The 56,358-nt window shown below is 70.8% G+C and carries 51 protein-coding genes, 2 pseudogenes and 1 riboswitch (2 of these 54 only partly in view); of the genes and pseudogenes, 31 read left to right on the top strand and 22 right to left on the bottom strand.

Translation table 11 applies throughout. The features are described 5' to 3' along the window. The 5 genes from AC3ANS_RS13010 to AC3ANS_RS12990 all read right to left on the bottom strand — a co-directional run. Nucleotides 1–307, bottom strand: the 5' portion of a protein-coding gene (locus tag AC3ANS_RS13010; protein WP_488292011.1) for a cobyric acid synthase. It extends 1,118 nt beyond the left edge of the window; the window shows 307 of its 1,425 coding nt (coding positions 1–307); its start codon is at nt 305–307; its stop codon lies beyond the left edge, outside the window. Then, nucleotides 304–1,023: a precorrin-6A synthase (deacetylating) gene (gene cobF, locus AC3ANS_RS13005; protein WP_488292010.1), complete on the bottom strand. Its 720-nt coding sequence runs from the start codon at nt 1,021–1,023 to the stop codon at nt 304–306. Before cobF ends, AC3ANS_RS13010 begins: the two co-directional genes overlap by 4 nt. Further along, complete coding sequence (cobN, locus tag AC3ANS_RS13000; RefSeq protein ID WP_488292009.1) at nt 1,023–4,763, bottom strand: cobaltochelatase subunit CobN; 3,741 nt, start codon at nt 4,761–4,763, stop codon at nt 1,023–1,025. The genes cobF and cobN overlap by 1 nt, the downstream gene beginning before the upstream one ends. A gap of 57 nt (nt 4,764–4,820) precedes the next feature. Beyond that, a riboswitch (cobalamin riboswitch) is annotated at nt 4,821–4,893 on the bottom strand. A gap of 84 nt (nt 4,894–4,977) precedes the next feature. Beyond that, nucleotides 4,978–6,102, bottom strand: a complete 1,125-nt coding sequence (locus tag AC3ANS_RS12995) for a sensor histidine kinase (RefSeq protein ID WP_488292008.1) — start codon at nt 6,100–6,102, stop codon at nt 4,978–4,980. Continuing rightward, complete coding sequence (locus AC3ANS_RS12990; protein WP_488292007.1) at nt 6,095–6,790, bottom strand: response regulator transcription factor; 696 nt, start codon at nt 6,788–6,790, stop codon at nt 6,095–6,097. Before AC3ANS_RS12990 ends, AC3ANS_RS12995 begins: the two co-directional genes overlap by 8 nt. Nucleotides 6,791–6,876: 86 nt before the next feature. Between AC3ANS_RS12990 and AC3ANS_RS12985 the strand changes: the two genes are divergently transcribed. The 6 genes from AC3ANS_RS12985 to vanX all read left to right on the top strand — a co-directional run bounded on the left by AC3ANS_RS12985 (nt 6,877) and on the right by vanX (nt 11,879). Continuing rightward, nucleotides 6,877–7,497, top strand: a complete 621-nt coding sequence (locus AC3ANS_RS12985) for a M15 family metallopeptidase (RefSeq protein WP_488292006.1) — start codon at nt 6,877–6,879, stop codon at nt 7,495–7,497. Continuing rightward, nucleotides 7,494–8,645 carry a lipid II:glycine glycyltransferase FemX gene (locus AC3ANS_RS12980; protein WP_488292005.1) on the top strand — a complete coding sequence of 384 codons (1,152 nt, stop codon included), beginning with the start codon at nt 7,494–7,496 and terminating at the stop codon, nt 8,643–8,645. Before AC3ANS_RS12985 ends, AC3ANS_RS12980 begins: the two co-directional genes overlap by 4 nt. A 31-nt stretch (nt 8,646–8,676) precedes the next feature. After that, entirely contained in the window at nt 8,677–9,123 is a 447-nt protein-coding gene (locus tag AC3ANS_RS12975; RefSeq protein ID WP_488292004.1) for a GNAT family N-acetyltransferase, read from the top strand. Nucleotides 9,124–9,320: 197 nt separating this feature from the next. Further along, nucleotides 9,321–10,241 carry an NAD(P)-dependent oxidoreductase gene (locus tag AC3ANS_RS12970; RefSeq protein WP_488296493.1) on the top strand — a complete coding sequence of 307 codons (921 nt, stop codon included), beginning with the start codon at nt 9,321–9,323 and terminating at the stop codon, nt 10,239–10,241. Next, nucleotides 10,234–11,274 (top strand): D-alanine--(R)-lactate ligase, encoded by a 1,041-nt coding sequence (gene vanA, locus AC3ANS_RS12965; RefSeq protein WP_488292003.1) that lies wholly within the window; start codon nt 10,234–10,236, stop codon nt 11,272–11,274. The genes AC3ANS_RS12970 and vanA overlap by 8 nt, the downstream gene beginning before the upstream one ends. Further along, nucleotides 11,271–11,879 (top strand): D-Ala-D-Ala dipeptidase VanX, encoded by a 609-nt coding sequence (gene vanX / locus AC3ANS_RS12960; protein WP_488292002.1) that lies wholly within the window; start codon nt 11,271–11,273, stop codon nt 11,877–11,879. Before vanA ends, vanX begins: the two co-directional genes overlap by 4 nt. A gap of 51 nt (nt 11,880–11,930) precedes the next feature. Here the strand turns inward: vanX and AC3ANS_RS12955 are convergent. Further along, a pseudogene (locus AC3ANS_RS12955) lies at nt 11,931–12,554 on the bottom strand (TMEM175 family protein). Nucleotides 12,555–12,662: 108 nt separating this feature from the next. Between AC3ANS_RS12955 and AC3ANS_RS12950 the strand changes: the two are divergent. Then, nucleotides 12,663–15,233: a SpoIIE family protein phosphatase gene (locus tag AC3ANS_RS12950; RefSeq protein ID WP_488292001.1), complete on the top strand. Its 2,571-nt coding sequence runs from the start codon at nt 12,663–12,665 to the stop codon at nt 15,231–15,233. A gap of 3 nt (nt 15,234–15,236) precedes the next feature. Here the strand turns inward: AC3ANS_RS12950 and AC3ANS_RS12945 are convergent, their stop codons facing one another. Beyond that, the gene (locus tag AC3ANS_RS12945; protein WP_488292000.1) at nt 15,237–15,851 is read right to left on the bottom strand and encodes a DinB family protein; all 615 of its coding nucleotides are present in this window, start codon (nt 15,849–15,851) and stop codon (nt 15,237–15,239) included. 172 nt (nt 15,852–16,023) lie between these two features. Between AC3ANS_RS12945 and AC3ANS_RS12940 the strand changes: the two genes are divergently transcribed. The 4 genes from AC3ANS_RS12940 to AC3ANS_RS12925 are packed head-to-tail and all read left to right on the top strand — an operon-like array spanning nt 16,024 to nt 22,706. Continuing rightward, nucleotides 16,024–17,514, top strand: a complete 1,491-nt coding sequence (locus AC3ANS_RS12940; protein WP_488291999.1) for a DUF3375 domain-containing protein — start codon at nt 16,024–16,026, stop codon at nt 17,512–17,514. After that, on the top strand, nt 17,511–18,293 hold the full coding sequence (locus tag AC3ANS_RS12935) for a DUF4194 domain-containing protein (protein ID WP_488291998.1): 783 nt from the start codon (nt 17,511–17,513) through the stop codon (nt 18,291–18,293). The genes AC3ANS_RS12940 and AC3ANS_RS12935 overlap by 4 nt, the downstream gene beginning before the upstream one ends. Nucleotides 18,294–18,295: 2 nt before the next feature. Beyond that, nucleotides 18,296–21,754 carry an ATP-binding protein gene (locus tag AC3ANS_RS12930; protein WP_488291997.1) on the top strand — a complete coding sequence of 1,153 codons (3,459 nt, stop codon included), beginning with the start codon at nt 18,296–18,298 and terminating at the stop codon, nt 21,752–21,754. Nucleotides 21,755–21,770: 16 nt separating this feature from the next. Beyond that, nucleotides 21,771–22,706 (top strand): threonine/serine dehydratase, encoded by a 936-nt coding sequence (locus AC3ANS_RS12925; protein WP_488291996.1) that lies wholly within the window; start codon nt 21,771–21,773, stop codon nt 22,704–22,706. 165 nt (nt 22,707–22,871) lie between these two features. Here AC3ANS_RS12925 and AC3ANS_RS12920 read toward each other — a convergent pair whose 3' ends face one another. Next, nucleotides 22,872–23,495: an MBL fold metallo-hydrolase gene (locus AC3ANS_RS12920; RefSeq protein ID WP_488291995.1), complete on the bottom strand. Its 624-nt coding sequence runs from the start codon at nt 23,493–23,495 to the stop codon at nt 22,872–22,874. 65 nt (nt 23,496–23,560) lie between these two features. Here AC3ANS_RS12920 and AC3ANS_RS12915 point away from each other — a divergent pair, with 65 nt between their 5' ends. Together AC3ANS_RS12915 and AC3ANS_RS12910 are read left to right on the top strand one after the other, a co-directional pair. Continuing rightward, complete coding sequence (locus AC3ANS_RS12915) at nt 23,561–24,001, top strand: MarR family winged helix-turn-helix transcriptional regulator (RefSeq protein ID WP_488291994.1); 441 nt, start codon at nt 23,561–23,563, stop codon at nt 23,999–24,001. 638 nt (nt 24,002–24,639) lie between these two features. After that, nucleotides 24,640–25,692, top strand: a complete 1,053-nt coding sequence (locus tag AC3ANS_RS12910; protein WP_488291993.1) for an AraC family transcriptional regulator — start codon at nt 24,640–24,642, stop codon at nt 25,690–25,692. 33 nt (nt 25,693–25,725) lie between these two features. Here the strand turns inward: AC3ANS_RS12910 and AC3ANS_RS12905 are convergent, their stop codons facing one another. Next, nucleotides 25,726–26,727 carry a hypothetical protein gene (locus tag AC3ANS_RS12905; protein WP_488291992.1) on the bottom strand — a complete coding sequence of 334 codons (1,002 nt, stop codon included), beginning with the start codon at nt 26,725–26,727 and terminating at the stop codon, nt 25,726–25,728. A gap of 224 nt (nt 26,728–26,951) precedes the next feature. On the opposite strand from AC3ANS_RS12905, the gene AC3ANS_RS12900 reads away from it, so the two are divergent. Beyond that, nucleotides 26,952–28,073 carry a PilZ domain-containing protein gene (locus tag AC3ANS_RS12900; RefSeq protein WP_488291991.1) on the top strand — a complete coding sequence of 374 codons (1,122 nt, stop codon included), beginning with the start codon at nt 26,952–26,954 and terminating at the stop codon, nt 28,071–28,073. A gap of 143 nt (nt 28,074–28,216) precedes the next feature. Further along, entirely contained in the window at nt 28,217–29,314 is a 1,098-nt protein-coding gene (locus AC3ANS_RS12895; RefSeq protein ID WP_488291990.1) for a PAS domain-containing sensor histidine kinase, read from the top strand. 60 nt (nt 29,315–29,374) lie between these two features. On the opposite strand, the gene AC3ANS_RS12890 is transcribed toward AC3ANS_RS12895, so the two are convergent. Beyond that, nucleotides 29,375–29,965 (bottom strand): NADPH-dependent FMN reductase, encoded by a 591-nt coding sequence (locus tag AC3ANS_RS12890; protein WP_488291989.1) that lies wholly within the window; start codon nt 29,963–29,965, stop codon nt 29,375–29,377. Nucleotides 29,966–30,176: 211 nt separating this feature from the next. Next, nucleotides 30,177–30,752, bottom strand: coding sequence for an adenylate kinase (locus AC3ANS_RS12885; protein WP_488291988.1), 576 nt, complete (start codon nt 30,750–30,752; stop codon nt 30,177–30,179). A 296-nt stretch (nt 30,753–31,048) separates the two neighbouring features. On the opposite strand from AC3ANS_RS12885, the gene AC3ANS_RS12880 reads away from it, so the two are divergent. The 10 genes from AC3ANS_RS12880 (at nt 31,049) to AC3ANS_RS12835 (ending at nt 41,042) form a co-directional block, all read left to right on the top strand. Then, nucleotides 31,049–31,924 (top strand): MEDS domain-containing protein, encoded by an 876-nt coding sequence (locus AC3ANS_RS12880; RefSeq protein ID WP_488291987.1) that lies wholly within the window; start codon nt 31,049–31,051, stop codon nt 31,922–31,924. 104 nt (nt 31,925–32,028) lie between these two features. Further along, nucleotides 32,029–33,921: a molecular chaperone DnaK gene (gene dnaK, locus AC3ANS_RS12875; protein ID WP_488291986.1), complete on the top strand. Its 1,893-nt coding sequence runs from the start codon at nt 32,029–32,031 to the stop codon at nt 33,919–33,921. 5 nt (nt 33,922–33,926) lie between these two features. Next, nucleotides 33,927–34,439, top strand: coding sequence for a nucleotide exchange factor GrpE (locus AC3ANS_RS12870; RefSeq protein WP_488291985.1), 513 nt, complete (start codon nt 33,927–33,929; stop codon nt 34,437–34,439). Beyond that, the gene (locus AC3ANS_RS12865; RefSeq protein WP_488291984.1) at nt 34,439–35,416 is read left to right on the top strand and encodes a DnaJ C-terminal domain-containing protein; all 978 of its coding nucleotides are present in this window, start codon (nt 34,439–34,441) and stop codon (nt 35,414–35,416) included. Before AC3ANS_RS12870 ends, AC3ANS_RS12865 begins: the two co-directional genes overlap by 1 nt. Then, complete coding sequence (locus AC3ANS_RS12860; RefSeq protein ID WP_488291983.1) at nt 35,413–35,742, top strand: chaperone modulator CbpM; 330 nt, start codon at nt 35,413–35,415, stop codon at nt 35,740–35,742. Before AC3ANS_RS12865 ends, AC3ANS_RS12860 begins: the two co-directional genes overlap by 4 nt. Then, complete coding sequence (gene clpB, locus AC3ANS_RS12855) at nt 35,724–38,360, top strand: ATP-dependent chaperone ClpB (protein WP_488291982.1); 2,637 nt, start codon at nt 35,724–35,726, stop codon at nt 38,358–38,360. The genes AC3ANS_RS12860 and clpB overlap by 19 nt, the downstream gene beginning before the upstream one ends. Further along, entirely contained in the window at nt 38,357–38,809 is a 453-nt protein-coding gene (trxA, locus tag AC3ANS_RS12850) for a thioredoxin (protein WP_488291981.1), read from the top strand. Before clpB ends, trxA begins: the two co-directional genes overlap by 4 nt. Then, the gene (locus tag AC3ANS_RS12845) at nt 38,806–39,084 is read left to right on the top strand and encodes a UBP-type zinc finger domain-containing protein (protein WP_488291980.1); all 279 of its coding nucleotides are present in this window, start codon (nt 38,806–38,808) and stop codon (nt 39,082–39,084) included. Before trxA ends, AC3ANS_RS12845 begins: the two co-directional genes overlap by 4 nt. Next, the gene (locus AC3ANS_RS12840; RefSeq protein WP_488291979.1) at nt 39,062–40,738 is read left to right on the top strand and encodes an FAD-dependent oxidoreductase; all 1,677 of its coding nucleotides are present in this window, start codon (nt 39,062–39,064) and stop codon (nt 40,736–40,738) included. Before AC3ANS_RS12845 ends, AC3ANS_RS12840 begins: the two co-directional genes overlap by 23 nt. 31 nt (nt 40,739–40,769) lie before the next feature. Then, the gene (locus AC3ANS_RS12835) at nt 40,770–41,042 is read left to right on the top strand and encodes a hypothetical protein (protein ID WP_488291978.1); all 273 of its coding nucleotides are present in this window, start codon (nt 40,770–40,772) and stop codon (nt 41,040–41,042) included. A gap of 6 nt (nt 41,043–41,048) precedes the next feature. On the opposite strand, the gene AC3ANS_RS12830 is transcribed toward AC3ANS_RS12835, so the two are convergent. Then, complete coding sequence (locus AC3ANS_RS12830; protein ID WP_488291977.1) at nt 41,049–42,140, bottom strand: hypothetical protein; 1,092 nt, start codon at nt 42,138–42,140, stop codon at nt 41,049–41,051. A 335-nt stretch (nt 42,141–42,475) separates the two neighbouring features. Between AC3ANS_RS12830 and AC3ANS_RS12825 the strand changes: the two genes are divergently transcribed. Beyond that, nucleotides 42,476–42,919 carry a hypothetical protein gene (locus tag AC3ANS_RS12825; RefSeq protein ID WP_488291976.1) on the top strand — a complete coding sequence of 148 codons (444 nt, stop codon included), beginning with the start codon at nt 42,476–42,478 and terminating at the stop codon, nt 42,917–42,919. A gap of 128 nt (nt 42,920–43,047) precedes the next feature. Further along, nucleotides 43,048–43,530: a hypothetical protein gene (locus AC3ANS_RS12820; protein ID WP_488291975.1), complete on the top strand. Its 483-nt coding sequence runs from the start codon at nt 43,048–43,050 to the stop codon at nt 43,528–43,530. Between the two features lie 180 nt (nt 43,531–43,710). Here AC3ANS_RS12820 and AC3ANS_RS12815 read toward each other — a convergent pair whose 3' ends face one another. Further along, the gene (locus tag AC3ANS_RS12815) at nt 43,711–44,076 is read right to left on the bottom strand and encodes a hypothetical protein (RefSeq protein ID WP_488291974.1); all 366 of its coding nucleotides are present in this window, start codon (nt 44,074–44,076) and stop codon (nt 43,711–43,713) included. Between the two features lie 222 nt (nt 44,077–44,298). On the opposite strand from AC3ANS_RS12815, the gene AC3ANS_RS12810 reads away from it, so the two are divergent. Beyond that, nucleotides 44,299–44,610 carry a type II toxin-antitoxin system prevent-host-death family antitoxin gene (locus AC3ANS_RS12810; protein WP_488291973.1) on the top strand — a complete coding sequence of 104 codons (312 nt, stop codon included), beginning with the start codon at nt 44,299–44,301 and terminating at the stop codon, nt 44,608–44,610. Further along, a complete protein-coding gene (locus AC3ANS_RS12805; protein WP_488291972.1) occupies nt 44,607–45,350 on the top strand; it encodes a hypothetical protein in 744 nt (247 codons plus the stop codon). Before AC3ANS_RS12810 ends, AC3ANS_RS12805 begins: the two co-directional genes overlap by 4 nt. Before the next feature lie 80 nt (nt 45,351–45,430). On the opposite strand, the gene AC3ANS_RS12800 is transcribed toward AC3ANS_RS12805, so the two are convergent. The 5 genes from AC3ANS_RS12800 to glnA all read right to left on the bottom strand — a co-directional run bounded on the left by AC3ANS_RS12800 (nt 45,431) and on the right by glnA (nt 51,570). Continuing rightward, the gene (locus AC3ANS_RS12800) at nt 45,431–46,804 is read right to left on the bottom strand and encodes a hypothetical protein (RefSeq protein ID WP_488291971.1); all 1,374 of its coding nucleotides are present in this window, start codon (nt 46,802–46,804) and stop codon (nt 45,431–45,433) included. A gap of 268 nt (nt 46,805–47,072) precedes the next feature. Then, nucleotides 47,073–48,119, bottom strand: a complete 1,047-nt coding sequence (locus tag AC3ANS_RS12795) for a tyrosine-type recombinase/integrase (protein ID WP_488291970.1) — start codon at nt 48,117–48,119, stop codon at nt 47,073–47,075. Beyond that, on the bottom strand, nt 48,116–48,544 hold the full coding sequence (locus AC3ANS_RS12790; RefSeq protein WP_488296492.1) for a tyrosine-type recombinase/integrase: 429 nt from the start codon (nt 48,542–48,544) through the stop codon (nt 48,116–48,118). The genes AC3ANS_RS12795 and AC3ANS_RS12790 overlap by 4 nt, the downstream gene beginning before the upstream one ends. Next, entirely contained in the window at nt 48,486–49,955 is a 1,470-nt protein-coding gene (locus AC3ANS_RS12785; RefSeq protein WP_488291969.1) for a hypothetical protein, read from the bottom strand. The genes AC3ANS_RS12790 and AC3ANS_RS12785 overlap by 59 nt, the downstream gene beginning before the upstream one ends. Before the next feature lie 190 nt (nt 49,956–50,145). Next, the gene (gene glnA / locus AC3ANS_RS12780) at nt 50,146–51,570 is read right to left on the bottom strand and encodes a type I glutamate--ammonia ligase (RefSeq protein WP_488291968.1); all 1,425 of its coding nucleotides are present in this window, start codon (nt 51,568–51,570) and stop codon (nt 50,146–50,148) included. A gap of 190 nt (nt 51,571–51,760) precedes the next feature. On the opposite strand from glnA, the gene AC3ANS_RS12775 reads away from it, so the two are divergent. Continuing rightward, nucleotides 51,761–52,174, top strand: coding sequence for an RDD family protein (locus tag AC3ANS_RS12775; protein ID WP_488291967.1), 414 nt, complete (start codon nt 51,761–51,763; stop codon nt 52,172–52,174). Nucleotides 52,175–52,244: 70 nt separating this feature from the next. Further along, a complete protein-coding gene (locus AC3ANS_RS12770) occupies nt 52,245–53,126 on the top strand; it encodes an SCO4651 family lipoprotein (RefSeq protein ID WP_488291966.1) in 882 nt (293 codons plus the stop codon). Nucleotides 53,127–53,163: 37 nt separating this feature from the next. Here the strand turns inward: AC3ANS_RS12770 and AC3ANS_RS12765 are convergent, their stop codons facing one another. The 4 genes and pseudogenes from AC3ANS_RS12765 to AC3ANS_RS12750 form a co-directional block, all read right to left on the bottom strand. Beyond that, on the bottom strand, nt 53,164–53,880 hold the full coding sequence (locus AC3ANS_RS12765) for a DUF4191 domain-containing protein (RefSeq protein WP_488291965.1): 717 nt from the start codon (nt 53,878–53,880) through the stop codon (nt 53,164–53,166). Between the two features lie 75 nt (nt 53,881–53,955). After that, nucleotides 53,956–54,870: pseudogene (gene lipA / locus AC3ANS_RS12760) on the bottom strand (lipoyl synthase); the annotation flags it as partial. Nucleotides 54,871–54,916: 46 nt separating this feature from the next. Then, nucleotides 54,917–55,891 (bottom strand): hypothetical protein, encoded by a 975-nt coding sequence (locus AC3ANS_RS12755; RefSeq protein WP_488291964.1) that lies wholly within the window; start codon nt 55,889–55,891, stop codon nt 54,917–54,919. Beyond that, nucleotides 55,888–56,358: the 3' portion of an ABC transporter ATP-binding protein gene (locus AC3ANS_RS12750; protein WP_488291963.1), read on the bottom strand. Its footprint extends 441 nt past the window's final position; the window shows 471 of its 912 coding nt (coding positions 442–912); its start codon lies off the right edge, out of view; it ends in the stop codon at nt 55,888–55,890. The genes AC3ANS_RS12755 and AC3ANS_RS12750 overlap by 4 nt, the downstream gene beginning before the upstream one ends.

The following is a 56,358-nucleotide window of genomic DNA, read 5'->3' as shown; positions in this document are numbered from 1 at the left end:
ACACCTCGCCCGCGGGCCGCCCCATCACGACCACGTGGCTGCGTCGGTCGGACCCGGGCTTGAGCAGCACCGGGTTCATCGCGGGCTCCGGCGTGACCCGCGCGGCCAGCGCCTGCACCCACTGCGCGCGGCCGATCTCGGCGGTGGCGCCGTCGCGGTCGAGGCAGACCATCGAGTTGTTCGACATGTTCTGCGCCTTGTACGGCGCCACCGCGACGCCGCGTCGTGCGAACGCCCGGCACAGCCCCGTGGTGACGACGCTCTTGCCGGCGTCGGACGTCGTGCCCGCGACCAGCAGGCCACTCATGCCGGCGCCCGCAGCAGGAAGACGTCCATCACCCAGCCGGCCGCGTCCTTCGCGCGGTCGCGGGCGGCCTCGATCTCGCTGAGGACGTCGCCGACGCGTCCGGCCACGAGCTCCTCGGCGGCGGTGCCGAGGTTGGCTCCCCACCACATCGACCAGCCCTCCAGGCCGGTGAGGTCGAGGTGCGCGTTGAGCATGACGCAGAGGTTCGTCTGCCCGGCCGCGACGTCCTCCCGCAGCCGACGTCCGGTGGTCACGTGCACGGGCTGAGCGACGGGGTGCAGCACGAGCCGGTGTCGCGCGGCCAGCAGCTGCGGAGCGCTGATGCCCGGCAGCACGTCGTACTCGATCGGCAGCCGCTCGGCGAGCTGCTCGACGATGCGGATCGTGGAGTCGTAGAGCGACGGGTCGCCCCACACCAGGAACGCGGCGGTGCCGCCGCGCTCGCGCAGCACGGTCTCGTACGCCGCGACGCGCGCCTCGTGCCAGTCGGCGACCGCGCGCTCGTAGTCGGCCTCGTCGCGGTCGCGCGGCGGGTCCGGCACCGCGACGACCTCGACCCCGTGGGCGTCCGCGATCGCCCGACGGGCAGCCAGGAGGCCGTCGTCAGTGTTCTTCGCGGCGGCGATCACGTAGTCGCAGCCGCGCAGGACTTCGGCCGCCTCGGGCGTCACGTGCTGCGGGCCCATCCCGACGCCGATGATGTGCACGTGAGTCATCACGACTCACCTCCTTCGAGGTCGCCCTCGACCTCCAGATAGACCTTCTGCAGTGATGCCAGCGTCTCAGCATCGGGCTCGGCCCACAGCCCGCGCTCGGCGGCCTCGTGCAGGCGCTCGACGATCCCGCGCAGCGCCCACGGGTTGGAGGTGCGCAGGAACTGCTGGTTGGTCTCGTCGAGCACGTACGACGCTGCCAGCGACTCGTACATCCAGTCGTGCACCACCCCGGCGGTCGCGTCGAAGCCGAACAGGTAGTCCACGGTCGCGGCCAACTCGAAGGCGCCCTTGTAACCGTGGCGCTGCATCGCGCCGATCCACCGCGGGTTGACCACCCGGGCCCGGAACACCCGGTTGGTCTCCTCCTGCAGGGTGCGGGTCCGCACGGCGTCCGGCGAGGTGGAGTCGCCGACGTACGCCTTGGGGTCCGCGCCGGTGAGCGCGCGGACGGTGGCGATCATCCCGCCGTGGTACTGGAAGTAGTCGTCGGAGTCGGCGATGTCGTGCTCGGTGCTGTCGACGTTCTTGGCCGCGACCTTGATGCGGCGGTACGCCGTGCGCATGTCGTCCGCGGCCGGAGCGCCGTCCAGCCCGCGGCCGTAGGCGAAGCCGCCCCACGCTGTGTAGACCTCCGCGAGGTCGTGGTCGTCGCGCCAGCTGCCGGACTCGACGACCTGGAGGATGCCCGCGCCGTACGACCCCGGCTTGGATCCGAAGATCCGCGTGGTCGCGCGCCGGGCGTCGCCGTGCTCGGCCAGGTCGGCGCGGGCGTGGGCGCGCACGTAGTTGAGCTCGTCGGGCTCGTCGAGCTCCGCCACGAGCAGGACCGCGTCGTCGAGCATCGCCACGACGTGGGGGAACGCGTCGCGGAAGAACCCGGAGATCCGCACGGTGACGTCGATGCGCGGGCGACCCAGCTCGGCCAGGTCGATCACGGCCAGGTGGTTGACCCGCCGCGACATCTCGTCCCACTCGGGGCGTACGCCGAGCAGGGCGAGCACCTCGGCCACGTCGTCGCCGGAGGTGCGCATGGCGCTGGTGCCCCACACCGAGAGGCCCACGGACGTCGGGTGCTCACCAGTCTCGTCGAGGTAGCGCTGCACCAGCGACTCCGCCATCGCCTGCCCCGTCTGCCACGCGAGCCGGGAGGGGATCGCCCGCGGGTCGACGGTGTAGAAGTTGCGCCCGGTCGGCAGCACGTTGACCAGCCCGCGCAGCGGCGAGCCGGACGGCCCGGCGGCGACGTACCCGCCGTCGAGCGCGTGCAGCAGCGTGTCCAGCTCGGCGCTGGTGCCGGCCAGGCGGGGCACCACCTCGGTCGCGGCGAACCGCAGCACTCGCTGCACTGCCGGGTCGTCGTGCAGCGCGTCCACGGCTGCCGGGTCCCAACCGGCCTCCTCCATGGCGACGACCAGCTCGCGGGCCTGCTCCTCGTAGGCGTCGACGGTCGCCGTGGCGGCGCCGTCGGTCAGGCCGAGCGCGGCCCGCAGTCCGGTCACCGCGTCGCCGACCCCGCCCCACACCTGGGAGGCGCGCAGGATCGCCAGCACCAGGTTGACCCGGGCCTCGCCGGTCGGGGCGTGGCCGAGCACGTGCAGGCCGTCGCGGATCTGCACGTCCTTGATCTCGCAGAGCCAGCCGTCGACGTGCAGGATGAAGTCGTCGAAGTCGTCGTCCTCGGGGCGCTCGTCCAGCCCCAGGTCGCGGTGCAGCTCGGCCGCCCGCATCAGCGCCCAGATCTCGCCGCGGATGGCGGGCAGCTTGCCGGGGTCCATCGCCGCGATGTTGCCGTACTCGTCGAGCAGCTGCTCCAGCCGCGCGATGTCGCCGTACGTCTCCGCGCGCGCCATCGGCGGGATCAGGTGGTCGATGATCGTGGCGTGCGCGCGGCGCTTGGCCTGCGCGCCCTCGCCGGGGTCGTTGACCAGGAACGGGTAGAAGAGCGGCAGGCTCCCGAGCGCGGCGTCGGTGCCGCAGCCTGGGGAGAGGGCGGCGTTCTTGCCGGGCAGCCACTCCAGCGAGCCGTGCTTGCCGACGTGCACAACCGCGTGCGCGCCGAAGCCGCCCTCGGCCTCGGGGGCCTCGAGCCAGCGGTACGCCGCGAGGTAGTGGTGGGTCGGCGCGAGGTCGGGGTCGTGGTAGATCGCGACCGGGTTCTCCCCGAAGCCGCGCGGCGGCTGGATCATCAGCACGACGTTGCCGGCGACCAGCGTCGCCAGCACGATCTCGCCGGCGTCGTTGACGAACAGCCTGCCGGGCGCCTCGCCCCACGCCTGCGCCATCTCCTGGCGCAGCGCGGCCGGCAGATCGGCGGTCCACGCGGCGTACTGCTCGGCGCTGATGCGGACGTGGGCGTCGGTGAGCTGGCCCGACGTCAGCCACTCCTCGTCCTGGCCGCCGGCCGCGATCATCGCGTGGATCAGGGCGTCACCGGCCTCGGTGTCGTCCTCGAGGTCGAGCCCCGGCACGGCGCCGGGCGCTCCGAGGTCGTAGCCCGCGTCGCGCATCCGCCGCAGCAGGCGGATCGTCGACACCGGGGTGTCGAGGCCGACGGCGTTGCCGATCCGCGCGTGCTTGGTTGGGTACGCCGAGAGCACCAGCGCGACCTTCTTCTCGGCGTTCGGCACGTGGCGGAGTCGGGCGTGGTTGACCGCGATCTGGGCCACCCGCCGGCAGCGCTCGGCATCCGCGACGTAGCGGGGGAGCCCGTCCTGGTCGATCTCCTTGAACGAGAACGGCACCGTGATGATCCGCCCGTCGAACTCCGGGATCGCGATCTGGTTGGCCGAGTCGAGCGGGGTCACGCCGTCGGCGTTCGCCTCCCACTCCGCGCGGCTGCTGGTGAGGCAGAGCCCTTGCAGGACTGGGATGTCGAGCGCGGAGATCCGCTGGACGTCCCAGGTCTCGTCGTCCCCGCCGGCACTCACCGAGGCGGGCACGCTGCCGCCGGCGGCGAGCACGGTGACCACCAGCGCGTCGAGAGTGCCGAGCGCGTCGAAGAGGTCGTCGGGTGCGCTGCGCAACGACCCCGCGAAGATCGGCACGCCGACCGCCTGGCCCGTCGCGTCCACCGCGTCGGCCAGCGCATGCACGAACGCCGTGTTCCCACTGGCCTCGTGGGCCCGGTAGTACAGGATCCCGACCCGGACGTCGGTGGTTGAGGTGCGAGCGGAGCGCGCATGCGCGGTGGTTGAGGTGCGAGCGGAGCGAGCCTCGAAACCACCATCCGGCTCAGGGGACGCATCGGTGGTTGAGGTGCGAGCGGAGCGAGCGTGCTCGGTGGTTGAGGTGCGAGCGGAGCGAGCCTCGAAACCACCGCGCTCGGCGTACCCCCACGCGGGGATGACCTCGGGCGGCTCGAACCCGGTGCCGGTGAGCAGCACGGTGTCGGAGAGGAACGCGTGCAGCTGGGCGAGGTTGGCCGGACCTCCCTCGGCGAGGTAGTGGTGCGCCTCGGCCGCCACGCCGATCGGCACTGTGGAGAGCTCCATCAGCTCCGCGCTCGGCTGCGCCTCGCCCCCCAGCACCACGACCGGCCGCCCGGGCCCGAAGACGTGCTCGCGCCACGGCTCGAGGTCGTGCGGCGACCCCAGCATCCGGACGACGACGAGGTCGACGTCGTCGAGAGCCGGGAGCGAGCGGCTGGGGTTGGCCCCGAGCCAGTCTGCGCCGCTGGCCCGCGCCGAGAGCAGGTCGGTGTCGGACGTGGACAACAGGCAGATGCGTGGGGTCGCGGCCATGGCCGGCTTCCTCCTCCGGGGTTCTCGCCCCGTCTAGCGGTCGGATCGAACCCAGGTCAGTGTCTGGCTGGCGGCCCTCTCGGGCTGCGTCACAGTGGCGGAACCGCCCCGGAGTCTCACCGGGTTCCTGCGCCAAGGGCGTGGCCGCAGCCTACGGCAGGAGGCTGGGCCCGGCCGACGCGGACATGCGCGGCACTCCCGTCGGACGAACCACTCAGCGGCGCCCCGGCGCCTCGGCGAGCGGGAGCCGGACCTCGACGTGGAGTCCGCCGCCCGGTCGCGGGGCGAGCGTGAGGCTCCCGCCGTGCGCCCGCGCGATGCTGTCGACGATCGCGAGGCCTAGCCCGGCGCCCGCGTGCTCGTCGTGCACGCGCTCGCTGCCGCGCTGGAACGGCTCGGCCAGGGTGGCGACGAGCTCGGCGCTCAGCGGCGAGCCCGTGTTCTCCACGGTGAGCACGGCGCTGAGCCGGTCGGTCCCGGTGGTGACCCAGACGGCACCTCCGCCCGGCCGGTTGTGGACGACGGCGTTGTGGACGAGGTTGGTCGCCAGCTGCAGCAGCAGGGGAGGAGAGCCGACGGTCGCGGCGGCGGCAGCAGCGGTCTCGATCGTCACGTGGTGCTTGCCGGCGATCGGGACCAGGGTCTCGGTGGCCTCCTCCGCGGCCAGCGACAGGTCGACGGGCTCTCGCGTGAAGGAGCCCCTGTCGGCGCGGGTGAGCAGGAGCAGCGCCTCGGTGAGGTCGATGGCCCGCAGGTTGACCGCGTGGAGACGCTCGAGGAGCGCGTCCATGTCCCGCTGAGCATCCTTGCGGGCGACGTCGAGAAGGGTCTGCGTGATGGCGAGCGGTGTCCGGAGCTCGTGGGAGGCGTTGGCAGCGAAGCGCTGCTGCTCGACCACCTGGGCCTCGACCCGGGCGAGCATGGCGTCGAATGCGTCGGCGAGCTCGCGGAACTCGTCCCGGCGGCCCGGCAGCCGGATCCGGTGGGAGAGCGAGCCCCTCGTGGCCGCGCGAGTCGCGTCCGTGATGCGGGTCAGCGGGGCGAGCATCCGACCGGCCAGGACCCAGCCCCCGGCGAGGCCGAAGACCAGGAGGACCACCAGGACAACGGCCGCCGCCGGGGCGTAGGCGCGCAGGAAGAACGAGCTGTTGCCGGGGACGAGGCCACCGATCGCACGGATCACCCAGTCGGGGACGTGCTCCACCATGACGTCGGAGGTCCGGCTCGGCCTCCCGACCGCCCACGCCGCCGCCAGCATGAGGAAGACGGCCAGCAGGAGGAACCCGGCATAGCTCAGGGTGAGCTTGAGCCGGACACTCGGCCCAGGCGCTCTAGGCACGGGCTCCGCCGTCACGTTCGATGGGCGGTGCGGTGTCGATCCGGTAGCCGACTCCGGCAACGGTCGCGATGACCCAGGGCGTGCCGAGACGCTTGCGCAGAGCCGACACGGTGATGCGCACGGCATTCGTGAACGGGTCGGCGTTCTCGTCCCACGCCCGCTCGAGCAGCTCCTCGGCGCTCACGACGCCGCCCTCGGCGGCAACGAGGACCTCGAGCACGGCGAACTGCTTGCGGGTGAGGGCTACGTACCGGCCGTCGCGATAGACCTCGCGCCTGAAGGGGTCCAGACGCAGGCCGGCGATCTCTCGCACCGGCGGCCTGTTGTTGGCCCGCCGCCGGTCCAGGGCCCGGAGCCGGAGCACGAGCTCCTGCAGCTCGAAGGGCTTGGTGAGGTAGTCATCCGCGCCGATCCGGAACCCGGTGGCCTTGTCGTCGAGCCGGTCGGCGGCGGTGAGCATGAGGATCGGCATACCACTCCCCGAGGCCACGATGCGCCCGGCGATCTCGTCCCCCGACGGGCCGGGGATGTCGCGATCGAGGACCGCGATGTCGTAGGCGTTGACGCTCAGCAGCTCCAGCGCGGTGTCGCCGTCGCCGGCGAGGTCGGCGGCGATGGCTTCCAGTCGCAGTCCGTCGCGGATGGCCTCGGCCATGTAGGGCTCGTCCTCGACGACCAGCACACGCATCCTTCGATGCTACGAGCGGGTGCATTTCGCGGACGTATGGAAAGCCGCATACGCCGTGGCAACGCCGTCCTTCCTTGACTGGCGGCATGTTCCCCCTCAGAACGGCGAGCGCGCCCGAGCCTCGGCGTCTCCGTCTCGCAGTCGCCGGCGCGGCGAGCGCGGTCGTCGTCGTCCTCGGCGCCCTCGGCTGCCCGTCGCTGTCCTCGTCAGCTGCCTCGTTCGCCACCTTGGTCCGCGGCGACGAGCACGGCGGCCTCGGGGAGGCGGACGGCGTCACGCCCGACGGCACGACGCCCTTCGACCAGACCCCCGCCGTCGACAGGCTCGACCCGGGCCTTCTCCGCGCCCTGCGGCGCGCGGCGCTCGATGCTCACCGGGCCGGGACCGACATCGTGGTCAACAGCGGCTGGCGCTCAGCGACCTACCAGGAGCAGCTCCTCCGGGAGGCGATCTCGCAGTACGGCTCTGCCGAGGAGGCCGCACGCTGGGTGGCTTCGCCCGAGACGTCGCCTCATGTCACCGGCCGGGCCGTCGACGTCGGGGGCTCCGGTGCCGCGGCGTGGCTCTCCGAGCATGGCGCGGCGTACGGGCTGTGCCAGATCTACCGCAACGAACCCTGGCACTTCGAGCTGCGCCCCGACGCTGAGGCTCACGGATGCCCGCAGCCGTTCGACGACCCCACGCAGGACCCGAGGACGCGGCAGTGAGCCTGAGGGTCGAGCCCATCAGCGTTGCCGACCACCTGGCGTTCGTGAGGACCCAGCGCTCGGTCAGCTTCCTCCAGACGCCCGCTTGGGGCCGGGTCAAGACCCACTGGCGCAGTGAGTGCCTCGGCTGGTACGACGGCCCGGACCTGGTGGGCGCCGGACTCGTCCTCCACCGGCCCGTGCCGAGGCTCGAGCGCTTCACCCTGGCCTACCTGGCCGAGGGCCCGGTGATCGACTGGTCCAGCGGCATCGACCGGTGGCTCGGCCCCCTCGCCGGGCACCTGAAGGCGCGTCGCGCCTTCGCGATCCGGATGGGTCCGCCCGTGCGCACCGCCACGTGGAGTGCTGCCGAGGTCAAGCGCGGCATCGCCGACCCGGCGGTCCGGCGGCTCACCGAGATCCCCGGGGGGGCGAGGGACGGCACCGGCGCGCGGGTGACCCGGCAGCTCCGGGACGCCGGCTGGCTACGCCAGAGTCCGATCGACGGCTTCGGGCCCGGGCATCCGCAGTTCACCTACGAGCTCGCGCTGCGCCAGCCCGACGGACGGCCCAGGGGAGAGTCGGAACTGCTCGCCGGTATGAACCAGCTCTGGCGCCGCAACATCAAGCGGGCCGCGAGCGAGGGCGTCGAGGTCACGACCTCGGTCGCGGCCGATGAGCTGGCGGTCTTCCACGAGCTCTACGTCCACACGGCCGGGCGCGACCGGTTCACGCCGCGGCCGTTGCACTACTTCGAGACCATGCTCGCGGCGTTGAGTGCCGAGGACCCCGAACGCATCCGCCTCTACCTGGCTCGGCACCGGGGTGTTCCGGTCGCCGCCACCATCATGATCCGGGTCGGCGCCCAGGCGTGGTACGCCTACGGCGCCTCCTCCACCGAGAAGCGCGACGTGCGCGGCTCCAACGCCTGCCAGTGGGCGATGATCCGCGACGCCCTGGCCAGTGGCTGTGACGTCTACAGCCTGCGCGGCATCACGCCCACGCTCGACGCGAGCGACCCACACGTCGGGCTGGTCCAGTTCAAGACCGGCACCGGCGGCCACGCCGTCAGGTACGTCGGTGAGTGGGACCTCCCGCTGCGCCCGGCGTTGTACCGCGCGTTCGACCTGTACCTGCGGGCGCGGGAGTCCGCGAGGCGTCGCTCATGACCCCGGGAGGAGTGTCATGAGGATCAGGCCCGTGGGGCGCGCAGATGCTCCGGCTGTCCGGGCGTTGCTGGTCCAGCTCGGGTACCCCCAGGACGGATCGAGAGGGACCGCGGACCGGATCCGGTCCTGGGCCGGGGATCCGTCCAGCGCGGTCCTCGTCGCAGAAGACGAGCGCGGACTCCAGGGAGTCGTCGCCGTTCACCTCTGCCCCTACTTCGAGCACGACGGCCAATGGGCTCGGATCACCACGCTCGTCATCGCGGAAGGAGCGCGCGGCCGCGGCGTCGGATCCCGGCTGCTCCTCGCGGCAGAGGCCTTCGCCGTGGAGCGTGGCTGCCTCCGGATGGAGGTCACCAGCGCAGACCACCGCCGCGAAGCCCACACCTTCTACCGTCGCTCGGCCTACGTCGACCAAGCTGGGAGATCGTCCCGCTTCCTGCGGGAGCTCACGGATCGTCTCGAGGCCGGCCGAGCGTGATGGGACGCGGAGACATATCGTCCGCATATCCCCAACGGGATACGCGCTGGCAACACCGCCCTGAATTGACTGGTCGCATGATCGACAACGAACGACGACCAGCAGGGAGCGCCACCTGTGCGCTGCCCACGGCACCCTCGCCGGCACGCGTCGCCGTGGGAGTCACGGTCTTCGGCTGTGACCGCGGCGAGGCCGCGATGTTCTCCGAGGCCGCGCCACGCCTCGGCGTCGTGCCCGTGATCACCGCGGAGCCTCCGTCCGAGGCGAATCTCGACCTCGTCCGCGGCAACCGGTGCATCAGCGTGGGGCACAAGACCCGGGTCGCCCGTCCCGTCCTTCGCGGACTCCGCGACGCCGGCGTGGAGTACATCGCGACCCGCAGCATCGGCTGCAACCACATCGACGTGCCGTACGCCGCGAGCATCGGCATCCGGGTCGGGACCGTGGCGTACTCACCCGACAGCGTCGCCGACTTCACGCTGATGCTGATCCTGATGTCGGTGCGGCACGCCAAGTCCGTGCTCCGCCGTACCGACCACCACGACTACCGGTCCGGCGAGGTGCGTGGGCGCGAGCTCCGCGACCTGACCGTCGGGGTGGTCGGAGTAGGTCGCATCGGCTCTGCGGTCGTCGACCGGCTCCAAGGGTTCGGGTGCCGGGTGCTGGCACACGACGCCCGTCCCCGGGGCGGACCCATCGAGCTCGTCCCACTCGACGAGCTCCTCCGGCTCAGCGACATCGTCACCCTCCACACACCCCTGGACAGGAACACCCACCACCTGCTCGACCGGCGGCGCATCGCGCGGATGAAGCACGGCGCCTACCTCGTCAACACCGGCCGCGGCGCGCTGGTCGACACCGAGGCACTCGTGTCGGCTCTGGAGGGAGGCCGGCTGGGGGGCGCGGCCCTGGACGTCCTCGAGGGCGAGGACGGCATCTTCTACGCCAACTGGGGTCACCAACCCCTCGCGAACCCCGCGCTCGTTCGTCTCCAGCAGCTCCCGAACGTGCTGATCAGCCCGCACATCGCGTACTACACCGACCACGCCCTGGCCGACACCGTCGAGAACTGCCTGATCGGCTGCGTGCGGTTCGAGAGCGAGGCTCGCCATGACTAGGTTGAGGATCGGCATCATCTTCGGCGGCGTCTCCGAGGAGCACGTCGTCTCGGTGAAGTCGGCACGTGAGGTCGCCCAGCACCTCGACACCGACCGCTACGAGCCCTACTGGATCGGTATCACCACGAGCGGCTCGTGGCTCCTGTGCGACGGGCCGCAGGCGGGCTGGGACCACGGTGCCCGACCGACGGCGGTCGTGTCGCCCGACCGTGCGGTGCACGGGCTCCTGGTGCTCGACGGGGAAGCCTGCACCCCCGTCAGGCTCGACCTCGTCCTCCCGGTGCTGCACGGCAAGCTGGGCGAGGACGGTGCCGTCCAGGGGCTCCTGGAGCTCTCCGGCATTCCCTACGTCGGATGCGACGTCCAGGGCTCCGTGGTGTGCATGGACAAGTCGCTCGCGTACACGATCGCGCAGAGCGCCGGCATCGCGACCCCTCGACACTGGGTGGTGCAGGGCGCCGAGGATGTCGCCGCCGACCAGCTGCCCTACCCGGTCTTCGTCAAGCCGGCGCGGTCCGGGTCGTCGTTCGGTGTCAGCCAGGTCAGGGACGCCGCCGAGCTGCCCGAGGCACTCGAGGTCGCGCGCCAGTTCGACTCGCGCGTCCTGATCGAGGAGGCCGTCATCGGGAGCGAGGTCGGCTGCGCCATCCTCGGCGAGCGGTTCGGACTGGTCGTCGGTGAGGTCGACCGCGTCGCGCTCTCCCACGGGTTCTTCAGGATCCACCAGGAGGAGACGCCCGAGCAGGGCTCCGAGAACGCCTCCTTCATCGTCCCCGCCGACATCCCCGCGGAGTCCCGTGCGCTGGTCCAGCAGACTGCCAAGGCGATCTACACCGCGCTGGGCTGCAAGGGACTCGCCCGCGTTGACTTGTTCCTCACCCCCGACGGTCGGGTGGTCCTCAACGAGGTCAACACCCTGCCCGGTCTGACCTCTTACAGCCGCTACCCGCGCATGATGGCCGCGGCAGGTCTGCCACTCGGCGAGGTGATCGACCGCCTGGTGTCGATGACGTTGCACGGGAAGCGGCGATGATCGCCGACTTCGTGTACGTCGACGACTGGGCGCCCGGCATCCGGTGGGACGCCAAGTACGCCACGTGGGACAACTTCGTCGGCAGGCCGATCGACGGGTACGTCGCGAACCGCGTCGTCGGCACCAGAGCCCTGTGTGCGGCCCTCGAGCGGGCCCGGGACCGGGCGTCGTCGCTGGGGTTCGGCCTGCTGCTGTGGGACGCGTACCGTCCCCAGCGTGCCGTCGACCACTTCCTGCGCTGGTCCACGGAGGCGGACGACGGCGCGACGAAGCGCCGGCACTACCCGAACCTCGATCGTCCGGAGATGTTCGCCGAGGGCTACGTCGCCGCGAAGTCCGGCCACAGCCGGGGCAGCACCGTGGACCTGACGATCTTCCATCTGGACACCGGTGAGCTCGCCTCGATGGGGGGTGGCCACGACCTCATGGATCCGATCTCCCACCACGGAGCGCGCGACATCTCGGTGCTGCAGGCCGAGAACCGCGGCCACCTCTGCTCGATCATGGAGGACAGCGGGTTCGACCGGTACGACCGGGAGTGGTGGCACTACACGCTCAGGGACGAGCCGTACCCCGACACCTACTTCGACTTCGTCATCAGCTGAGGCGGCGGCACCGCCGCTCGCGATCAGCGCTGACCGACGTCGGTGCCCTGGTCAGACCCGGAACGGGAGTCGCGGGGACACGACGAAGACCAGCTGGACCGCGGCGAGCGCCGCGATGCTCGCCTGCGGGCTGACCAGCGCCACCAGGGCCGCGGCGGCGTACAGCGCCTGGGCGAGCACGAGACGGCGGCGGACGAGCACGAGCGCGTCGGGGTCGTCGCCGATCCCGGCGCGGTGGATGTGCCACAGCTGCGCGCCGATGGCAGCGCCGAGCCCGGCGAGGTTGAGCCAGTACAGACCGACCGCCACGCTGAGGTCGACGTGCTCGGTCAGCGTCGAGGCCGAGAACGGCAGCGTCGAGACGAAGAACAAGAACAGCACGCACGTCCAGGCCAGGGTCCGGTCCGATGCCGTGCAGCGGTCGAGGACGGTGTGCTCGGCCAGCCAGAACGTGCCGAGCATCGTGAAGCTGAGCAGTTACGCCGCGAGCTGCGGGCCGAGACCGGTCAGCTGCGACCACAGCTCGTGGTTGTCCACCCCCTCGACCTCCGGCAGTCGGAGGTCGAGGACCAGCAGCGTCATCGCGATCGCGAAGACGCCGTCCGCCAGGGTCTGGAGCCGCTCGACGCTGCGGCCCGATAGGGCGTTGTACGGCGCGTCCACCACAGGGAGCATCGTGCACGCCGAGAGGGTTGGCGTCACGCGGGTTTGCCGAGTCCCACACGCGTGACGTGTGCGAGGTGCAACGATGGCCCACCATCCGCATGTCCGCAGGAGCGCCCGGTGAGTTCGACGTCGCAGACCGCGGGCGGTAGCCCCGACCGGTCCGCCGAGAACGTGCGCTCGTCCTCGCTCGATCACCTCGCACGACTCGCCACCACCATCCTGCGGGCGCGCTCCGCACGGGTGCTCCTGGTCGCACGGGACTCGGTGGCTGGCCCCGCCTCGGCGACGACCGCGGAGCCCGGACGTGACCTCGAGGTGCAGCTGTGCGAGCTCACCGTCGAGGCGGGGCAGCCGCTGCGCGTCGACGACGTACGCCGAGACGAGCGTGTCGTCGCGGCCGACGACGTCGAGATCGGGTCGTTCCTCGGCGTACAGCTGGTGCTCCGGCGGGAGGTCATCGGCGCACTCGGGGTCTACGACGCCGGGGTGCGGCACTGGACCGAGGAGGAGGTCGCGATCCTCGAGGCGTTGACCGACCCGATCCTCACCGAGCTGCAGCTGGCCTCGGTGACCGCGGACCGTGAGAACGAGCGGCTCGCGTGGGAGCTCGCGGTCGACGCGGCCGGGGTCGGGGCGTTCGACTGGGACCTGGTCACCGGCGACCTGCGCTGGGACGAGCGGCTCCTCGAGCTGTTCGGGCTCGACCACACGACGTTCGGCGGCACCATCGAGTCGTTCAACGCCGCCGTCCATCCCCACGACCGCGAACGGGTGACCCAGGCGCTCCGCGGAGCGATCGAGTCGTGCGGGCCCTACTCCGCCGAGTACCGCGTGATCCTGCCGAACGGTGACGTCCGCTGGATCGGTGCGCGGGGCCGCGCGCTCGCCGGTCCCGACGGTACGGCGGCGAGGCTGCTCGGGGCGGCGTCCGACACCACGGCGGTCCGCGACGAGGACGCGCGGGTGTCGCGGGTGCTCGAGGCGATGCCGACGGCGTTCTTCCACCTCGACACGGACTGGCGGTTCACCTACGCCAACAGCGAGGCACGCCGGCTGCTGGGTGGGATCGGTGTCGACGTCGTGGGTGCGGTCATCTGGGAGCTGTTCCCGGGCGCGGTCGGGACCGAGTTCGAGCAGCACTACCGGCAGGCCGTCGACACCCAGCGGCCGACCGAGTTCGAGGCCTACTACCCACCGCCGCTGGACGGCTGGTACGAGGTCCGGGCGTGGCCGACCCCTGACGGCCTCTCGGTCTACTTCGTCGAGATCACCGAGCGCCGGATGGCGCAGCTGGCGATCGAGCGCACCGACCGCCGCGCCGCCCTGCTGGCGGAGGTCACGCAGGCCCTGACCGGCACCCTCGACGTCGACGAGGCGGTCTCGCGGCTCGCGCAGCTGCTGGTGCCCGGCCTGGGGGACTGGTGCATCGTGACCCGCGCCGAGGGCCTCGAGGGCGGGCTCGGCCCCGACTGGCGCCGGAGGCTGCGCGATGTCGGCTGGTGGCACGCCGACCCGGCGCTGAGGCCATCGGTCGAGGACTACGCGCGGATCCGGGTGGCCGCGCTGCGCGACGCGTCGTACGTCGCGCGCGCCCTGGAGAGCGGCGGCCTCGTGGTGATCGCCGAGCGGGCCAGCGAGCGGGTCGCCGACGTCCTCGAGCCGGGGGCCGCGCGCGACATCTTCACCCGGCTCGCACCGGAGGCCGCGGCCGTCGTACCGCTGCGGGCGCGCGGGCGGACGGTGGGGCTGGTCACCATCTTCCGCGGCCAGGAGCGGGAGGCGTTCTCCGCCGAGGACCTCGCGACGCTCGAGGAGGCGGCCGGCCGCGCCGGTCTCGCGCTCGACAACGCCCGGCTCTACAGCGAGCAGCGCGACCTCGCGGAGACCCTCCAGCTGAGCATGATGACGGCCCCTCCGCAGCCCGACCACCTCCAGGTCGCGGTCCGCTACACCTCCGCGGCGGAGGCCGCCCAGGTCGGGGGCGACTGGTACGACGCGTTCCTGCAGCCGCACGGCTCGACGGTCGTGGTGATCGGCGACGTCGTGGGCCACGACACGGCCGCCGCCGCGGCGATGGGCCAGCTCCGCAGCCTGCTCCGCGGGATCGCGGTCACCACCGGGGACGGTCCGTCCGAGGTGCTGCGACGGGTCGACGAGGCAATGGCGACCCTGCTCGTCGACACGACCGCGACGGCGGCGATCGCCCGGTTCGAGGCGACCCCGCAGGAGCGCGAGCAGGGGCTGACCCGCCTGCGCTGGTCGAGCGCCGGCCACCCGCCGCCGCTCGTGGCCGAGCCGGTCGGCGATCCGGCCGCCCCTCCCGGCGTACGCGTGCTCTGGGGGCCGCAGCCCAACCTCCTCCTCGGGTTCGCGCCCGACGTGGCGCGCGACGAGTCCGAGGTGACGCTGCCGCGCGGCAGCACCGTGCTCCTCTACACCGACGGCCTGGTCGAGCGCCGCGGTCAGCCGATCGACGACGGCATCGACCTCCTCACCAGCGTTTTCGCCGAGCTCGACGGACGCGGGCTCGAGCTGGAGGAGCTCTGCGACGAGCTGCTGCAGCGGATGCTCCCGGACCGACCCGAGGACGACGTGGCGGTCGTCGCGGTGCGCCTGCACCCGGAGGACGGTCCCCGCCCTCGTGCCGCCGGTCCTGAGCGGGTCCCGGAGACCGTGCCGCGGGGTTGAGCCTCAGCCCTGGGTGTCGAAGCCGTCGGCGATCGCCGTCAGCCGTGCCCGGTAGGCCGCCCAGTCGAAGTCGTCGTCCGGGAGGTTGGAGCGGCTCGGCTCGAGGCCGGCTGACCCGTCGATCGTCTCGCGGACCACGTCGGCCTGGCCGGCGTGACGGGCGAGGTCGTCGACGACCCGCACCAGCATGTGGTGCAGCGTCACCTGGTTGTCCGCCGGGGCGCCCCACCACGGCGGGGCACCGACGGTGTCGAGCGGGAGCTCGTCGATGGTCCGGTCGGCGAACTCCCACACCCGGCCGTAGAACGCGACGAGGTCGGCGGTCGAGACGTCGGCGGGCAGAGACCAGTCGGCCTGCGGGTCCTCGTCGTACGCCTCGAGCGGGATGTAGCAGGCGTCCTCGGGTGTGGGCCACGGCCTGCCGAAGGTCACCCCGAAGTAGCCGATCTCGACGTTGGCGCAGTGCTTGACGATGCCGGCGAGGCTGACGCCGGTGGGCGTGCGTGGGAGGCGTACGTCGCGCTCGGAGAGGCCATCGAGCTTCCACACCAGTGCCTCGCGGGTGCGTTGGAGGTAGTGCTTCAACGCAGCCTTGGGGTCCGCGAGATTCTCGGTCACCGGCCCAGTCTCTCCCATCACGCGGCCGGCGACGGGTCCCAGCCGCCGAGCTCGGCCGACGCCTCCGAGCTCGCGCCGGCTCTCCCGGAGGTGAGGTGCGCTTTTCGCGCTGTCGGATCTCTTTGCGATGCTTGCGCTCCGGATCGCACGGGAGTACCAGGGGGGAGCGGGAGTGAGCGAGATCGCGGGCGAGCTCGCCCGGGTCAAGGGCGCGTTCGCCCAACCCACGCTGACCCTGCTCCACCAACGGCAGGCGGCGGTGGTCATCACGATCTTCCGGGCCGCGTTCGGCCGCAGCAACCGGCCTATCCCGACCGCGCGACTGCACACCCAGGTGGAGGAGCACCTCGCCGAGATCCGGCGCGCGGGCGAGCTCGACCTGCCGGTCGGCAGCGGCCGCGAGATCTGCCAGCGCTGGATGCGGGGGCAGTGGCTGGTGCGCTCGCTCGACGAGGCGGGCCACGAGGTCTACGCGTTGACGTCCCACGCGCAGCAGGCGCTGGAGCTGGTCAAGAACCTCGCGCGCGACCGTGCGACGCTCAGCGAGCACCGCATCGCGACCATCCTCGGCACGGTGCGCCGCTTCAACTCCGAGGCCCACCCCGACCGCTCCGCGCGGGTGAGCATCCTCAACGAGGAGATCGCCCGCCTGCAGCTCGAGCGCGACCGGCTGGTCGAGGGGGCCGACCTGGTCGGGGCGACCGAGGACTACATGCTCGAGGGCTTCACCGAGCTGCTCTCGCTGATCTCCGCGCTGCCGAGCGACTTCGCGCGGGTCGAGGAGCGGTTCGCCACGATCCGCACCGAGATCCTGGCGGCGTTCCGGGCCGAGGACCGGCCGGCCGGCGAGGTGATCGACGACTACCTCGCCCGCGCCGACGCGCTGATGACAGCCACCCACGAGGGCCGGGCCTTCGAGGGGGCGTTCGCGCTGCTGCGCGACGACGCGCTGGTCGGCCAGCTGCGCGACGACCTCACCTCGCTGCTCGAGCACCCGCTCTCCGACCGGATCCTCAGTGACGCCGACCGGGCAGAGCTGCGTGGGACCGTCCGCCTGGTGCGCGACGGCCTCGACCGCGTGCTCGCCCAGCGCTCCCGGGTCACCGCGACTTTGAAGGAGTACATCGTCTCCCACGACGCCGCCCGCGACCGCGAGCTCGAGCAGACCCTGCGGCAGGTCGAGTCCGAGCTGATGACCTGGATGGCGACCACCGGCCCGCGTGCGAGCCACGACGTACCCCTGCTCCCGGCAAGGGCGACCGTCGAGCACCTGCGGGAGCGGTTCTACGACCCGGCGGACGACGTCCTGCCCGATCGCATCAGCGTCGCCGATCCCGACGACGCCCCTCCCGTCTCGATGGCGGAGCTCCTCGCCCAGGGCGGCCCGAGACTGGCCTCGCTGCGCGAGCGCCTCGACTCCACCCTGGCCTCGGCCCTGCCGCCGGCGTCGCTCGGGGCGCTGTTCGAGGCGCTGGAGCCCTCGCTGCGCAGGCCGGTCGAGATCTTCGGCCTGCTGCACCTTGCGGCCGACCGCGAGTGGCGCAGCGAGGAGGTTGTGGAACCCTTCGCGACCGTGCGACCGGACGGCTCTCGACGTACGTTCGCCGTGCCCCGCACGCCGCTGCCCGACCCCGACCTCCAGAAGACGGAGCACCACGCATGAGCATCGACACGGACCTCGGGGCCGACACCGAGCAGACGGTCGACCAGCAGGCCGACGTCATCGAGGACGAGCTCCTCGACGAGAGCTCGGTGTCGTTGTTCGAGGGCGACGAAGGTGGCCTCGAGTACGCCCAGCGCCATGCGTTGGTGACCCTGCTCAAGCAGCGGTTCATCAGTGCCCGCACCCACCCCCGGGACTGGCGGGTCCTGGCAGACCACGAGCGGGTGATCAGGTCGCGGCTCAACGACCTGTTCCTCGACCTCCAGGTCGACCGGGAGCGCGAGGTCGCCTGGAAGCGCCAGGCCACCTCCGAGACCGCGGCACGGTTCCCGACGCTGCTCTACGACGCCGCGTGGTCGCGGGAGGAGACGCTGGTGCTGGTCCACCTCCGCGACCGCCTGCGGTCCGGCCTCGCGGGGGGCGATGCGCGCGTGTTCATCGACCGTGAGGACATCGTCGCGTACGTCGCGAGCTTCCGTCCCCAGCGCGCGACCGACGTCGCGGGCGACGAGAAGCGGGCCCGCAACGCGGTCGCCAGCATCGTGAAGGCCGGGCTGCTGATCGACTCCGGCGCCGGCGACCGGTTCGAGATCAGCGAGGCGGTCGAGCCGCTGCTCCCGCTCGAGCTCCTCCGCGAGCTGCTGGAGGCGCTGCAGGCTGCCAACAGCGGCGACACGCCGCCTCCGGAGGACCCCGCCGACCTCTTCGACGAGGACGCGGAGGATGACGTGTCGGCCGAGGACGCCATCGGGTCACGCGACGTGGCAGGGGAGCAGTGAGCATGTCGATCGACGAGATGGAGCAGGCGTCCCCGGACGGGCTCTTCGAGCGCACGAGCGTCGAGACGCCCGCCGACGACACCGTCCAGTGGCGCGCCGCGCTCCTCCAGCTGGTCAACTGGGGCGGCTTCGGCGGGCTCACGGCCGTGCCGCTGCGCGGCGACGCGACGATGATCTCCGGCGCCTCGGGCGTCGGCAAGAGCACGATCCTCGACGCCTACACGGCGTTGATGATGCCCTCGGACACGAAGTTCAACGGCGCGTCCAACGACGCGGTCGCGGGTCGCGCCCGCGGCGCCGGTCAGCGCAACCTGCTGTCCTACCTGCGGGGTGCTGTCGACGTGGTCGACGACCCGCGCACCGGCCGCCCGGTCGAGAAGCTCCTGCGCGGCAAGGGCTCCGACACCTGGGGCGCGATCGCGATGACGTTCGTCAACGACCAGGGCGGCCGGTTCACCGCACTGCGCACCTACTACGTGCCGCGGCGGGCGACCCGCCCGGCCGACGTACAGATGCAGGTCGCCACCCACGAGGGCACGCTGCCGCTCGACACGCTCGAGGTCGCCGTCGCCGAGCGCTTCCACGCCAACACGCTGAAGAAGCTGTTCCCCGGCATCCGCGTGCACCGCACGTACGCCGAGTTCGCCGCCGTCCTGCACGCGCGGCTCGGCATCGGCGCCAACGGCGACGGCGCGAAGGCGCTGCGGCTGCTGGCGCGGATCCAGGCCGGCAACCAGGTCCGCAGCGTGGACGAGCTCTACAAGGACATGGTCCTCGAGCGGCCGGCCACCTTCGCGGCAGCAGACCGGGCCATCGAGCACTTCGACGACCTCGACATGGCCCACTCCGCGATGCGCACCGAGGAGCAGAAGCTCGAGCTGCTCGAGCCGATCACCGCGCTCCACGAGCGCCGCGTCACGGCGTCGCGACGCCTCACCGAGCTCGACTCCTACGGCGTCACGCTCGCCGGTGACACGCCGATCCGGCTCTGGCTGCTGCGCGCTCATCTGCGGCTGATCGAGGCCGCGGTGGCCGCCAACCGCGCCGACCGGGCGTCGGCGGCGGCCGAGCTCGCCGCCACCGCCTCGGAGGAGAGAGCGCTCCTGAGCCAGCTCGAGGCGGCGAAGGAGGCCCACCGGGCGGCGGGCGGCTCGACTCTCCAGACGCTCGCCCTCTCCCTGGAGCAGGAGCAGGTCGTCCGTGAGGACCGGCTGGCCCGCCGGGCGGCCCTGCAGGAGCGGATGCTGCCGCTGATCGAGGCCACCGACGCGACGGCGCCGGACGTCGATGCCGCCCTGATGTCGGGCGAGGCATTCTCGGTGCTCCAGCTGCACGCCCGGCAGTGGCTGGCCGGCTGGCAGCGCGACCAGGAGCGGATCCGCGACGAGCGCGACGCCACCCTGCGTCGCCAGTACCCCCTCAGCGAGCGCCGGGCGGAGCTGCGCCGCGAGCGAGCGTCGCTGGAGAGCCGCGCCGGGCGGGTGCCCGCGCACCTGCACGAGCTGCGCGCCCAGGTCGCCGAGGCGAGCGGTCTCGCGGCCGACGAGCTCCCGTTCGTGGCCGAGCTGATCGACGTCGCCCCGGACGAGTCCGCCTGGCGGCCGGCGATCGAGACCGTGCTTGGTGCGAGCGCCCGGTTGATGCTCGTCCCGCTCGACCGGCTCGAGGAGTTCTCCGCCGCCATCGACGGGCTCCGGATCCGCGGCCGGCTGACGTTCGAGGGCGCCGAGCTCGACCTGCCCGAGCTCGGGCCCGCCGACCCCGAGCGGGTCGCGGGCAAGCTCGTCTTCAAGGACTCGCCGTTCTGCGGCTGGGTGCAGGCGCACGTCGAGGAGCCCTCCCGCAACGCGCTGTGCGTCACCTCCGCCGACGGCCTGCGCGGTCCGGGCCTGCGGGTGACGATGGCCGGGCAGACCCGCAACGGCCGGCGCGGCACGCACGGTCGCAACGACACCCGCAGCATCATCGGGTTCTCCAACGCCGAGGCGATCGCCGAGATCGACGCCGAGCTCGCGAGCGTGGAGGCGCAGCTCGAGGCGATCGGCGCCGAGGTGGCCGAGGCCGACCGCCGGCTCCGGGTGCTGGAGCACCAGAGGGCGTCGTACGACGCCGTGGCGACCGCACGCTACGACGACCTCGACGTCGACGGCAGCGACCGCCGCATCGCGGAGATGGAGGGCCGGCGGGCTGAGATCCTCGACGCCGACGACCAGCTCCAGGTGCTCGAGGCGCAGATCACCGACCTCGGTGCGCGCGTCGAGGAGACCCGCCGTGCGCGCTACGGCGTCGAGCAGCGCCAGCGTGAGCTCAATGCCGCGCACGGCGAGCTCGTCGACTCCGAGGACCTCGTTAACGACCGTCTGCAGGCCATCGAGGCGCATGGGCGGGTCGCGCTCACCGAGGAGCAGGAGGCCGCGCTCGCGGCGGAGTTCGCCGTGGCCGCCGCGCCCGCCGACCCCGACGACCTGGACCGCTTCGCCGAGACCTCCCAGCGGCTCTCGGAGCGGCTGCGAGCCGCGGTCGGCGATGCCGAGGCCGAGATCAAGCGGGTCGACGAGGACCTCGTGCAGATCTTCCGCGTCTACAAGTTCCACTGGGAGTCGCCCAACCTCGGCTCGACGGCCGACTCCTACCCCGACTACGCCCGCATCCTCGAGGACATCCGGGGCAAGGGTCTCGCCGAGCGGCGCTCGGAGTGGCGCCGCCGGCTGACCGAGTGGAGCGGCCAGGACCTCGTTCCGCTCGTGGGCGCGATGGCCGCCTCGATCGAGGAGATCGAGGACCGGTTGGAGCCGATCAACGCGATCCTGCGGCGCCTGGAGTTCGGAGCCTCCGGCGACCGGCTCCGCATCCGGCTGCGGCGGCTCGCACCGGCCCACGTGCAGGTGTTCATGAAGGACCTGCGGGCCCTCTCGTCGGGTGCTCCGGTCGACGCGGGCGAGGAGGCCCTAGAGAAGCGCTTCGGCGAGCTCAGCCGGTTCATGCAGCAGCTGCGCAAGCCGAGCCAGGTCGGCGATGCCACGGTGGCCACGACCGACCGCGAGCGGCTCCTCGACGTACGCCGCCATGTCGAGATCAGCGCCGAGCGCTACGACCACCTCACGGGTGAGCTGCGCGCGACGTACCGGACGCTGGGGGAGAAGAGCGGCGGTGAGAGCCAGGAGCTCGTCGCCTTCATCGTCGGCTCCGCGCTCCGGTTCCGGCTCGGCGACGAGATGCGCTCGCGTCCCCGGTTCGCGCCGGTGTTCCTCGACGAGGGGTTCGTCAAGGCCGACTCGGAGTTCGCCGGCCGCGCCGTGCAGGCCTGGCGCGGGCTCGGCTTCCAGCTGATTGTCGGCGTGCCGCTCGACAAGGTCACCGGTCTCGAGCCGCACATGGACGAGCTGCTCGCGATCACCAAGAGCAGCACCACCCACCAGTCCTGGATCACGCCGATCACCGGGGCCGACCCCGCAGGCTGACCGGGATACTGGGGCGGTGCTGATCACCAGGGAGGACGTGCTGCTCGCGGCCCGTCGCATCGAGGGCCGTGTCCGACGTACGCCACTGCTGCCGCCGGCTGCCGGCGACGGCACGTGGCTCAAGTGCGAGTTCCTGCAGCACTGCGGCGTCTTCAAGACCCGCGGCGCCTTCAACTGGCAGCTCGCCTCCCTCGAGTCGGGCGCTGTGGGGGAGGTCGGCATCGTGATCGCCTCCGGGGGCAACGCGGGCCTGGCGCACGCCTTCGCCGCCCAGCAGCTGGGCCTGCGGGCCACGGTGTTCGTGCCCGAGGCGGCGCCCGAGGTGAAGGTGGCGCGGATCCGTTCCTACGGCGCCGACGTGCGTCGGGCCGGGACGGAGTACGCCGAGGCTCACCGCGCCGCCGTGGAGTTCAGCCAGGAGAGCGGGGCCGGCCTGGCGCACGCCTACGACTTGGCCGAGGTCGCCGCCGGCGCGGGCACCCTGGCGGAGGAGATGCTCGAGGACGAGCCCTCGATCGAGACGATCGTGGTGGCCGTCGGCGGCGGAGGCCTCTACGCCGGAGTGGCGGCAGCAGCCCGTGGCCGGGCGCGTGTCGTCGCGGTGGAGCCCGAGCTGTCCCCGACCCTGCACCACGCGATCGCAGCGGGAGAGCCCGTCGACGTCGCGGTGTCGGGTGTCGCGGCCGACTCCCTGGGCGCTCGCCGCGTCGGCGACCTGGCGTTCGCGGCGCAGGCGGCCGAGGAGCCGGTCTCCGTGCTGGTGACCGACGACGAGATCGTCGCCGCGCGGACCGCGCTTTGGGAGGACTACCGGATCGTGTCCGAGCACGGGGCGGCCACGGCGTACGCCGCGCTGACCTCGGGCCGCTACGTGCCCGAGCCGGGGGAGCGCGTCGCCGTCATCGTCTGCGGCGCGAACACGAACCCGGCGACCGGCCTGGCCCGCCCGTGACCTTCCGTGACCGGCCCGTGACCATTTCGTGATCTTCGATCATCGGGGTCGACGTCGAGCAATGGACACGCTCCCATCTCCATGTTGCGGGCGTGTTACCGCCGGTCCGGATGGCCGCCAATGTTGCCGAGATCACCCTCGCTGCGTTCGCGGCGCCAGGTGCGCTCAGACGATCTCCCCGGGCGCCGGTGAGAGCAGGGGTACGCCGGTGAGCCCGTTCTCGCCGAGGAACCGGTCCATCGAGGTGCGGCCGATCTCGCCGAGCATCGCGTCGTGGATCTGGACGCTGCGCCGCGGACGGACGGAGCGGACGAAGTCGACGGCCTCGCCGACCTTGGTCCACGGGCCACTGGTCGGCAGGAGCAGCGTGTCGACCTCGGCGTCGGGCGCCACGTAGGAGTCGCCGGGGTGATAGACGCCGTCGACGAGGTAGCCGACGTTCGTCATCGGCGGCAGGTCGGCGTGGATCGCGGCGTGCTCGCCGCCGACGGCACGGACCTCGAAGCCGGCGGCCTCGAAGGTGTCGCCCGGTGAGACCACGGTGACGCGGTCCTCCCGAAGCAGGGCGGCGGCCGCGGACGGCGCGAAGACCGGGAGCGTCGGTCGAAGCTCGAGTGCGGCGCGGACGACATCGACGTCGAGGTGGTCGAAGTGGTCGTGGGTGATCAGGACGGCATCGGCCGCGGCGAGCAGGTCGGCGGCGTTCGGTGTGAAGGCGCCGGGGTCGAACAGGAGCGTGCGGTCGTCGGCGGAGAGGGTCAGGCAGGCGTGTGCGTGCTTGGTCAGCATGCGAGAAGTCTACAGGGCAACTGCGCAGATGATCTGTACAGATCATCTGTGGGTACGATGCTGCCGTGGCAGACGACCTCCCCGACCGGCTCCGCGCCTCCGTCGGCGCCTTCGTCCGGGCCGGCCGCCTGCACCAGCCGGAGCTTGCCGAGCACCAGGCCCAGGCCCTGGGGTTCCTGATGCGCGAGGGGCCGCTGACCGTGGCCGAGCTCGCCGCGCGCCGCCGGGTCCGGCACCAGTCGATGCAGACCGCGGTCGTCGAGCTCGAGCGCATCGGACTGGTGACCCGCGGCCCGGACCCGCGCGACCAGCGAGCCCGGCTGGTGACCCTCACGCCCGAAGGGCTGAGCACGCTGCGCCGCGAGCTCGACCGACGCAGCGCCGTCATCGCCGAGGCGATCCATGCCGAGCTGGACGACGACGAGCGCGACGTGCTGGCGCAGGTCCCTGACCTGCTCCAGCGGCTGGCTGCGCGGATCGGCAGCGCAGGGGAGCGGCGCTCCTGAGCGTGCGGGCCGGCCGGGTCGGCGGGTCGGGTCAGTGCTCGCCCTTCGGCCGACCGGTCAGCTGAGCCACGTCGGCCCTCGGCGCCGAGGACGCACTACGGGCGGAGCACGAACGAGGGGCGCCCGGCAAAGCCGGGCGCCCCTCGTCATCGAGCCCTGGTGCGAGCGCTGCGCTCGCGTCTCAGATGTCGTAGTACAACCGGATCCATGATCGACTCGCTTCGAGCTCGACCTGTTTTCGCAGGTCAGACGGGGTGCGTCGACGCTACGCCCCGATTCGGAAGGCGTCCAGTAGGCGGTGGCTAGGCACGGCGTTGGGGGAAATCTGGGGGACTTCGAGGTCAGAGAGAGCGGTGGGGGTCACCCGCCGGTGCATCGCAGAGGCACGGCGGGTGGGCCCGGTGGTCACCCACCTGCGGAACATGGGCCATCCTCCTGATGCGACGGCATCGGTAGCCGCTCCCGTTGGTGGCGTACCCCTGCCCGCATCCCCGCGTGCCGTGCGCACCGGTCACGTAGGATGGCGGGCGGGGGATCGAGGGGCGCCGGGCCTTCGTGGCCCGCCTTCGTCGCCGATGCGCGGATGAGGAGCCCTCGACACGTTTCCGGTGCGCGGCTGGTGCCGCAGGAGAAGGACGATGAGCAAGGTCGGCGGCTCGGGCCGCGACTCGGGTCCGTTGCACGAGGGGGAGGAGCTCGGGACCGGCGCGGCGGTGCCTCGTCCCGCGGGGTACACGCGGCGGCGGACCAGCGACCCCGACGAGGCGGAAAAGATCATCTCGGAGCTCTACCTGCCCAGCCGCCTGCACCTGTCCCGGGGCAGCGCGCCGCTGGCGGTGGATGTCGCTGCCCTGCAGCTGGGCGCGCTCACCGCGGGGCGGCTGTCCCATGGCCGCCGCGTGCGCATCCGCACCTCGGACGCCCGGCACTTCCACGTGAACACGCCCCTCCGCGGGCGAGCCGCCAGCCGGCGGGGGTCCGGCGATCCGGTCGTGAGAGGTCCGGGGCGCGGCCTGATCTTCTCTCCCGGGCAACCGGCGGAGATCTCCTGGTCCACCGACTGCGTCCAGCTGTGCCTGATGATCCCGCGGGCCGGCCTGGAGGCCGAGCTCGAACGACTGCTCGGACGTTCCGTCCGCAGTCCCCTCGCCTTCGACTTCACCAAGAGCCCCCAGGTCTCGGTCGGTCGGCAGTGGCCGCACCTCGCTCGGCTCCTCGCCGAGGAGATCGACGACCCGGACGGTCGGCGCATGCCCGCGGTCGCAGCCGGTCACATCCAGGGCCTCGTCATGGACACGCTCCTGCTCAGGTGCGCGCACAACCACAGCGAGGCGGCCCTCGACCGCTCCGGCCAGGCGCCCCGCGCTGCGGTCAGGGCAGCGATCGAGCTCATCGAGGACCGTCCCACCGAGGCGTGGTCGACCGTTCGCCTGGCCGGCGAGGTGCACCTCAGCGTCCGGGCGCTGCAGGACGGCTTCAGCCGGGACGTCGGCATCCCGCCGATGACCTATGTGCGCGAGGTGCGGCTCCGCCGGGCCCACGAGGCGCTCCGACGGGCGGCGCGCGAGTCCGTCACGGTCCAGGCGGTGGCACGCGAGTGGGGTTTCCTCCACGTGAGCCGGTTCGCCGGTGCCTACCGGGAGGCTTTCGGCGAGCTGCCGTCGGAGACGTTGCGCCGCGACCCGGGGTGACCGCGACCGGCGCGGCGGGGCGCCCCCGCCGGCCTACGAGGTCCGCTCGTCCGCGATCCGGTTCCGGCGCTCCTCCTCGCGCTTCGAGTACGCGGCTGCCCGGATTGCCTCGTCCGACTCCAGCCCACTGCCCAGGGCGCCGCCCACCGTGGCCACCGACGCGACGAACCAGGCCAGCACGAACAGGTCCCCGTAGCCCATCGACATCTTGAGGTAGCCGCCCATGATGGCCGGGTCGAGCACGAACATCGCCCACGCCAGGTTCAGGACGTAGAGGGCGACGTAGCAGATCAGCGCCCCCGCGGTCAGCGTGACCAACGTCGAGATGTTGTAGAGCCGCGACCGCTCCCGCGCCTCGGGCGACTCGTCGTCCGGACGGTCCCAGAGCTCGCCGTCGATCACGAGCCACCCGACGACCAGTGCGATCGAGGCGATCGAGGCGACGATCAGGCGCCACCACGACAACGAGTCGGCCAACAGCCACACGATCGAGTTGATGGTGGCGATGGCGCCGGTCGTGAGGGCCGCGACCAGCGCCGTCTTGAGCCCGGGCACGAGCAGCCAGGGGCGGTTGGCGAGCACCATGCCCAGGAGCAACCGCCAGCGCCCGCCGCGGCGGGGCAGCGGCACCCGGCGGTCGCCCTCCGAGTCCGGGTCGGCGAGGCCGTCGATCAGCTTCCGGAGCGCGTACCTGCTGCGCCGGTGCATGTGGAGGACGCCCAGCGCAGGTAGCGAGAGCACCGCCGTTCGTTGCTGTGGGGCGGCCTCGACGAGGAGGTACCGCCCGTCGTCGTCCCGCAGGGGCAGCTCGGTCAGGCCGACGACGAGGTCCCACTGGTTCTCACGGGCGTGCTCCGTCAGCCGGGACAGTGCCGTCTCCAGGTCCTCGCAGGCAAGGGTGAACGGTTCGCTGACCACGTGCAGGTCCCAGGGGCGCCGGTCCTCGCCGTCCGGTGGATCGACGTCACTGAACCTGCGGGCGATCTCGGTGGGCTTGGCGGGGTCTGCGACCAGGCCGACGCGGAGCGGCTTCATGTCGCGGATGTACCCATCGCGCCGCGCGGCAACAGCCGGGCGTCACCGTCCAGCTGGCGACAGGCGGTATCCGTTGAACGCAGCCCTGCGGCGAAGGCCGGGTGGCTCCACCGCGGAGCGCTGACGATCCTCCGTGTGTTCTCGAAGGCTCAGCGGCCGGCAGCGCAGGTCGGCCCAGCCGGGTGCCCAGGCGCGGGCACCCGGGGCCCGGCCCCGGTGAGGGCATGACCGGATACGAGGGCGCGTCTCCAGGGAGGCCTCACGGACCGGTCCGGGACGACGTGGCCGAGATCGTCGCGGATCCCTCCCTTCGCGCCCGCCTTCGCTGGGCGATCGAGGTGGTCGTCCGCGCCCACGGCACCGAGGCGGTCAACGGCACCGGCGGTGCCGACGAGCTGGAGGTCGTGCCGGTGGTCGGACGCCGTCCGCGCCCCAGCTCCGGCGCCCTGGTGGCGCTGGTCGCGGTGGCCGGTGTCGTGGTGCTGACCTGCTACGTGGCCTGGGCAGTGCTCGCGGGGCAGCGACTCGTCCTGGGTGAGGCATCCGGGGACCCTGGGCGCGACGCCCGGCGCGAGCTCGTCAGAGACCTGCGCGCCCCGCGTCCGCCCGACCGCACGCCCCGGGACCTCAGCGCCACCACTTTCGCGAAGCAGGCTTCCCGACCTGCCGCTCACGTGCCAGGGAGGCGGCCGGCCGCGCTCGACGGAAGTCTGGTCGCCGTGGTGGTCAGCGCGAGCGCGATCGCCGCCGGGCTCACGATCCAGCGAGCCGTCCTGCGTCGCTCTCGGCGCCCGGCCGGCGAGACGGTCGACGAGGTGCCGTGCAGCGGGCTGGGCGACGAGGACGAAGTCGACGTCGAGGCACCCGCGGACAGCGCCCATGAGACCGAAGCAACCTCTCCCTTGCAGCACATCGACGCCCCCGCGGCCACCGACGCGGTGCAGACCGCCGCGACAGCACAGGGCGCTCGCGATGCCGGACGTGAGCGGGTGACGGGCCCGCGCGTCGTCCTCTACGACCGCCGGACGAACCGCCGCGTGGCGCTCCGCACTCGTGCGCGCCTGCAGTGGCCGGCCCACGACGTGGCCTGCGCCGCCGAGTCCCTCAGCGTCGGGGAGGTGCGCTGCCTGGTGCCGACCCCGGAGCCCGACCAGGTGCCGGGCGTCGGCACCTCCGTGCGTGTCACCATCGCCGTCGGCGGTGCCCTCCTGCCGCTCGGGGCGACCGTGAACCACATCCGCAGCAGCCCGGACGGGCACGTCGTCGGCCTGCGGTTCGACCCCCTCGACGAGGTCCATCGCGAGTTCCTCCTCGCGTTCATCGCGGAAGCCGAGGACGCCCCGTGAGACCACGCCGCGAGACCCCGCGACCTGCGGCCGGGACGCCGGGCATCCGCCGAACGCCGTCTCGTGGCCGGAACGCGCAGCACCCCGACGAGGTGCTCGGCTCCGGCGTTCTGGGTAGTGAGCATGGAGCCGGTCCCCAGCACATGGAGGAGAAGACGGTGGTCTCGGAGCTCGAACAGCTGAAGTCGTCGACGCTGCTGGCGCAGACGGGCCTGCTCGTCGCTGCCAGTGACGCTGCCGGACGGATCGCCCTCCTCAGCCCGGGCATGGAGGACCTCTTCGACCTGTCCTTCGAACCGATCCCCGAGGCCGAGATCAGCGCTCGCTTCCGGTTGCTGACCCACGACGGCGCTGCGCCCCTGCCCGTCGAGGACGTCCCGCTGGTCCGGGCGAGGAGGGGGGAGGTCGTCCGGGACGCCCTCATCGCGTCGCGGACGTCCACCGGGTGCCTGCTCTACCTCCGCTGCAACGCCTCGCCGCTGATCGGTCCGGACGGGTCCCTGAACGGGGCCATCGTGCTCGTCCAGGACGTCACCGGCGAGCGTGCGGCCCTGGAGCGGCAGTCCGAGCTCCGCGAACGACTCCTGGAGACGATCAACCACCACCTGCGCACACCCGTGACGAACCTGCTGGGCTACGCCGAGATGCTCGACGACCAGCGATCCGGCATCTCGCCCGAGGCGCAGCGGGCAGTCGACGCCGTGCTCCGGTCCGCCGGAGCACTCGGGACCCTCCTGGGAACCATCTCGGCCCTCGTCGACCTCGATCGGCACACCCAGCTCACCAAGACGTACGGCGACCTCTCGCTCCTCGTGCAGCAGGTGGCACGCGCGTTCGCGCCGCAGTTCGACGAGAACCGGGTCGAGCTCCGCGTCGAGGTGCCCGCCTCCCTCCCCGTCGTGCTGGACTTCGGTGAGGTCCGCCGCGCGGTGTCCGAGCTGCTGAAGAACGCGGCTTCCTACGCACCTGCCGGTTCAGTGGTCTGGCTCCGCGCGCAGTGCGCGGACGGGGCAGTCGCCGAGGTCACCGTCTCCGACAACGGCCCCGGCATCCCCGACGACGAACGGCACCGCTTGATCCAGCCGTTCGAGCGCGGCTCCCACCCCCGTCAGGACGTCGCCGGCCGGGGGCTGGGGCTGGCGATCGCGCACACGATTGCCTCAGCGCATGGCGGAGCACTCGAACTGTCGATGAATCGTCCGCAGGGCCTGGGTGCCACGTTGCGGTTCCCGGTCCGTTGAGCGACGGCCGGCTCGGGGTCTCGCCGGACCGTGCCTCCGACGACGGCCCTCTGGCGGTGATCAGCCCGGAAGGTCACGCTCGCGAGCGCGGGGGAGGACGGTCAGGACTCGTTCGACATGATCCCGGAACTCGGTCATGTAGTTGCGCAGGAAGGCCGCGGTCTCCTCGTTGATCACTTCGCCGTTGTCCGCGAAGACCGACCCGGAGAAGTGGATGTAGGCCTCCGGTGAGGTCATCTGCCGGGCATTGCAGAAGCTCAGCACCGCCCTCAGGCTCTGCTGGGCCACCGCAGTGCCGATCGGACCGATCGACGCCCCGATGACGCCGGCGGGGATGTGGTGGAATGAGTTCTGGCCCCACGGCCGGGACGCCCAGTCGATGGCGTTCTTCAGAGCGCCCGGGATGGATCGGTTGTACTCCGGGGTCACGAACAGGACAGCGTCCGACCGGGCGATCGCCTCCTTGAGCGCAAGCGCCTCGGGCGGGAACCGGTCGTCGAGGTCGGGGCTGTAGAGAGGAAGGGCGCCGATCTCGATCTCGGTGAACTCCAGGTCCTCGGGCGCGAGTCGTATCAGCGCCCGCGAGAGCACGCGGTTGATCGAGGCGGATGACAGGCTGCCGACGAAGTAGCCGACCCTGTACCCAGGCATCTCGGTCCTTCCACAGTGGCACGAGGTGCTGTCCTCGGGGCCGCACCTCGTTCGGCGGGACACGCACTGCGACCCGAGGCCAGTGCTTCCGTGCGCGTAGCCACGACCCTGCCGACCAGGGACTGCGCTGTCATCCCGTGTTCGCGGGAGTGAGCGTGGTAGCGCAGGGGCAGCGCAGTCCTCACGTCTCGCGATGCCGAAGCCGGGCCGGTCAGCTCTCGGGGACGCTGTCGAGGGCATCGACGATTCGCCTGCTGACCTCGTCGGCCTCGCCCGACCCGTCGACCTCGACGAGGATGCCCCGGTCGCGATAGACGCCGAGGAGGGGAGCCGTCCGCTCGGCGAACACCTCCTGGCGGCGCCGGATGACCTCCTCGGTGTCGTCGCCGCGGCCCTCGAGCCGTGCACGCTCAAGCAGCCGCCCGACGATCTCGTCCTCGTCGACCGTCAGGGCGACCGCTGCATCGAGACGGTGACCGCTGGAGGCGATCATCTGGTCGAGCTCCTCGACCTGGGCCAGCGTGCGCGGGTAGCCATCGAGCACGAATCCGGACTCGGCGTCGGGCTCGTCGATGCGGTTGCGCACCATCAGGTTGGTGACCTCGTCGGGCACGTAGTCACCGGCGTCGATGATGCGCTCGGCCGCGACCCCCAGCGCGGTGCCCTGGTGGAGGTTAGCCCGAAAGATGTCGCCGGTGGAGATGGCGGGGATGTCGAAGTGCTCGGCCACGAGCCTGGCCTGGGTGCTCTTGCCGGCCCCGGGTGGCCCCATCAGCACCAGCCTCATCGCACCCTGGCCGAGTCGGAGGGACAGGCTGCGCAGCCACCGGTCTCGGTACGTGGTCCTGACGCTCCCATGCGCTCAGCCTGACCAGCCCGGGGCCACGGGGCATCCCTGATTCACGTGGTTCAGGGCCACGCCCGCAGAGAGAGCGCCCGTCGTCGTCCTGGCGTTGTCGGAGCTTCCGGGCGGCGCAGCCTCTGCTCGTCCTGGCATTCGCCCAGTGAACCGGCACGGACGCGGCGCGTGGCGAATGCGCGTAGTGTCGAGTCTCTCCCTCGGATCCGGTAAAGGTGGCCACGATGAACGGTCTGAGTCTCGGGATCCCCGGGGTCGGCGTTGTCAGCCCAGGAACGCACTTCTGCGCGCTCTACTCGGGCCCGGCCGAGCGGGACCGGTTGTTGTACCCCTTTCTCGAGGAGGGGTTGCGGCAGGGCGACAAGTGTCTGTGCCTGATCGACGATGTCGAGCCGGCGCTGGTCCGGGATCGGGCCGTGGGACAGCCCGGCCAGGACTACACGCGACGATCGGCACAGCTCGACGTCGAACGATCATCGGACGCCTACCTCCGCTCGGGGGAGTTCAGCGTCGAAGACATGGTGAGCTTCCTCTCCGAGAGCGTGGACGCGGCGATCGCAGACGACTTCGACCTGCTCCGAGCCGCCGGCGAGATGTCGTGGGTGCTGTCCGGCCCCCCGGGCTGGGCTGACCTGTTCCTCTACGAGTCGGCCCTCAACCACGCCGTCGAGCAGACGCCCGCCATCCTGATGTGCCTCTACGACCTGCAGAAGTTCGGGGCCGACATGCTGGTCGAGGTGCTCCGTACCCACCCCAAGGTCCTGCTGGACCGCACCGTGATCGACAACCCCCATTACGTGCACCCGACGGAGTACGCGCCTGCTGCCAGAGCCGCCGCGGCAACCCGGTATCCCATGATCAAGGTGGACGCGGACGGCGAGGACGGAGCAGACCACGGGTGGGCGTCGCTCACCGACGCCGAGCTGCGGGTCATCTCCCACGTTTCCCAGGGGATAACGAACCGCAGGGTCGCCGAGGAGCTCTCCGTTTCCCGCCATACCGTGGACGCCCACCTCAAGCACATCTACCTCAAGCTCGACGTCCACTCGCGAGTCGAGCTGACCGTGCTGTCGCTGCAGCATCGCCTCCCAGCCGCCTAGCAGAGGCGACTCGGCCCGCCAAGAAGCACCCGTTCACGGGATGCAGGTGACCTCGGCCCGAGCGAAGCATGGCCCGACACGAGCTTCCGGCGAATGGAGTGGTCATGGGCAGGGCAGTGGGCATCGACCTGGGAACGACGAACTCGGTGATCGCGGCGACCGACGGTGGGCAGCCACAGGTCATCCCCAACGCGGAGGGCAACCGGACGACGCCGTCCGTGGTCGCCTTCCTGGAGAACGGCGAGCGACTGGTCGGCCAGATGGCCCGGCGACAGGCGATCCTGAACCCGAAGGGGACGATCTACTCCGCGAAGCGCTTCATCGGCCACAAGTACGACGAGGTCACCAGCGAGATGACCACCGTCTCCTTCGACGTGGTCGCCGGCCCCGACGGCGCGGCGCGCTTCCAGGTCGACGGCAAGCTCTACGCACCCGAGGAGATCTCGGCACAGGTGCTCCGCAAGCTGGTCGACGACGCCGGGAAGTTCCTCGGCGAGCGGGTCACCGAGGCGGTCATCACCGTCCCGGCGCACTTCAACGACGCGCAGCGTCAGGCCACCAAGGACGCCGGCAAGATCGCCGGGCTCGAGGTCCTCCGGATCATCAACGAGCCGACGGCCGCCGCCCTCGCGTACGGGATGGACAAGCTCGAGAACGAGACAGTGCTGGTCTTCGACCTCGGCGGCGGCACGTTCGACGTCAGCATCCTGACCGTCGGGGACGGCGTGGTCGAGGTTCGATCCACGGCCGGGGACACGCATCTCGGCGGCGACGACTTCGACCGCCGCATCGTCGACTACCTGGCCGACGACTTCAAGAAGTCCAACGGCATCGACCTCCGCGACGACTCCCAGGCCCTCCAGCGTCTGTTCGAGGCTGCCGAGAAGGCCAAGGTCGAGCTGTCGGCGGTCACCCAGACCGCCGTCAACCTCCCGTTCGTCACCGCTGACGCCTCCGGGCCCAAGCACCTCAACGTCAACCTGATGAGGTCCACATTCGAGCAGCTCACCGCCGACCTCGTCGACCGCTGCCTCGGGCCGGTCAAGCAGGCCATGGAGGACGCCAAGGTCACCGCCGACGACATCGAGGAGGTCATCCTCGTGGGCGGCTCGACGCGGATCCCGGCCGTGCAGGCATTGGTACGCCGCCTGACCGGTGGCAAGGAACCCAACATGACCGTCAACCCGGACGAGGTCGTCGCTGTCGGCGCGGCCGTCCAGGCGGCGATCATCAAGGGCGAGGTCAAGGACGTGCTGCTTCTCGACGTCACGCCCCTGTCGCTGGGGCTGGAGACGATGGGCGGGGTGATGACCAAGGTCATCGAGCGCAACACCACCATCCCGGCGCGGCGGACCGAGATCTTCAGCACCGCGGAGGACAACCAGTCCGCCGTCGACGTCGTCGTGCTGCAGGGCGAGCGGGAGAGGGCGGCCGACAACCGCGTGCTGGCCCGGTTCCGGCTGGAGGACATCCGTCCCGCTCCGCGCGGGGTGCCCCAGATCGAGGTGACCTTCGACATCGACGCCAACGGCATCCTGCACGTCTCGGCGCGCGACAAGGACACCGGTGCCGAGCAGCAGGTGACCATCAGCGAGACCTCCACGCTCAGCCAGGAGGAGGTCGACCGGATGATCAAGGACGCCGAGACGCACCGTGGTGAGGACGCCGCCCTGCGCGAGCGGGTCGACGCTCGCAACGAGCTCGACTCCGTGGCCTACCAGGTGCGCAAGGCCCTCGAGGAGGCCGGCGCGTCGGTGCCGCAGCACGACCGCGCCCGTGCCGAGATGCTGGTCGAGGAGGCCCGCCAGGCCGTCGAGGGCGACGAACCCGTGGACCGCCTTCGCGCCCTGACCGGGGAGCTCCATCAGATGAGCCAGGTGCTGAGCGCCGCAGCCCGAGGTGGCGGTGGACCGTCGACCGGGTCGGCAAGCGCCTCCGACGAAGCGTCTGACAGCGATGACGACGACGTCATCGACGCCGAGTTCACCTCCCACTGACGGCCATGTCCGACCACGAGGCACCGACCACCGGGGCGCTGGGAGACGGGGCGCCGGTGGACGAAGCTCCCGAAGACGTCGACCAGGCGCGCCAGATCGCCGAGCTGGAGGATGCGTGGCGGCGTACGGCTGCCGAGCTGGACAACTTCCGCAAGCAATGCGCGCGCGACGTCGTCCGTGGCCGCGAGCAGGAACGGGCGGCCGTGGCCGCCAGCTGGCTGCCCGTCGTGGACAACCTGGAGCGGGCGCTCGAGCACGCGTCGTCCGATCCCGGCTCCGTGGTCGAGGGCGTCAGAGCCGTGTTCGCGCAGGCGGTCGACGTCCTGGCCACTCTCGGATACCCGCGTCGCGACGACGACGGCACTCCCTTCGACCCCGCCGTGCACGAGGCGGTCAGCACGGTGTCCGGTGAGGGGTTGACGCCCGGCACCGTGGCTCACGTCGTGCGCCCCGGCTACGGGCCCCCTGACAAGCTCCTGCGTCCGGCCGCGGTCGTGGTGGCGACCCGAGCATCCTGATGGCCACAGACTTCTACGAGGTCCTCGGGGTCTCCCGCGATGCCGACCCGGCCGACATTCAGCGCGCCTATCGCAGACTGGCGCGCCAGAACCACCCGGACATCAACAAGGACTCCGGGGCCGAGGAGCGGTTCAAGGACATCGCCGAGGCCTACGACGTGCTGTCGGATCCCGAGCTGCGTCGCCGCTACGACGCCTTCGGCGAGGATTTCCGGCGCGTCCCTCCCGACACGGATCCGGCCGCCTGGCGTCAAGCCCGAACCTACGCCGGCGCCGGGGCAGGCGCGCGCGGCCGCTGGTCGTCGGGGGCCGGCCCAGCGGGAGATTTCGGAGCAGGCGACTTCGGCGACGAGGTCGACATCGAGGACCTGCTCGGGGGGATCTTCGGCGGGCGGGGACGTGGCGGCCGGGGTCGGGCTGGCTGGGGGCCGGGCCCGGTCCCGGGATCCGACCACGAGGCCCAGGTGGAGGTCTCGGTCGAGGAGGCCTACCACGGCACCGAGCGCAGCTTCACGATCAGCGGTCCCGACGGTCCCCGCACGCTCGACGTCACCATCCCGGCAGGTGTGGTCGACGGTCAGCGGATCCGGCTGCGCGGCCAGGGCGGCCCTGGCAGCGGCTCGGCGGCGGCCGGAGACCTCTACCTCGTGGTCCGGATCGCCGACCACCCGCGCTACCGGGTCGAGGGTCGCGATCTGCACGCACTCCTGCCGATCGCTCCCTGGGAGGCCGCCCTGGGCGCTTCGGTGTCCGTCGACACTCCCGGAGGGGCCGCCACGGTGAAGGTTCCGGCAGGCTCATCCAGCCACCGCCGGTTGCGGCTCAAGGGCCGCGGTCTACCCCACAAACGAGGCAGGCCGGGGGACTTCTACGCCGAGCTGCAGGTCCGCGTGCCCCGGAACCTCACCGACGAGGAGCACCGGCTCTTCGAGGAGCTCGCGAAGGTGTCCAGCTTCGACGCGAGGAGCAGACGATGACAGCGGTCACGCACTTCGCCCTCGCTCGGCCCTACAGGCTCAGCCTGGACAGCTATGCACAGGTCACCGGCGTCCATCCCGAGCTCGTACGCCGTCTGGTCGCCCTCGGGCTGCTGGAAGTCACCCGCGACGCGCAGGGCCGCTTGTGGTTCGACCCCTCCCAGGTGAAGGAGATGGCCAGGATCCAGCGGCTGCGGATGAGCCTGAACCTCGGCTACTGCGCCATCGGGCTGGTCGTCGAGCTGCTCGACCGGATCGCGGAGCTGGAGAAGACGCAACGGCGTACGTCACGACGAGGAGGCGCTCCATGGACACGAACAGACTGACCCAGAAGTCGCAGGAGGCTCTGCACGACGCCCAGACCAAGGCGCTGCGCTTCGGCCACGTCGAGGTGGACGGGGAGCATCTGCTGCTGGCACTGCTCGACCAGGCCGACGGCTTGGTCGCGCCACTGCTCGCCCGGGCGGGGGCCGATCCGGACCGGGTGCGCGAGGAGCTCGAGGCCGAGCTCGGCCGGCGCCCGCGGGTCAGCGGGCCGGGCGTGACGCCCGGGCAGGTCCACGTCACCCAGCGGCTGTCGCGGCTGCTCGACACGGCCGATCGCGAGGCCCGGAGGCTGAAGGACGAGTACATCTCTGTGGAACACCTCGTGATCGCTCTGGTGGAGGAGGGCTCGGGGTCAGCCGCCGGGCGGCTCCTCCACGCTCAGGGGCTGACCCGGGACACGTTCCTGGCCGCGCTGACCGAGGTGCGTGGTCACCAGCGGGTGACTTCGGCGACCCCGGAGGGAACTTACGAGGCGCTGGAGAAGTACGGCCGCGACCTCGTCACGGCGGCGGCGGCCGGCAAGCTCGAGCCGGTGATCGGCCGGGACTCCGAGATCCGCCGGACCATCCAGATCCTGTCGCGCAAGAGCAAGAACAACCCGGTCCTCATCGGCGAACCCGGGGTGGGCAAGACCGCGATCGTCGAGGGTCTGGCCCAGCGGATCGCCGACGGCGACGTACCCGAGGGCCTGCGGGACAAGACCGTGTTCGCCCTGGACATGGGGGCGCTCATCGCCGGGGCGAAGTACCGCGGCGAGTTCGAGGAGAGGCTCAAGGCGGTGCTCAACGAGGTGCAGAGCGCCGAGGGCCACATCCTGCTGTTCGTCGACGAGCTGCACACCGTCGTCGGTGCCGGCGCCGCCGAGGGTGCGATGGATGCCGGCAACATGCTCAAGCCCCTGCTCGCCCGCGGCGAGCTGCACATGATCGGCGCGACCACCCTCGACGAGTACCGCACGCACATCGAGAAGGACGCAGCCCTCGAGCGCCGGTTCCAGCCGGTCCTGGTCGACGAGCCCGACGAGGAGGACGCGCTCTCGATCCTGCGCGGGCTCCGCGAGCGGCTCGAGGTCTTCCACGGCGTGAAGATCCACGACGGCGCCCTGGTGGCAGCGGTGACCCTGAGCCACCGCTACATCTCCGACCGCTTCCTGCCCGACAAGGCGATCGACCTCGTCGACGAGGCGTGCGCGATGCTTCGCACCGAGATCGACTCGATGCCGGCCGAGCTCGACGAGCTCACCCGGCGCGTCACCCGGATGGAGATCGAGGAGGCGGCACTCTCGGAGGAGGAGGACGCCGCGAGCAGGGCCCGCCTCGAGGAGCTGCGCAAGGAGCTGGCCGACGCGCGGGCCGAAGCCGATGCCCTCCGCGCGCAGTGGGAGGCCGAGCGGTCGGCGCTGCGAGAGGTGCAGTCCCTGCGCCAGGAGCTGGAACAAGTACGGCTGGAGAGCGAGCGTGCCGAGCGCGAGTACGACCTCAACCGAGCGGCATCCCTGCGACACGGCCGGCTGCCGGAGATCCAGCGGCGGCTGGAAGCGGCCGAGTCCCGACTCGCCGGCAAGCAGGGCGGCCGCCGGCTGCTGCGCGAGGTCGTGACCGCCGACGAGATCGCCGACATCGTGTCGCGCTGGACCGGCATCCCGGTCACGCGCCTGCAGGAGGGGGAACGCGACAAGCTGCTCCGCCTCGACGAGGTGCTCCACGAACGTGTCATCGGCCAGGACGAGGCGGTCCAGCTGGTGGCCGATGCCGTCGTCCGCGCCCGCTCCGGCATCAAGAACCCCCAGCGGCCCATCGGGTCGTTCATCTTCCTGGGCCCCACCGGCGTCGGCAAGACGGAGCTGGCCAAGACGTTGGCCGTCGCGATGTTCGACACCGCGGAGAACATGGTCCGGATCGACATGAGCGAGTACCAGGAGCGGCACACCGTCAGCCGGCTGGTCGGAGCACCTCCGGGCTACGTCGGCTACGAGGAGGGCGGTCAGCTCACCGAGGCCGTGAGGCGCAAGCCGTACTCGGTGGTCCTGCTCGACGAGATCGAGAAGGCCCACGTCGACGTCTTCAACACGCTGCTCCAGGTGCTCGACGACGGCCGCCTGACCGACTCCCACGGCCGCACCGTCGACTTCCGCAACACCGTGCTGATCATGACCTCCAACATCGGCTCGGAGTACCTCCTCGAGGGAGTCACGGCGGACGGCGAGGTCAAGGACGACGCGCGCTCGATGGTGATGCGCACCCTGCAGTCGCACTTCCGCCCGGAGTTCCTCAACCGCGTCGACGAGATCGTGATGTTCAAGCCGCTGACGCTCGCCGAGATCGAGCGCATCGTCGACCTCCAGCTCGAGGAGCTGCGCGAGCGGCTGGCCGACATGCGGATAACCCTCGACGTCACGGCCGGAGCGCGGCGTTTCATCGCCGACCAGGGCTTCGACCCGGCGTACGGCGCCCGTCCGCTGCGACGGTTCATCGCCCGCGAGGTGGAGACCGAGGTCGGGCGGGCGCTGCTGCGCGGCGACGCGGCCGATGGGGGAGTGATCTCGGTCGACGTCGCCGACGGCAGGATCACGGTGACGGCGGCCGGCAACTCGTCAGAAGGGCGGGCCGTGGCATGACCGCGAGCATCCAGAAGTCGACGACGGTCGAGTGCGGCAACTGTGGGGCCAGGAACCGCGTGCCGGTGGTGGCCGAGGGCACGCCACGCTGCGGGAAGTGCGGCACTCCGCTGCGCTGGGTGGTGGACGCGAACGACGACGAGTTCCACGCCGTCGTCGACGAGTCGAGCCTGCCGGTGCTGGTCGACGTGTGGGCGCCGTGGTGTGGCCCCTGCCGGATGGTGAGCCCGGCCCTGGAGAAGCTCGCCGGGGAGCTGGCCGGCAACCTCAAGCTGGTCAAGGTCAACGCCGACGAGAACCCGACGGTGAGCCGGCGGTTCGAGGTCCAGTCGATCCCGACGCTGGTCCTCCTCGACCACGGCACGGTGGTCGACAAGCAGATCGGTGCCCTTCCGGAGCACCAGCTGCGCTCCTGGCTCGAGTCCAGGCTCCCGACGGGGGCGCGATGACTGCCAACCGGACGAGCGTCGGGGCCGATCCGCACCTGCGCATCGTCCGCCCCGTGCCCCCACCCCCCCGGCGCGTCTGCGCGGAGTGCGTGCAGCTCGGCACCTCCTGGGTGCACCTGCGCCAGTGCCTCACCTGTGGCCAGGTCGGCTGCTGCGACTCGTCGCCGATGCGACACGCGCGCGCTCACGCCGCCACCGCGGGCCACGTCATCGTGCGTTCGATCGAGCCGGGGGAGACCTGGAGATGGTGCTATGTCGACGAGCAGTTCGTCTGAGCTCGAGCTCGCGGACCTACCTGAGACCCCCGACTCCATCGGCGCCTACCCCCGGCTCGGTGACGATCAGATCATGCTGCTCTCGCGGCATGGCGAGCGGAAGGCGCTGACCAAGGGCACCACGCTGTTCTGCGCGGGAGACCGCGACTGCGGGATGTTCGTCGTCCTTGACGGCCGGGTCCGGGTCGTCCAGGAGGAAGGCCCCGCGGGTGAGTCGCGGGTGCTCGCCGTCCACGGGCGCGGTCGCTTCGTGGGTGACCTCTCCATGCTGACCGGCCAGGCGGTCTACGTCACCGCCATCGCCCAGACCGACGTGGAGGTCCTCGAGGTGCGCTACGACCGGCTCAAGGAGGCGGTCACCCAGGACCAGGCGCTCGGAGACCTGATCCTGCGAGCCTTCATCCTGCGGCGCACCATCCATGCCGACCTCGGCGCCGGTCTCCGGATCATCGGCTCCCGCTACTCAGCCGACACCCGCCGGCTGAGGGACTTCGCGAGCCGCAACCGCATCCCGTGCCGCTGGGAGGACGTGGAGGAGGATCCCGATGCCGAGGTCACCCTGCGGGCCTTCGACATCCCGCCCGACCAGACGCCCGTCGTGATCTGGAAGGGGCGGACGGTCCTGCGGAACCCCAGCAACGCGGAGCTGGCAGAGCTCCTCGGCCTTCGAGCGGCGCCGAGCCGGTCGGCGTACGACCTGGTCGTGGTGGGCGCCGGCCCGGGCGGCCTGGCCGCGGCGGTGTACGCCGCCTCCGAGGGACTCTCGACGGTCGTCCTGGACGCGCTCGCCACCGGCGGGCAGGCGGCCACGTCGTCCCAGATCGAGAACTACCTGGGGTTCCCTGCCGGTATCACCGGGGCGGAGCTGGCCGACCGGGCGGTGGTGCAGGCCCGCAAGTTCGGCGCCGCCTTCACCATCCCCGGCGAGGCGACCTCCCTCACCCAGGTCGACGGGTACCACGTGGTGCGGCTGGCAGACGGGGGCGACCTCGTCGCCCACGCCGTGCTCGTCGCCACGGGTGTGCGCTACCGACGTCTCGACGTCCCGGGGCTGGATCGTCTCGAGGGCTCCAGCGTCTACTACGCCGCCACGGAGTTCGAGGCCCGGCTGTGCCAGCAGGACCCCGTCACCGTCGTGGGGGGCGGCAACTCCGCGGGCCAGGCGGCCTGCTTCCTGGCTCGTCGTTCGCCGGTGGTCAACCTGGTCATCCGGCACGACGACCTGGGGAGGGACATGTCCCGCTACCTGGCCGACCGTGTCGGGCAGTCGCCACACATCAAGGTCTGGCGCAACAGCGAGGTGTGCGAGCTCATCGGGGACGAAGCGCTCGACCAGGTGGTGCTGCACGATCTCCGCACCGACGCCAGGCATCGCGTTCCGACGACGGCTCTGTTCGTCCTGATCGGAGCGGCCCCCTACACGAGCTGGCTCCAGGGAGAGATCCCGCTCGACGCGAAGGGGTTCATCCTGACCGGGTCTGCGGCCGACGGCTCCGACGGCTCCGACGGCTTGTTCGAGACCCGCCGCCGGGGCGTGTTCGCCGTGGGCGACGTACGCAGTGGCTCGGTCAAGCGCGTCGCCTCCGCTGTGGGTGAGGGCTCGGTCGCGATCCGCCAGGTGCACGAGTTCCTGGCAGCCGAGGGGCGTCGGTGAGCAGGGGCAGGCCCGGGAAGCCCTCAGCGTCATGAAGGACCGGGAGCTCGAGGCCAGGGTCGTGCGGTTCATCCGCGAGATCGGCATCGCCCCCGCGGGCAAGGTGCGCACGGTGGCCTTCGACCTCGTGAGAGGCGAGGTCGTCATCGACACCGACGAGGCCAGGTGTGCGGCACCTGCCGCGGGCTTGTGGTCCGACTACGCGGACAACGTTGCGAGGATCAGGCCCCGCCACGCCCCGCTGGTCAAGGGCCCGGCCGGCCGAACCGGGTCGGGCGCCCGGTCGATGCCTGATCCCGGTTGATGTCGGTCACCCGTTCCGCAGGACCTCGCCCGACTCCTGCCGGTACGTGTAGGCGGCGGCCCGGACCGCCTCGTCGCTCTCCAGGCCCGCACCCAGGGCGCCGCCCAGCGTCGCCAGGGCGCTGGCGAGCAGCACCAGCTTCAGGTAGTCGCCGAATCGAACCGCGTGCCCGATGTTCTCCTCGAGCAGATGCGCAGGCACCAGGACCGGCGTCGTCAGCAGTGCGAGCAGCAGAAGCGCGCCGTACAGGAAGAACACGCCCAGTACGACCGTTCCCGTCGTGGCCAGGTTGAAGAGGGTCACCTGCTTCCCACCCGCTGGGTTCGAACCGCGTTCCCACAGGCCCGCTCCGAGGATCAGCGCGGCCGTGATCGCCGCGACGGCGCCCACCCCGATCGCCGAGAGCCTGGTCCAGCTGAGCGCGTCGCCTAGCTGCCAGATGTCGGGCGTGACCAACGCGAAGACCCCGGTTGCCAGAGCGGCGGTCAGCGCCTTGGAGAGTCCGATGGCAAGCCGCCATGGCTGGTTGGCTCGGATCATTCCGCCCAGGAGTCGCACGTTCCCGCTCAGGACCCTCGCCGTGAACATGACGCTGCCGTCTCCCGCTTCCTGCTGACTCCCGAGCTCGCGGGCGCGGCGCCCGAGACCGGCAGCCGGGCCCGACGGCGCGTGGTCCTCCGTCTCCCCGAGCAAGGTGCGCACGAGACCGACGACCGCGTCACGGGCGCGGCGACGCAGTCCAACGGCCCCGAGCGCCGGGAGGCACACGACAGCCACTCCGTGCACCGGGCTGGCATGGGCGACCACCGGCCGACGACGAACCCTGAGCGGCAGATCCGTCAGGCAGACGACCAGGTCCCAGGCCTCCTGCAGGAGCCGCTCCCTCCCCGCGGCGACGAGAACGGCGTCGTCGGCAGGTGGATGGACAAGGGGGTCGACCACCGTCGGCACCCGCCACCGGACGGTGGGCATCAGCACGCTCAACTCTGCGCGCAGATCCTCAGCGAGATTCGCCGCGACCTCGGTGGCCGTACCCGGAGCTGAGACGAGCCCGATCACCACCTCACCGGCACTCATGGGCAGACGGCCGGCCTGCACGAATGGGTCCGACCGTCCTGCGTCATGGCACGAGTGTCGGATCGCCGCGCGGAGTAGGGCAAGAGGCGCCCCGCCAGATGTGCCAGCGCCTAGGCCGTATAGCACCGGGAGGCTGATATAGCACGCTATAGCACCGCATGCAGGGGAGCCTGCCGTGATCTGGCCGCACCGCAACGACCTACCTCCGAGAGCTATGGTCGCGCTGGGTCCGCGATGCAGGACCGCCAGCAGCCGGTCGACAGGGTCGACAGGGTATGGCTCCCGGGCGTGGAGACGCCCGCGCCGCGACAATTCGCCGCGGCGTCCGGTCTCCCTCGCACAGGCATGATGGCTGCATGGTCGACGATCATTCGGTGGGCGACTATCCGCCGAGTCCTGTGCCGAGCGACGAGAGGTTGTGGCCGCTCGAGCTTCCGTTCACTGCCTTCGGGCAGTTCGGCGAGGACAGGCTCGACCTGCGTGTCTTCGACCAGCAGGTCTACTGGGTCGACCGGCTCGGCCGAGCTCACCTACTGGAGGAGATGAGTCGTGGCTACATCGAGAATGTGATCGGCTTCCTGCAGGAGCACCGGGAGTACTTCTTCATCCAGACGCAACTTTGCTGGTTCATCCAGACTGTCGGCGATCAATTGCTCTTCGACGGGCCCGGCGGTGAGGTCTTGGCGGCGGCCCTCGGGGGACCAACTTGGGGCGATCTGACCCCCCAGCAGTGGTTGGAAGCAACACCTCTGATGCGCGCACTGCGACTACGACGAACTGCCCTGACCGACGACCCTTGATCGGCGTGTGCGGGCGCTCGGGTCGCCAGATCCGGACGTCGGGGCGAGGCGCCCACTCGGGAGCGCTCAGATCCTGCGTCGGGGACTCTCCCCAGACAATCGGGGATGGAACCTCTAGCGTCGCCAACGTGAACGTCCTTCGTGTCGTAGCGGTCGCGCTACTGGCGGTCCCAGCGACCGGTTGCTCGAGCGGGCCGGAGACCGAGGCGGACGCCCCCTCGGCTCCCGCGAGCTCTAGCCAGTCCCCGCCCGTGGAGTCGGCGACGACCGACGCCGGGGAGTCGCTCGACTGCCGGTTGGCAGCGACCAAGTGGGTCGATCGGATCAACAGGCACGCGACCGACGCAATCATGGGCACGGCGGTCATCGCGACGACCCTGAACATCGGCAATCTCGACTACGCGACCAGCGAGATCAAGGTGCTGTGCTCGGAGGAACTGGCGACTGACGTCCTCGAGGCCAACTACGAGATCGCCAAGGTCAACGCCTACCTGCGGGTGTGCGAGTTGTCGGACAACGTGTGCAGTCGAGCGGATTCCAAGAAGATCCTTCAGACCACCGACAAGATCGGGAGGCTAGTGAAAGGGGTCAACGCCAAGCTGGAGGAGTAGCAGCAGGCGCCTCCTGAAGACATCGAACCGGCCCGATACCGATACGCGAGACAGCGTGGCGGTTCTGTGCTCATGGCAGTCCTGCCTACGGCCAACCGGACGATCGCCCCGCGTCCATCTGTGCGGGATGCCAGCGACATCGACGTCCGCATCTCGGCAGGTCTGCGCGTCTGGGGGTGATCAGGGTTCGCCCGTAGCGTCGCTGTCTCGCAGCCAGGTTCGCGTGGCGTTCAGGCTCGGCTCGTTGGCAGGGTCCAGGTCTGCGAGGTGACGTAGGTAGTAGAAAACCTCGGAGGTCTTCTCGATAGCGACGACCTGTACTAGGAACTCCGCGGGCGACTGGAAGTCCAGCGCCACGACCCTGTCGCCGACATTCAGTTCCCGCCAAGACCCAACGTCGACGCTCGGGACGAGCCAGCCGTCCTCAGTGGCCTGCGCCTTCGGCCCGGTCAGGTACACGGTCTCCACGGAACCGTCGTCGTCTCGGAGCACTGAGTCCAGCGCAGCGTCTAGGCTGGCGAACGAGTGGTCCGAAGCCTCAGTCACAACTTCAGACTAGGCATCCCCGCCGACAATGTGCCGGGTGTTCCCCGCGGCGGAACGCTGGTGAGTCCGGGCGGGTCACATGACTGCCGGGTCGAGGCGTAGGCTCGCCGCCGGCTGAGTCCGGCAGCAAGGTGCGATGTCATGTGTGAAAGCGCAAGCCGACCGTTCTCGACCCAAGCTGGATCGTTGCAAGAGTAGGTACTTCTAGGTACTGTTGCAAACATGACCACGCTCCGCATGCCCGTAGCCACCGCCTCCCGCAAGGGAGTCTCCGGTGTGGTACATGAGGCCGCGGAGCGCCGCGTGGTGCTGACCAATCACGGTCGCCCCGTCGCCGTCGTCGACTCCGCCGAGCGCCTTGACGAGTCCGCCCGCCGCGTGCGCGAGGCACAACTCGCCGTGCTCGACGCCGCAGCAGACCTGGTGTCGCAGCGCAGCAAGCGGTTCTCCCTCGCCGACGCATGTGACCGCCTCGGGCTCGACGTCGAGCACGTGCGGAAGCTGGCGCAGGAGCGCGCCGAGGCTGATAGGTGAGGTCCGGGGAATCGTTCCCCGACGACCAAGCCGAGATCGTCTTCAACGACGTCTTCCTCGAATACCTCGAAGCTCTGACGCCGGCCGACCGCGAGTCGGTGATGGTCGATGTTGTCGCGCTGTGCCTCAGGCCCGGGGGCACGCATCCCTTGAGCAACAAGGCTGGCGGAGATCAGTTGGCCGGATGGAACACCTTGGAGGTGCTGAACAAGGAGCACCGGGTCGTCTTTGCCAGCCGTGTCGAACACGGCGTGGGCATCATCGAAGTGCTGTGCGCCGGGCCACGGCGCGCGAACGCGGCGTATGCCCTGGCCAACGCCCTCGTCGCCACCGGCCGGTTGAGCCCGGATGAGACCACCGAGATCTGGCAGGTGCTGACACTGCTCGACCTCATCGCCGAGGAGGTTGGCCTCGACGGCTGGGACTACCGACCGCCAGCCGCGCCGTCCGGCATGGTCAAGGCCGCCGTAGCTTCTGGTCTGCTCGACGAGCAGACCGCACAGCTGCTCGGCAAGGATGAGCTCGAGGCCGCCATGGAGCACGGGTGGGGCGAAGACGGCCCCGACCCTGTCGCCGCCGTCCGCGCTGCCCTCAACCGCGCGAGGGCAGGCATCGACGTCGCCGACCTGACTCGCATCCTCGGCGGGCGGGCTGCAGACCGCTGCGGCGTCGTACTGCCGCGAGCTGGCGTGGCCTGTATCAGGCGGGCCGGACACCCCGGACCACACCGCGGTCATTGAGGCCGGTGACGTCGGGTGTCGCGAGTCGCCTGGGTCAGGTGTCAAGGAGACACCTGGCGATGGTTCCCGGCGCGGTCGTGTCAGTCGAAGGCGGCCGTTCCTGCGTTCATGGCGTCGTCTCCGCTGCGGTAGTACCGGTTCTGGACGGTGGCGATGTTCTCCCATCCGCCGATACCCATGAGAACGCCTTCACGCAGCTTCTTCAGGTCCACGCAGATTCGCGCGAAGCGGTGCCTCAGCGAGTGCCAGGTCAGCCGTGCGTCGCGCCGGTGGGTGGTCTTCTCGACGAACCTCTCTCCGTCCCACTGGTGCCAGGTGTCTTCATAGAGGTCGATCGGCCAGCCGGCTGCCTCCATGGCTGGCAGCAGGATGTCGGCGGCGAAGCCGGTGTACCAGAGCAGACCTCCTCTTGTAGCGGGAAAGAGGAGTGCGTCGGGGTTCGTGCCGAGTTCCTGTTCGCGGCGGGCCTCCTCGACGCGTGCGCGAATCGCGTCCCGGAGCTGGTAGCCGGTGAAGGACTCACGAGCGACGGGGATGCGGCGAGTCTTGTCGCCCTTCGGCAGGCACCGGCGGTCGTTGTCGGCCTCCTTGCCAGCCGGGTTGATCTGCCAGTCGACGTGCGCGTGAGGTGATCGATCCTGGTGGCAGCCCGAGAGATGGATGTCGTCGGCGGTGAGCTGGAACTGCTCGCCCCACCGAGCTCCGGAGTTGGCCGCGAACTCGGGCGCGAGTTCGCCCCAGGTGGGTACGAGGGCGGCCATTTGCGCGCTGAGTGCAATGACTTGCTCGGCCTTGGGGGCGTCCTCATCTCGGATGTAGAGGTGGTGCATGCCGTTTTGCCGGACCCGGGCGGGGGAGTCGGCACGGAGGATGAGCGTGCTGGTGCGCGGGTACGCCGGGTCGGGCATCAGCGCGGCACGCGGCAGCATCTCGGCTTGCTGCCAAGAGATGTAGCCCTTCTTGCCGGACCACGTCAGGAAGGCTCGTAGGGCGCTGGTCTTGTTCCGTACCACGCTGTAGGTGCCGCCTTGGGCACGCATCGCATCGACTAGCTTGCGGTCCGGCTCCAAGTGGGCGGCGAGGCGGTGGCCGTGGCCGTGAAGGCAGCGGGCAAGCGCCTTACTGATGTTGGACCTGTGCGCGGGCTTCCACTTTTCGGGTTTGCCGGTCCTCTTGCTGGCGTACGGGCTCGTGCCTTCGGCAACGAAGCGCCGCACCATCTCGTCCAAGCGCGTGGCCGCGAGCGGGCTGGATGCGGTTGAGATCTCGGCGTCTTTGATCGCGGCCTTGGCACGGGCGGACTCAATCGTCCTTCCCCCGCTGGTGTCGCCCACGGAACCGTCGGACCGGGTCCACTTGAGGCGGTAGTAGCCCTTCGAGCATGGGTTGAGGATTCGGACCGCCCCGACGGTCTCGAGGGCAGGTCGCTTCGTGTCTTCGGTGGTCGTGGTCATGGACCGACCCGTGTCGGGTCCGGAGACGAAGGCAGTCGCCCGGTCAGGTGACTTGCCAGTGATCCTGGTTCATCCGCGAGGGCGGGACACCGGGCCGCTGGCTGCAGGACGCGCGTGCGGATGCTGGTCTGCACGCCACCGGGCGGTAGCGGGGGTGGACGCTACCGAGCCCTCGCCCGGCCGCCGCCTATGTAGGAGGCGCCGGCAGAGACGAGGGCACTGGTGCGCTGGGAACGACCCGCGCTGAGGGCATCTCGACAGAGGGTGATCAGCGGTTCTTGCCAGCCCATCGGGCGGAGTCCGGATGACAGACGTCGAGGGTCGTCACGTCGCGCGACGCAAGGGCAGGGAGTCGAATCGTCGCCACGGCGTCGCGCTGCCGGGCCGCGGGTCGGCGGTCGTAGCGCGCGGTGGTCGTCGTGCTGGTGTGCCCGACGGTCTTCGCCACGAGGGCGATGTCCACGCCGTGGTCGAGGAGGGTCGTGATCGAAAATCGCCGCAGGTCGTGGGGCGTGATCCCGGCGAATCCGGCCTCGGCAGCGCGACCGCGCACGATCTTCCATGCCTGGTGGGTACTGAGCGCTCCGTGGCTGTGCAGCGGCCGACCCGTTCGAGACAGGGGCACAAAGAGTGGGCCCGACTCGGGCCCGCGAACTCGCAGCCAATCCTCGAGGGCTGGCACCGACACGGGGTGAAGCCAGGCGTTCCGGGGAGTCCCTGACTTGGTGCGACTCAACCAGAGCCGTCGGTCGGCGAGATCGACCTCGTTCATGTCAACCCCGGTGATCTCGTTTCCTCGGGCGCCGGTACTGGCCAGCGCCACCACCAGCGCGGTGTCTCTGATCCGAGTGTTCAGACCACCGCTGCCGGAAGCGCAGGCGACCAGGATGAGCCCGACGTCGTCCTCGGACAGGTAGTGACCGGCTGGAGGGCGATGGACGCCGCCCTTGGCCTCGAAGGAGATGGCGTGGCGGTACTCCTCGTAGGTGAGCAAGCCGACGCGGTGGCAGCAGGAGATGATGCGGCGAAGCGCGGAGGCGTCCTTGGCGCCGGTTGCGTGGGCGTAGTTCTCGGCAACCTTGGACCACATCAGGGAGGAAAGGTCCTCGTCGACCAGTACCTCCCACGGGAACGTGTGCTCGTTGAGGGTGTGGTTGCTGAAGACGCCGGCCAGCCGCTTCAGGCTTCCGAGCATGGCGCGCCGGCTTTCGCTGTTGTGGAGATACCTCGCGGCGAACATCGACACCGCGCGGGCCCTCAGCTCAAGCGTCGCCGCTTCCTCGTCGGTGACGAGGTGCAGGGTCGCTCCAGTCATGACGCGGCCTCGATCGCGGGCAGGCTCAGGTTCTCCACGGCGGCGCGCTGATCGTCCTCGCCTGCTAGGTCGTAGATGAGCGTGCTGGTCGCCTTCTTGTGGTTCAGCAGCTTTCCGACCAGGGCGATGTCGTGGTGACGGAGCAGCTCGGTTGCGAAGGTCCGGCGGAAGTCGTGAGATCCGAAGGGTGCGACACCCGCGGCAGCGGCCCGAGTCCGGAGAAGGTACCGCACGCCGTTGGGAGTGAGGGGATGCATTCCGGGGCCGATGACGTTCGTGAAGAGTGCACCGGGTCGGTGGCCACGAGCTGTCAACCAGCGCTCGAGGTAGGCGATGGCATCGGGGTGCAGGTAGATGAGGTGGTCGTCACCGTTCTTGGTCCCGCGCAGCCAGATCGTGCCCTGGCCGTGGTCCCAGTCTTGGATCTGGATGCCGATCAGCTCGCTGATCCGGATGCCGGAGGTGCGGAAGAGCGCGACGATCGGGTGCCTTGGAGAATCGCTCTAGGCCGCGCAGGGTGTGTTCGGCGCCGGTTCGGTAGTACCGGTTGAGCACGGTGGCTTCGTTCTCCCAGCCGCCGAGGGCCATGAGCATGCCGGGGTCGGCCTTGTAGAGGTCGATGGCGACGCGGGCGAAGCGGTGGCGGTGCGAGTGCCACGTAAGGACGGCGAGAGTGCGTGTACGAGACTCGCGGCGATACCGCCCGGCGCGTGCGTCCCAGACGTCGTGAATCTCAGTCCACTCGCGTAGCGGCCACCCGGCAGCACGCATCGCGGGTAGGAGTACGTCGGAGTCAAAGCTGGAGTGCCACCAGAGCTGGCCGCCCCGTGTTGGAAACAGGAGTGCTTGGTCGTTGGCCCCGCGGTGCTGCTCGGCTTCGGCGGCAGCGATCCGGTCCGTGACCGCATTCAGCAGGCGGTAGCCGGTGAATGACTCGGTGGGGAGTGGGGCGATGCGGGTCTTGTCGCCCTTGGGTGGACACCGCCTGCCGCCGGGGTCGCCGGCGCGGGCGCCGGAGTCGATCTGCCAGTCGATGTGAAGGTGGGGTGCGTCGGCGGCAGGGCAGCCGCGGGGGTGGGCGTCGTCGACGGTGAGCTGGAACTGTTCGCCCCATCGGGGGCCGCAGTTCGTGGCGATCTCCGGGGCCAGTCGGCCCCACGGACCGACTGCTGCTTCGAGTGTCTCGCCGAGCGCAACTACCTGGGCGGCGGAGGGGGCGTCCTCGTGCTCGACGTAGTCGGTGGCCTGGCCGACCCGGCGGGACCGGGTTCGCCGGCGGGGTGCGGGGGTGCCGGCGAGTGCAGGGCGGGGCATGACGACGCCGGGGGAGAGGTACTCGACCTGCTCGGCGGTGAAGTAGCTGGGGGAGTGTCGGTAGCCCCAGAGCAGGAACGCTCGCAAGGCGGTGGTGTTGATCCGGACCATGTTCGGGGTGCCGGCCTGGGCGCGCATCTGGTCGCAGAGCGCCCGGTCGAGTTCGAGGGCGAGGTCGTGCTCGTGGCCGCGCAGCGCCCGCCCAAGGTTGTCCTCGATCTGGATCCGGGTGGAGCTACGCCACGACCGGTCGGTGTACGGGCTAGCGCCGTCGGCGAGGTATTCGGTGAAGATCGCGCCGAGAGGAGTCATCGCGGCGGGACCGGCTGCCCGCGCGAGGCGTCGGTCGATGGCGGTGGCCCTGGCGCTCGCGGCGGCCGGGTTGGTGCCGGCGGTGGTGTCGCCCGGGGTGCCGTCGGGTTCGGTCCACCGCAGCCGGTAGCTGCGGCAGCTCGGGGTGGGGGTGAAGATCCGGACCTGGCCGACGGTCTCCACCGGGTCGTGCCGGGTCACGATCGCCACCTGCCGGCAGTAGTCGACGAGCCCGGCGGTGACCACCCTGAATCGCACCTAGCCGGGCGAGCCTCGCGCGTCGGGTTCAGATGTCGCGTGTGCGCGGGTGCACGCGCAGCGGCCCCGCTGGGGGAGTTCTGGGGGAATCCTCCGCGGGGCCGCGCGTTCGTGCAGCTCAGGGGCCCTTTCGGGCTCTGGCTCAGATGTCGTAGTAGAGCTCGAACTCGTGCGGGTGCGGGCGCTGCTGGATGGGCAGGATCTCGGCGGTGCGCTTGTAGTCGATCCAGGTCTCGATCAGGTCGGAGGTGAAGACATTGCCGACGGTGAGGAACTCGTGGTCGCGCTCGAGGTTGTCGAGCACGGCGTTCAGCGAGGTCGGGACCTGGTCGATGTCGGCCATCTCGTCCGGCGGGAGCTCGTAGATGTCCTTGTCGATCGGCGCGGCTGGCTCGATCTTGTTCTTGATGCCGTCGAGGCCGGCCAGCAGCAGCGCGGAGAACGCGAGGTAGGGGTTGGCCGACGGGTCGGGGCAGCGGAACTCGATGCGCTTGGCCTTCGGGTTCGAGCCGGTGATCGGGATGCGGACGCACGCGGAGCGGTTGCGCTGCGAGTACACCAGCGAGATCGGGGCCTCGAAGCCCGGGACCAGGCGGTGGTAGGAGTTCACCGTCGGGTTCGTGAACGCCAGCAACGACGGGGCGTGCTTGAGCAGGCCGCCGATGTAGTAGCGGGCGGTGTCGGAGAGGCCGCCGTACCCGGTCTCGTCGTAGAACAAGGGAGTGCCCTCGTTCCAGATCGACTGGTGCACGTGCATGCCCGAGCCGTTGTCGCCGAAGATCGGCTTGGGCATGAACGTCGCGGTCTTGCCGTTGCGCCAGGCGACGTTCTTGATGATGTACTTGAACTTCATCACGTCGTCGGCGGCCTTGAGCAGCTCGTCGAAGCGGTAGTTGATCTCCGCCTGGCCGGCGGTGCCGACCTCGTGGTGGGCGCGCTCGACGATGAGCCCGGACTTCTCCAGCTCGATGACCATCTCGTCGCGGAGCTCACCGAAGTGGTCGGTCGGCGCGACCGGGAAGTAGCCGCCCTTGTACTTCACCTTGTAGCCGCGGTTGTCGTTCTCGAACGCCGCACCGGTGTTCCAGGCGCCTGCGGAGGAGTCGATCTCGTAGTAGCCGGCGTTGGCCTTGGTCTCGAAGCGGACGTTGTCGAAAACGTAGAACTCGGCCTCGGGGGCGAAGTACGCCGTGTCACCGATGCCGGTGGTGGCGAGGTAGGCCATCGCCTTGCGCGCGATGTTGCGCGGGTCGCGGGAGTAGGCCTCGCCGGTGAGCGGGTCGTGGATGAAGAAGTTGACGACCAGCGTCTTCGCGGCCCGGAACGGGTCGAGGTAGGCGGTGGTCGGGTCCGGGAACAGCGACATGTCGGACTCGTGGATGGCCTGGAAGCCACGGATCGAGGAGCCGTCGAAGTTGAGCCCGTCGTCGAACACCGACTGGTCGAACGATGACACGGGCACGGTGAAGTGCTGCATGATGCCGGGCAGGTCGCAGAACCGGATGTCGATCATCTCGACGCCCTCGTCCTTGACGTACTTGAGCAGCTCGTCGCTGTTCTGGAACATTCGTCCTCCTTGGCTGCCAACGCGGTGGGAAACAGCCGGAAAGTCTGTGAGCAAGAGCCGGGGCGACGCTGCTCCGGGCGATGCTCGCAACGTATGCACGGCCAGTTTCTCGACCGTATCGGGTTTGTTTCCGGCGTGTAACAGGTGGTCGGTGACTGGACCAGTGAGGCGCGGCTCTACCCTGACCGTCGTGACCACGCCCGCCGCGCCGCTGCTCGAGACCGCGTCGTGGGGCCGACGGGTGCTGGCGCTCCTGGTCGACTGGGCGGCGAGCAGCTTCGTCGTGATCCTCTTCATGGGCTGGTCCGACTACGCCCGGACGGGGAGCCCGGGCGGGCTGTTCGTGCTGCTGGTCTTCGTGGTGGAGTCCGCGCTGCTGACCGCGACCGTCGGCGGCTCGTTCGGCAAGATGGCCACCCGGCTGCGGGTGGTGCGCGTCGACGGAGGCGGCAACGTCGACCTGCTGCGGTCGTTGGGCCGCGCGGTCGCTGTCGCGCTGGTCATCCCTCCGCTGGTCTTCCGGCCCGACCGCCGCGGCCTCCACGACGTGCTGGCCGGGTCGGCCACCGTCACCCTCCAGGCGGCCCGTGCGCCTCAGACCTGAACCCGCGGGTTTGGGCGCTGGGTCGGGTGGGACATGCTGGAGGCATCCGCCCTCCTCGGAAAGGCCAGCCGTGACCACTCACCTCGCCGTACGCCGTGCCCTCGCCGCGACTGCCACGGTCCCGTTGCTCCTCACCGCGCTGGTCGCGTGCGGCGACAAGGACCAGACGGCCCATGATCCCGCGGTCGACGCCGGCGGCAACGCCGCCGCCGGGACCGCGCTCCTGTCCGACCTCCACTCGGGCGACGAGGTCGATCCCAGCGACTACGTCGCGCTGGTCGTCGACGGCATGAAGGCCTCCACGACCGCCCACATGACGATGACGACGACCCTCGGGGCAACGGGGAAGATGACGGCCGAGGGGGACATCGACTACTCCGCCGACCCGGTCGCGATGGCCATGACGATGCAGGTGCCGGTGGCCGGAGCGTCCGACTTCGACATCCGCCTCGTCGACGGGATCTTCTACATGTCGCTGGGCCAGATGACCGGCGGCAAGTTCGTGAAGATCGACCCGGCCGACAAGAACGGCCCGATGGCCGAGCTCGGCCCGATGATGGACCAGGTGGACCAGATGGATCCCTCGGCCATGATGAAGAAGCTCGAGCCGGCCCTCGACAAGGTGACCTACGAGGGCGAGGAGGAGGTCGATGGCCGCAGCCTGGACCACTACGAACTCACGGTGGACGGCACCGAGCTCGGCAAGGCCATGGAGGTCCCGGACAGCGCCGCGGCCCAGCTCCCGAACTCGGTGACCTACGACCTCTGGCTCGACGACGAGAACCGGATGGCGCAGCTGGAGATGGAGATCCCCGTCCAGGGCACCACGACCAAGGTCGAGATGAAGATCGACGACTGGGGCAAGGACGTCTCGATCCAGGCGCCCCCGGCCGATCAGATCACCGAGATGCCGGGCCTGGGCGCTGGGATGAACTCGTCGCCCATCGCCTGAGGGGTCGAGGAGGGAGCGCCAGCGAGCGTGTCGAGACCTACCGGCCCCGCATCTGGCCGCGCATGCCCTTCATGCTGTTGGGGATGGGGCCCTTGGGGAGCGGGATGTTCGACCGGTTGGCGTCCAGTGCCTTGAGCCGGTTGAGGATGTCGGTCATCTCGGCCGGCTTGACCGCGCGGCCGAGCTTCTGCACGTGCTTGACCAGCTTCGGCAGCGGGACCTGACCCTCGCCGTTGCCGCACACGACCTCGTGGATCGGGGTCTCGGAGACCACGCGCTCGTGCTTGCGGCGCTCGGCGGTCATCAGCTGACGCAGGCGGTGCGGGTTGCCCTCGCCGACCAGCACGATGCCCGGAGGGCCGATCACCCGGTGGACGACGTCCTGCTGCTTGGTGAACGCGACCACCGGGTCGGTGCGCCAGCCGCGGCGCAGCATCCGGAGCGCCGCCGCGGCAGCGCCCGGCTGGCCCTCCATCTGGGCGTACGCCGCGCGCTGGGCGCGGCGACCGAACACGATCATCGCGAGCATGGTGCCGACCAGCAGTGCGCCGATCACCGAGAGGATGATCCCGAGGACGCCCTCGCCGGGCAGGATCCAGAAGACCACGAAGCCGATCACGGCACCGACGAGCAGTGAGCCGAGGATCCACAGGTTCAGGCGAGGGTCGGACTTCTTCGCCATGCGATAGGTCTCGACGAACTGCGCGCGCCGGCTCATCTTGTCCGGGTCGACGGGCTTGGGGTCCTTCGCCATCGTGCTTGCTGCCTCTTCAGGTCGTTCGGTCGGGTCGGTCGAGCGGGATCAGGCGGTGACGCCCTCGCGGGCCTCGACAGCCTGACGGTACAGCCGACCGGCCCGGTAGGACGAACGCACGAGCGGACCCGACAGCACCCCGGAGAAGCCGATCTGGTCGGCCTCCTCCTTGAGCTCGACGAACTCCTCGGGCTTGACCCACCGCTCGACGGGGTGGTGCCGCACCGAGGGCCGGAGGTACTGGGTGATCGTGACCAGCTCGCACCCGGCCGCGTGCAGGTCGCGAAGCGCCTGCGAGACCTCCTCGCGGGTCTCGCCCATGCCGAGGATCAGGTTGGACTTGGTGACCAGGCCGAAGTCACGTGCCTGGGTGAGTACGTCGAGCGAGCGGTCGTAGCGGAACGCCGGCCGGATCCTCTTGAAGATGCGCGGCACGGTCTCGACGTTGTGGGCCAGCACCTCGGGCCGCGACTCGAAGACCTCGCGCAGCAGGTCGGGCTTGCCGTTGAAGTCGGGGATCAGGTTCTCGACGCCGGTGTCGGGGTTGAGCTCGTGGATCGCGCGCACGGTCTCGGCGTACAGCCACGCACCGCCGTCCTCGAGGTCGTCGCGCGCGACGCCGGTGATCGTGGCGTAGCGCAGGCCCATGGTCTGCACGGACTCGGCCACGCGGCGCGGCTCGTCGCGGTCGAGGGCCTGCGGCTTGCCGGTGTCGATCTGGCAGAAGTCGCAGCGGCGCGTGCACTGGTCGCCGCCGATGAGGAACGTCGCCTCCCGGTCCTCCCAGCACTCGAAGATGTTGGGGCAGCCGGCCTCCTGGCACACCGTGTGCAGTCCCTCGGACTTCACCAGGCTCTGGAGGTGCTTGTACTCGGGCCCCATCTTGGCTCGGGTCTTGATCCACTCCGGCTTGCGCTCGATCGGGGTCTCCGCGTTGCGAACCTCGAGCCGGAGGAGCTTGCGACCTTCGGGTGCAGGTGCTTGCGTCACGTCGGCCAACTGTACGCGGAGGCCCCAGCCGCTCCGGGGGCTGGCCTCAGGGCACGTCGCGGCGTCGGAACGAGATCAGCGAGGCGCCCGAGGACACCAGCAGCGCCGCCCCGTAATAGCCGGCGCCGTCCCACAGGGTCAGCACGCGCTCGCCGTTGCACTCCGACCCCGGCTCCGGAGGCGGACCGCTCTGGTTGCCGACGAAGCAGGAGGGCGGTGGTTCCACGTAGTAGGTGGTGCCGTGCTTGACGATCGCCGCCACGTTCTTCTGGGGCTGCCAGTGCTCGCTGAGGCCGAGCACGCCGACGATGACCCCGCCCGCCACGGAGACCGCGAACAGGACGCCGATCGTGGCGACGGTGCTGCGCAACAGCATGGTGAGCGCGTAGCCCCCGAGGGCCGCGGCCGCGGCGAACGCCGCACCGCGGGCACCGTAGGCGAAGGAGTCGGCGAGCGAACCGTCTGTGATCGGCAGGTCACGAGCCTGCATGGTGGCCCACATGGCCGCCCAGTACGCCGTGCTCACGACCATCGCGATCACGAACGCGATGGCGGTCACCGCCAGCGCCTTGGCCGCCCACACCCGCATCCGCCGCGGCTCGAACAGCAGCTGGTTGCTCATCGACCCGCTGTTCCAGTCGTGGCCCGCGAACGTCGTACCGGCGAGCAGCAGCAAGGCGGTGAGTACGGCGACCAACGCCATGCCGGCACCCTCGTTGCGCTGCTGGACCAGGCTGAGCTTCTGCCGGCCGGTGTACCAGCCGACGATCAGGTCGGTGCACTGCGCCTCGGTGACGCTCTTCGGCTTGCCGTACTGACGCGGGTGCTCGACGCAGCGGTGGATCTCACCGGCCTGGGCGTGGGTGACCTGGGCGATCTCGTCGGCGGAGACCGGCCGGGTCGACCAGACCTGGGAGGCGCCGATGAACGCCGGGATGGCCACCGCGAGCAGCAGCAGCAGGATCACCGCGCGGCGCCACCGCAGCCGGGTCAGCTCGACCCGCAGCAGCCGCGCGCTCATCGCTGGCCCCCGAGCTCGGTGCCGGCGGTGAGCTCGAGGAACGCCGCCTCGAGGTCGCGGCGCACGGGCGAGAGCTCGGTCAGCCAGATGCCGGCCGAACCGAGCGCCTCGGTGACGTCGGCGGGGCGGTCGGTGTCGACCACCAACCCGTCGCCGACGGTGAAGCCGGCCGCGGTGAGCACCCGGGTCGCCGCCACGGGGTCGTGGGCGCCGACGCGGTACGCCGTGCTCGCGCCGACCAGGTCCTCGACCTTGCCCGACGCCAGCAGGCGGCCCTGGCCGATGATCGTCGCGGAGGTGCAGACCTGCTGGACCTCGGCGAGGATGTGGGAGCTCAGCAGCACGGTGACCCCGGACTCGCCCAGGTCGCGGATCGTGTCCCGGATCTCGCGGATGCCGGCCGGGTCGAGCCCGTTGGTCGGCTCGTCGAGGATCAGCAGGTCCGGCTCCTTGAGCAGGGTCGCCGC

It is taken from the genome of Nocardia sp. 149-1B (assembly GCF_057747975.1).
The sequence above is the reverse complement of the archived record's forward strand: the minus strand, read 5'-3'. Positions and strand labels throughout refer to the sequence as shown.

Bases quoted from the DNA above. Each gene is read 5' to 3' on its own strand.
- cobF (WP_488292010.1), bottom strand. From the start codon at position 1,023: ATGACTCACGTGCACATCATCGGCGTCGGGATGGGCCCGCAGCACGTG.
- cobN (WP_488292009.1), bottom strand. From the start codon at position 4,763: ATGGCCGCGACCCCACGCATCTGCCTGTTGTCCACGTCCGACACCGAC.
- AC3ANS_RS12990 (WP_488292007.1), bottom strand. From the start codon at position 6,790: ATGCGTGTGCTGGTCGTCGAGGACGAGCCCTACATGGCCGAGGCCATC.
- AC3ANS_RS12985 (WP_488292006.1), top strand. From the start codon at position 6,877: ATGTTCCCCCTCAGAACGGCGAGCGCGCCCGAGCCTCGGCGTCTCCGT.
- AC3ANS_RS12970 (WP_488296493.1), top strand. From the start codon at position 9,321: ATGTTCTCCGAGGCCGCGCCACGCCTCGGCGTCGTGCCCGTGATCACC.
- vanA (WP_488292003.1), top strand. From the start codon at position 10,234: ATGACTAGGTTGAGGATCGGCATCATCTTCGGCGGCGTCTCCGAGGAG.
- vanX (WP_488292002.1), top strand. From the start codon at position 11,271: ATGATCGCCGACTTCGTGTACGTCGACGACTGGGCGCCCGGCATCCGG.
- AC3ANS_RS12935 (WP_488291998.1), top strand. From the start codon at position 17,511: ATGAGCATCGACACGGACCTCGGGGCCGACACCGAGCAGACGGTCGAC.
- AC3ANS_RS12930 (WP_488291997.1), top strand. From the start codon at position 18,296: ATGTCGATCGACGAGATGGAGCAGGCGTCCCCGGACGGGCTCTTCGAG.
- AC3ANS_RS12920 (WP_488291995.1), bottom strand. From the start codon at position 23,495: ATGCTGACCAAGCACGCACACGCCTGCCTGACCCTCTCCGCCGACGAC.
- AC3ANS_RS12910 (WP_488291993.1), top strand. From the start codon at position 24,640: ATGAGCAAGGTCGGCGGCTCGGGCCGCGACTCGGGTCCGTTGCACGAG.
- AC3ANS_RS12905 (WP_488291992.1), bottom strand. From the start codon at position 26,727: ATGAAGCCGCTCCGCGTCGGCCTGGTCGCAGACCCCGCCAAGCCCACC.
- AC3ANS_RS12900 (WP_488291991.1), top strand. From the start codon at position 26,952: ATGACCGGATACGAGGGCGCGTCTCCAGGGAGGCCTCACGGACCGGTC.
- AC3ANS_RS12895 (WP_488291990.1), top strand. From the start codon at position 28,217: ATGGAGGAGAAGACGGTGGTCTCGGAGCTCGAACAGCTGAAGTCGTCG.
- AC3ANS_RS12890 (WP_488291989.1), bottom strand. From the start codon at position 29,965: ATGCCTGGGTACAGGGTCGGCTACTTCGTCGGCAGCCTGTCATCCGCC.
- AC3ANS_RS12885 (WP_488291988.1), bottom strand. From the start codon at position 30,752: ATGAGGCTGGTGCTGATGGGGCCACCCGGGGCCGGCAAGAGCACCCAG.
- AC3ANS_RS12880 (WP_488291987.1), top strand. From the start codon at position 31,049: ATGAACGGTCTGAGTCTCGGGATCCCCGGGGTCGGCGTTGTCAGCCCA.
- dnaK (WP_488291986.1), top strand. From the start codon at position 32,029: ATGGGCAGGGCAGTGGGCATCGACCTGGGAACGACGAACTCGGTGATC.
- AC3ANS_RS12870 (WP_488291985.1), top strand. From the start codon at position 33,927: ATGTCCGACCACGAGGCACCGACCACCGGGGCGCTGGGAGACGGGGCG.
- AC3ANS_RS12865 (WP_488291984.1), top strand. From the start codon at position 34,439: ATGGCCACAGACTTCTACGAGGTCCTCGGGGTCTCCCGCGATGCCGAC.
- AC3ANS_RS12860 (WP_488291983.1), top strand. From the start codon at position 35,413: ATGACAGCGGTCACGCACTTCGCCCTCGCTCGGCCCTACAGGCTCAGC.
- clpB (WP_488291982.1), top strand. From the start codon at position 35,724: ATGGACACGAACAGACTGACCCAGAAGTCGCAGGAGGCTCTGCACGAC.
- trxA (WP_488291981.1), top strand. From the start codon at position 38,357: ATGACCGCGAGCATCCAGAAGTCGACGACGGTCGAGTGCGGCAACTGT.
- AC3ANS_RS12845 (WP_488291980.1), top strand. From the start codon at position 38,806: ATGACTGCCAACCGGACGAGCGTCGGGGCCGATCCGCACCTGCGCATC.
- AC3ANS_RS12840 (WP_488291979.1), top strand. From the start codon at position 39,062: ATGTCGACGAGCAGTTCGTCTGAGCTCGAGCTCGCGGACCTACCTGAG.
- AC3ANS_RS12835 (WP_488291978.1), top strand. From the start codon at position 40,770: ATGAAGGACCGGGAGCTCGAGGCCAGGGTCGTGCGGTTCATCCGCGAG.
- AC3ANS_RS12825 (WP_488291976.1), top strand. From the start codon at position 42,476: ATGGTCGACGATCATTCGGTGGGCGACTATCCGCCGAGTCCTGTGCCG.
- AC3ANS_RS12810 (WP_488291973.1), top strand. From the start codon at position 44,299: ATGACCACGCTCCGCATGCCCGTAGCCACCGCCTCCCGCAAGGGAGTC.
- AC3ANS_RS12800 (WP_488291971.1), bottom strand. From the start codon at position 46,804: ATGACCACGACCACCGAAGACACGAAGCGACCTGCCCTCGAGACCGTC.
- AC3ANS_RS12795 (WP_488291970.1), bottom strand. From the start codon at position 48,119: ATGACTGGAGCGACCCTGCACCTCGTCACCGACGAGGAAGCGGCGACG.
- glnA (WP_488291968.1), bottom strand. From the start codon at position 51,570: ATGTTCCAGAACAGCGACGAGCTGCTCAAGTACGTCAAGGACGAGGGC.
- AC3ANS_RS12765 (WP_488291965.1), bottom strand. From the start codon at position 53,880: ATGGCGAAGGACCCCAAGCCCGTCGACCCGGACAAGATGAGCCGGCGC.
- AC3ANS_RS12755 (WP_488291964.1), bottom strand. From the start codon at position 55,891: ATGAGCGCGCGGCTGCTGCGGGTCGAGCTGACCCGGCTGCGGTGGCGC.